The organism is Asanoa siamensis (assembly GCF_016862555.1).
GTDB classification, from domain to species: Bacteria; Actinomycetota; Actinomycetes; order Mycobacteriales; family Micromonosporaceae; genus Asanoa; species Asanoa siamensis.
In genome coordinates this window covers 1-57,671 of the sequence record NZ_BONE01000017.1, presented here as the reverse complement: position 1 = coordinate 57,671, position 57,671 = coordinate 1, and the positions used below count along the sequence as shown (strand labels likewise).

Sequence of the window (57,671 nt, the reverse complement as noted above, 5' to 3'; positions counted from 1 at the left end):
ACGCGCAGCGCCTGGTGGAGGCGCTCGTCGGAGAGCATCCGGCGGACGTTCTCCAGGCCGTTGAACTCGGGCGCCTGGATGAGGTTGTAGTCGGTGAAGCCGAGCACCAAGGAGGCCACGACCGGGCCGGCGGTGACCAGCGTCAGGCCGGCGAACCAGGGCAGCAGGAACAGGAACGCGGCCTTGTTGTCCCGCTTCCGGCGGAGCTGAGCGGGAGCATTCACACGACCTTCCCTTCAGGTGTGGGGTCGAGGGCGTGTCGCACCGTCGCACCGGCGTGTCGCCGCTGACGAAGGTTGAGGTAAGCGCTTTCCTGCAGTCTGCATCGACGGCCGTCGTTGGTCAACCGTTTCGACGGGGTCAACTGGAACGTTTCACGACATCGCTCGGGCCGTGATCATCTTCACGGGGCGCAGGACGGGACGGAACGCGCGTCGGGCATAGCATGAGCTGTGGATCATCATGATCCACCCCCACCGATACCCCTCGGTGCGTCCCTTTCGAACGGAGACGTTCATGCGCAGACCTCACAGTCTGGCACTGCTCGGCGTCGCGATGTCCGGCACGCTGATCGCGGCCGCCGTCGCCACCCCGGCCGCAGCCCATCCGAACGCGACGCCGGTTCCGCACATCGTGGTCGCCGACGGGATGACCCAGCCGGTCTTCTCGCTCGCCGACGCGATCGAGGAGCGGGTCTACGTCCAGACCCCTGTGGACACCGATCACGACGGCCGGCTCGACCGGGTCGCGATCGACATCTCCCGCCCGGCCGAGACCGCCACCCAGGGCTTCAAGGTCCCGGTGATCTTCGAACACAGCCCGTACCGCAAGGGCACCTGGGGCGACGTGCCGTACCCGAGCGTCCTGGTCGACGACCTGCCGCAGAACGGCCTGTCGAGCCGGTCCCGCGCGCTCGCCGGCCCGACCGCCGGCGCCGACGCCAAGGCCAACCTTCCCGGCTCGCTCGACGACTACTACGTGCCCCGCGGCTACGCCGTCGTGCTCGGCCAGAGCGTCGGCACCGGCGACTCGGACGGCTGCCCGACCAGCGGCGACCAGGCCGAGACGCTCGGCACCAAGGCCGTCATCGACTGGCTGAACGGCCGCGCGAAGGCGTTCGACGCCGCGGGCGCGCCCGTCGCGGCCACCTGGACCACCGGCGCGGTCGGCATGACCGGTGTCTCCTACAACGGCACGCTGCCCAACCAGGTCGCCACGACCGGTGTCAAGGGGCTCAAGACGATCGTCCCGGTCTCCGCGATCAGCAGCTGGTACGACTACTACCGGGCCAACGGCCTCGTCGTCGCCCCCGGCACGTTCCAGGGCGAGGACCTCGACATCCTGGCCCAGTACACGGCCGGCCAGGCCCGGGCACAGGGCGACTGCGTCGACGAGCTCGCGCGGATCACCGAGAAGCAGGACCGGGTCACCGGTGACTACTCCACGTTCTGGGAGGACCGCGACTACCGCGACGCGCGCGACGTCACGGCGAGCGTCTTCGTGGTGCACGGCCTGAACGACTGGAACGTGAAGACCGAGAACTTCGCCGGCTGGTGGGACGAGCTCGCCAAGCGCGACGTGCCCCGCAAGATCTGGCTGCACCAGGGCGGCCACGGCGGTCCGGGCAGCAACGCGTCGGTGACCCTGCCGAGCGGCCAGACCTGGACCTACAAGCAGACCGAGAACCGCTGGTTCGACTTCTGGCTGTGGAACGTCCGCAACGGCATCATGGACGAGCCGACGGCCGTCGTGCAGCGGGAGGACCGCAACTACACGACGTACGCGAACTGGCCCGACAAGGCCGCCAAGGAGGTCGCGGTGCGGCTCGCGGCGACCAGCGCGACCGGGACCGGCACGCTGACCACCGGCAAGGCGCCGAAGTCCAAGGTGGAGCAGCGCTTCGTCGACGAGGGCCGCACGATCGCCCCGAGCACGCTCGTGGCGGTTCCCGAGACGGCCAGCCCCAACCGGCTCGCCTACCTCTCCCCGGCGCTCGGCCAGAACGTCCGCATCTCCGGGCGTCCGGAGATGCGGCTGCGGATGGCCATCGACAACAAGCCGGACGCGAACCTCACCACCTACCTGGTGGACTACGGTCCGGCCGGCTCGACCGCCGCCCCGGTCGTGGTGACCCGGGGCTGGATGGACCCGCAGAACCGTAAGAGCGCGTCGCGCACCGAAAAGCTCGAGCAGGGCAAGATGTACGACTTCCGGTGGACCCTGGAGCCGAAGGACTACATCTTCCAGGCGGGGCACCGGATCGGTGTCGTGGTCTTCTCGAGCGACCAGGACTACACGCTCCTGCCGCTCGGTGGCACCGCGCTGCGGGTGGCGCCGAACGACAGCGAGCTGCGCCTGCCGGTCGTCGGCGGACGGGCCGTTCTCGGCTTCTGACCTCTTCCGACATCGGGTGCCCGGGTCCTCACGACCCGGGCACCCGGCGTTTGTACGCCCGTTGCCGGCGGGACCGATGTGACCGCCGATCTCCGGCTATGTCGCCCCGAACCGGCCACCACGCGGGGTAGCTTGATGGTGACGCCCAAGCCGGGTGCCGGCCCATCGTCCAAGGGCCCAGGTCGCCGTCGTCGGCAGGCCGCACGTCTTTCCGCCACCCGGCTTCCCTGCACGCCGGAGGCTCGCGGCATGAAATGGCATGGTCCGCTGGCAGGCCATTATCCCGCAGTGGCGACGATGGTCGTAGCCGCGCTGATCCCGTACCTCGTGTTGTCGGCCGCCTTGCAGCCGCTCCTGGGGATCATCGGCGACCAGCTCCAGATGAGCACGGAAGAGATCAACCTGGCGCAGGGCCTCGCGAACGCGGGGTACGCGCTGGGCACCGTGCTGTCGGTGCAGCTCGCCCAGCACCTACCCCAACGCCGGCTGCTGGTCATCTACGGCGTCCTGCTGGTGGTCGGGTCGGTCCTCGCCGCGTCGGCGACCGGGGCCGTCACGTTCATGGCCGGACACGTGCTGCAGGGCCTGTGCACCAGCCTGCTGCTGATCGCCGCTGTGCCACCGCTGGTCACCGGTTTCCCACCGTCCAAACTGCGCTACACGGCCGTCGTCCTCAACCTGTGCATCTTCGGCGCGGTCGCGCTGGGCCCGCTGATCGGCGGTATCCAGGCCGACGCCAACGGCTGGCGGCCGCTGTTCTGGGTGATCGCCGGCATCTCCGTGCTGGCGCTGGTGCTGATTCTCGCGACCTACCGCGACGTCCCGGCGGCCGACCCGACCTCGACGCGCTCGCCGCTCGCGGTGGCGCTGGCGGCCACGGGCTGCATCGCCGCCTTCTACGGCGCGTCTCAGCTGCTGACGCACCGGGACCTCAACGCCGCCACACTGGCGCCGTTGACCGCGGGCGTACTGGTGATCGTCGTGCTCCTCGTCAACCAGTACGTGTCCCGACGACCATTGCTGATCGTCCGGCCGCTGACGAGCACCCTGCCCGTGTCCGGCATCGTGGCGGCCATGTCGGCCGCGGCGGCGTCGGTCTCCGCGATCACGCTGGCCGGCCTCATCCTGACCGAGCGCTACTCGCCGCTCAAGCTGGGTCTGATCTTCCTGCCCGAGTTCGGCGGAGCGGTGCTCACGACGATCCTGTTCGCCATCCTGTTCACGACGAAGGGCCTGCACTACTTCGCCTTGACAGGACTGATCTGCCTGAGCGCCGGCATCGCGCTGATCGCCGGCGTGCTCCCGCCGAGCACGATCCTCGCGCTCCTCGGCACGGGCCTGATCGGCGTCGGCGTGGGCGCGTCGGTCGCACCGGCGTTGTTCATCGCCGGTTTCTCGTTACGCAACGCCGCACTGCAACGCGTCTTCGCGATCGTCGAGCTCCTGCGTGCCGTGGCCGCGTTCATGATCGCGCCGATCCTCGTCTACATCGCCACGACGGTCATGAGCAATACGGTCGACGGCGTACGCACGGCCTTGTGGATCTGCCTCGGCCTCTCCGCGGCCGGTGCGCTCACCGGCATCGCCCTCTACTGGGCGGCCCGGGTGAAACCGCCGTCGCCGTCGATGGCGGACTGGTTCGGCGGTGGAACCGCCTGGCACAGCCCACCGCTGCTGGCCCGCTTCCGCCACAACGCCCGCACGCCGGACCAGCCGGAAGGCCCCGCGGAGTTCGAGATCTCCCAGCAGTAGGGGGTCAGCGTCCGAGATGGACGAAGCCGGCCCAGTCCGCCAGCGTCGTCCCGTCGCCGACGTCCCGCATGGCGCGCTGTGCCTCGCGCAGCGCCCGGCGGGGTGGCATGCCCCGACCGGCGAGGTTGTCGTGGAACGCGACCATGAGCCGCGCGGTGCCCCGATCGGGCACACTCCACAGTGAACCGATCGTGGTCGCGGCGCCGGCCACCAGGAAGGCCGTCGAGAGCGTCACCGCCTCGTCGTGGGCGCGGGCGGCCCGGTGCGTGGTGCACGCGGCGAGCGTCACGAGGCCTCCGGCGCCGCGGCCCGGCCGGCCGCGCAGGATCTCCTCGGCCGACAGGACGGCGCCGTCGGCGAGCAGCAGCGACGAGGAGGCGGGCCCGTCCGCGCTGACGTCCCCGTGGCAGGCGAGATGCAGCACCGGCCCGGCCGCGTCGTCGGTGAGCCAGCCGAGGACGTCCCGCGGCGTGCCGGTGCCGTCGGCCCGCACGGCGGGATCCGCCGGTCGGCCGCAGTAGCGACCCGCGGCGTAGTGCCGCCGGTAGATCGTGCTGGCTTCCTCGCCCGCGCCGGGCAGGTCGTCCCGGGGGTCGCCGGTGCCGGGGTTGCCGATCACCAGACCCGCGCCGCTCGGCGTCGGGACGTCGCGGCGGGCGACGTCGACCAGGAGCCGCCCGGACGCGATGTAGGAGAACTCGGCCTCGTCGATCGCCCAGCGCGGCGCCGTGCCCCGGCTGTGCGCGGCGTGCCAGGGGACCGTCGCGAGGGAGCCGTCGAGCACCAGCACCAGGTGCGGCTCGCCCGCGTGCCGGCGTCGCCAGTCGTCGAGGAGCGGCCCGATCGCCACGTCCCAGGCCCCGGCGCAGTCGTCCGCGAGCCTCCTGCTCGTCTCGGCCGGCGCTGTCGGGCCGATCTCGCGGGTGGCGGCCCGGACCGCGGCCGGCCCGGACCAGTCGCCGGTCAGGTCCGGCAGGTCAAGGCTGCCGACGTGCCCGTCCGCCTCGACGACGAGCGCCAGGCCCGGGCCTTCGTCGGTGCCGGGGAACAGGTAGACGAGGCCGTCGGCCTCGACAGCCGCCAGCGCGCCGCGCAGCGTGTCGATCGACGGCGGGTCGAACAATGTCGACTCGCGCCGCAGCACGTGCAGCGCCCGGTACCGCAGGTCGGTCGGCACGATCGGGGCCGCGGACCGCCAGTCGCTGCTCGCCCGGGCGCCCGCCGACGCCGCGACCCACTCGTCGGCCAGCAGCGGCTCGTCGGCTCGCCGCAACAGGTCCGGGACGGTGGCCGCGACGGTCGCCGCGTGCAGCACGAGCCCGCGGCCGGTCTCCAGCGCCAGGCAGGCGGCGCGCGGGTCGCCCCGCCGGAGGTGGACACGGGCCACCCGCAGCGCGTCGGTCGCGCTGCGCCGGGCGACGGTCATCGCCTCGTGGGTGCCGGACTGCAGCAGCACCTGCCAGGCGTGCGCCTGCAGGCCCGACCGGCCGGCCTCGGCCGCGAGGTCCAGGTCACCGGCCGCCGCGGCGGTCGTGGCGAGCGCCGCGGCCAGTTCCGCGGCACCGCGGACGCCCGGCTGCGCGGCCGCTGTGCGGTGTGCCTCCACCAGCGCCGGCAGGGCCCGGCGCGGCAGCTCCGGGTCCCGGGTGTGCCGGTGGAGGTCCGTCAACGCCATGCCGTACATGCCGAGATACCGCTCGCGTTGCCCGATCGCCGGGTCGGAGACGACGGTGGCGAGCACGTCGACCCCGCGGCGCACGAGCGCGGCGTCGTCGCGGATCCGGCCCGCCAGCACCAGCACGCCGCCGGCGCCGGCGCGCATCAGCGCGGCGAGCGGGCTGCCCGCGGGCACCTCCGCCAGGACCGCGTCCGCGTACCGCACGGCCGTACGCCAGTCCTCGGGGTCCCGGGTCGACTCGGCCCGCATCGCGAAACCGCCCGCGAGGGTACGCAGGACCTGCACGCGCGTCACGTTGCCCGGCGCGACGGTCGCCAGCGCCGCCGCGAGGGCCCGCAGCACGTCCGCCTCGGGAGGCTCGCCCGTGGCGAAGGAGTGGGCGATCCGCACCTGGGCGAAGCCGAGCTCCAGCTCGTGGCGGTTCGGGTCGTTCGGCGCCTCGTCGCGCACACCCGCCAACAGGTCGCCGCACCAGCGGAGATCGGCCACGTCACCGCGCAGCTCGAACCGCACCATCACGGCGTTCGCCAGACCCACCGCGACGGCGAACCGGTTGACCTCGTCGAGGGCCCCCGTGCGCAGCGCCGTGTCCAGGTGGGCGATCGCGACGTCGAGGTCCGCGATCTCGCCCCGGCCGAGGTAGTACAACCGCCCGATCAGGGCGGCGGCGAGTTGCGCGGCGGCGGCCTGCCGCACGCCCGGGTGGGCGACGTCCGACGCGACCACGCCGCGCAACAGGTCGACGGCCCGGTCCAGCGTCGCCGCGTCGGCCCGGCCCGCCTCCACCCGCCGCATCAGCAGGAAAGCGAGGTGGTAGCAGACCTCGACGCGCATCCCCGTGCCGGCCGGCAGCCGCCGCAACGCCGACTCCGCCGCCCCGAGCGCCCGGTCGACGTCGCGCGCGGCGGAGGTGCGGCGCGCCCGCTCCGAGAGCGCGGGTCAACTGGGTGTCGACGCCGTGCCGCAGCCCCGGGTTGACCCGGTCGCCGGCCGCCTCGAAGTCCTCGATCGCCTGGTCGACGTCGCCGGTCATGTCCCGCGTGATGGAGAGGTGGTCCATCCGCACCGTGCCGCGGATGGCCCGGGCCTGCGCCCGCAGGTCGTCGTCGGCGGCCGGGTGCGCGATGAACCGGGTCGCGGCCTCGCCCGCGGCCAGCAGGTCGGTCACCTCGCCGGGGACGTGGCGCTGGAAGTGCGCCTCCATCGCGTAGTAGTGGTGCATCGGCTGCCAGGCCTCCGGCAGCGCGTCGACGTCGACCTCCGCGAGCGTCGCGAGTGCGGTGCTCAGCGCCCTGCCCTTCGCCAGGCCGTCGGCGCAGCGTCGGCTCCACCCGATGAGCACGTCGACGTAGGCCATGCCGAGCGCGGGCCGGCCGGACCCTTCGCGCCACCCGGCGCCGAGGGCCTCGACGGACCGGTCCTGCTGAGCCGGGTCACCGGTCTGCCGGAACCAGGCGTCGTGGACACCCCCGAGCTCGAGCCAGAGCGACGCCCGCTCGTCCGGATCGTCGGTCGCCGCGAGCGCGGCCCGCAGCGCCCGCTCGGTGGCGGCGAAGTCGGCTGTCACCGCGGCCTGCGATCGCCGGCGCCGCCCGCCGGTGCTGTGTTGCCGTCCACCAGGTACACACCCGTTCCTGACGGACGGGCGCGAGCCGGTCGCGGCGCGCAGCCGCCGCAGGCGGCTCAGCCGCCAGGCCAGGTCGGCGGCGGTCGCGCCGCCGTCGGCCGCGGTGCGGAGCTCCTCGACCAGCAGGGCGCGCAGGGCGTCGTCGGACATGTCGTCGCCTCCCGTCAGCGGCCGCGGTAAGCCAGCGCCGCCCACAGGGTCGGGCTGGTCAGGTCGGTCGTCGCGATCGTGTGCAGGTGCCCGGCGGTGAGGAACGGCGGCAGGTCCCGGGCCGGGTCGAGCATCCACCGCTGCACCGCGTTGACCGCCGCGGCCGGCGGTTCACCTCGGTCGACCAGGTGCAGGTGGAGCATGAACAGGGCGAGCGCCGCGACCTGCGGGGGCACCTGCCACTGCCAGCCCACCACGCCCGCGAAACCGGCGTCGAGCAGCGCCGGCGCCCAGCCCTCCGTGAGGATCGCCAGACCGCCGGCGCCGCGGACGGCCGCCGCGTCCAGTGACCCGTCGCCGGCGAGTTGCAGCGACGTCCCCCGCAGACCGCAGGCCAGGTGTACGACGGACGCGCCGGGCAGGCGGCCGCGCACGTCGTCCGGGGTCCCCGCGCCGTCGACCGGCTCCAGGGCGCGGCCGAGGCACGCCGAGCGCGGGTAGAACAGCCGGCGCACGGCCATGACCTCGGCCATCGCCGGGTCCCGGTCTCCGCGCGGGTTGACCACGAACACCGGCGCGGCCGTCACCGGCGCGAAGGAGCGGCCGGCCAGGTCGATCACCTCGGCGCCGGAGGACACGTGCGCGAGCACGACGTCCTGGACCAGGCGGCGGTCGTCGCGGCCGCGCACCGCGGCGAGCGCCAGCCGGTCGAGGCCGCCCGACGCGGCGACCAGCAGGCTGCCGCTGGTCCACCGGCCGAGCACGGCGGGCAGGGCCGGGTCGTCCGCGCCCAGGGGATCGGTCAGCGGGACGTTGGCAAGTAGGTCGAGCCGGTCGGTCGCCGCGTCGAGGCAGAGCACACCGGCCGTCCGCCGGGCATCGTCGGTGGGATGCAGGTACAGCAGCGCGGTGGCGCCGATCTCCCGGACCGCGGCGGCGACCGCCGCCGGGCTCGGCACGTCCGGGGCCGCGGCGGCGCGCGGCGCGACTCCGACTCCGACGAGGACGGAGAGCAGGTCCCGCGCCAGGGGGTCGGGCGGCTCGTCGGGCGCGGCCGCGGCGTGTTCCAGCGCGGCGAACGCCTCGGAGGCCCGGCCCTCCGCCAGCATCCAGCCCGCGAACCGGGCCGCGCGGCGCCGGTCCGCGCCCGGGCACCGGAGGGCCGTCGACCCCGCCGCGCGGCTGCGGTCGGCATCGCCCGCGGCACCGCGCCGGCGGTACGCCTCGGCGAGCCGCCACCAGCCACGCCCGCGCAGGCCGTCGTCGTCGAGGTCCCGAACGGCGGGGGACAGCGCCGCGATCGCGGCGTCGAGGTCACCCAGCTTCAGCCGGACCGCACCGAGCGTGGCGGCGGTCCGCGGTGGGTACGGGCCGGGGACGGCGTCGAGTGCGGCGCGCAGGGCGGCGTCGTCGTCGCGCAGCACGGCGTCGAGGACGCCGGCGAGCGGGCCGAGGGCCGGGTCGACGTCGATCGGCTCCCCGGCGCGGACCGCCGCGGCGAGCCGCGCGTGCGCGACCGCGGTGGACAGCACGCGGTGCCAGGGATGGTCGCTCGGCACGGCGACCGCGAACGGGGGCGGGGCCGCGTCGTCCCGCAGCGCGGCAACCGTGTGACACAGGTCGGCCAGCGCGGCCACCACCGGCGGGCGGGACGGCATCCGCGCCGCGTACGCGCTGACGGTGTCGGCGATCTCGTCGATCACCCCCGACAGCGGCCGGGCGTCGTCGAGCAGGCCGCCGACCGCCTCGACGACCGCCACGGCCGCCGGATGCTCCGGCGGAACGAGTCCCGCGGCGGCCACGAGGTGCTCCGCCGGGGCGCGGAAGGCTGCGTCGTCCTCGCCGTCGCCCCACCCGCTGCCGTCGCGTCGTTGCCGCAGGCACAGCCCGACCGTCGACAGCAGACGGTCGAGCCCGCGCTCGACCGGCCCGCCGCCCGCGTCGGCGTCGACCGCGTGCACCGCCGCGCCGACGAACCCGTCCAGGTCGGCGGGCGCCACCGCGGTGTGCCCGGCGCGGAGCAGGGCGCGAGCCTGCTCCCAGACGGGCTGATCGGGACCACCGGCAAGCGCCGCGAGCCGGCGGCGCGCGCCCCCGCGCGCCGACACCGGGTCGCCCGGCGGCGCGGGGGCGGGTGTTTGGGTGGGGGCGACTCCACGCGCCGACTCCGCGTCGACCGGCGGCGGCGTGGCGGGTGCTTGGGTGGAGCCGACCCCGGGCGCCGACGCCGCGCGGGCCGGCGACGCCGGGGCTGGGGTCGCCTGTCGTGGCGGGGCCGGTGGCTCGCCGTGCATGACCGTGACCGGGTAGTCGAGCGGGTCGCCGGGCACCCACGGCATCGGCGGCATGCCGTCGTGCCGCATGCGCTGCATCGCCGCCATCGCTTCCATGATCCGGTTCAGGTCGAAGCGGGCCAGGTCGCCGTCGAGCAGCGGCTGGATCGACTCCGCGATCGTGAGCATGGTGCGGGTCATCGCGACCACGTCGGCGCTCAGGGGTGGGCCGTCGAGGACCTCCTGGAACAGGCGCCGCGCCTCCGCGGCGTCCGTGCGCGCGCTCGGCGGCAGCCCGGTGCGGAAGCCGGCGCGGGCACCGGCCGGGCTCAGCGCCTCGGTCGCCCGCCCCAGGAAGAGTTGACCGCGCGACAGCCGGGCCATCGCGGCCAGCGCCGGTGGCAGGTTGGTGAACGTGAGGGCCTCGCCGAGGACGAACAGGCCGGTGTCCCGGTCCTGCTGGTCGCCGCCGTGCGCGCCGTGCCGGGCCGCCAGGAGCCAGCCGAGCTGGGCGGCGACCTGACCACGGGCCGGGTCCCCGGCATCGAGCAGGCGGTAGGCGGCGTCCCACGCCTCGACGGCGGCCGAGAGGTCGGCGAGCGCGGCGGGCTGGCCTGGCCCCGCCCGCCAGTAGCGCCTCGTCAGCTCGTGCCCGAGCCGCACCAGCACCGGCACCCGCGCGGGTCCGTCCAGTCGGGACAGTGCGTCCCGGAGGTCGGCGATGGTCTCGTCCACGCCGCTCACCGTCCCCAGTGGATGAAGCCGGCCCAGGCCGCGACGCGCTCCGGCGCGGCGCCGTCGAGCACACGGCGCAGCGGGCCGGGCATCCGGTCGGGCGGCCGCCGGTCGTCGTCGAGCATCCACAGCTGCGCCCGGCGCAGCGCGTCCCACGGCTCGCGGCGCTCGGTCGCGAGGAAGTGGTGGAACATGTACATGAGCAGCGAGGTGTCCTCGTCCGGGATGCTCCACTGGGTGGACAGCACCGACCGGGCACCCGCGGCCAGGAAGACGGTCCCGAGGCTGTACGCCTCGTCGTATCCGTGGATCGACCTGCCGGTGTGGCAGGCCGCGAGCACCACCAGCGCCGGCGCGCGCCGGCCGTCCTCCGAGAGCAGACCGATCAGCTCGCCCGCGGTGAGGTCGCCGCCCGCCAGCAGGAGGCGCGACGACGCCGTCTCGATCGTCCCGTGCGAGGCGAGATGCAGCAGCGCGCCCCGCGAGTCGTCGGCCCGCAGCCAGGACCGCACGTCGTCGGGCGTGCCCGCGCCGGAGCGGCTGACGCTCCCGTCCGGGCGCCGGCCGACGTAGGTCGCGCCGGGATAGAAGACCTGCTGGATCGCGTACGCCTCGAGGCGCGCCGAACGCAGGGCGGCGGCCCGGCCGGCGGTGTCGGGGTCGGCCAGCACCAGTCCGCCCGAGCCGACCCGGACCGGTTCGGCCGCCGCGGTGGCGCAGAGCATCCGCGCCGAGGCGGCCTGCGAGACGGCGACGTGCTCCACGACGTGCGTCCCGTCCGGGCCGCGCGCCGCCTGCCACGGCACCCGGGCGAGCTCGCCCATCGGGACGAGCACGAGCCGCGGAACGCCTTCCTGGCCGAGGTACGGCCGGACCACCGGCCCCATCGCGGCCTTCCACGCCCATCCGCACAGCGCGTCGACGCTGCCGGCGAATGGGTCGGTCCCGGCCGGCCCGATCTCGCGCGGGAGACCGCGGTCGCCCGAGGTCATCGTGGCGAGATGCCGCTCGACGTCGGTGCCGGGCTCGATCGCGAGGTGGGGCAGCGCCAGGTAGCGCGGCGGGCCGTCGGCCGGCGCGATCACCGCCCAGCCCGGCGCCGGTGACCGGGCGGGCACCAGATAGACGAGCGCGTCCGCCCCGAGCCGGCGCAGCGCGTCCTGGATCGCGCCGAGGTCGGGCGGGTCGAGCACACCGGTGTCCCGGACCAGGACGTCGAGGACCTGCTCGCGCAGGCGGGGCGGGGGATCGTCCGCGTCCCGCCAGGCGTCGGCGAGGTCGGCGCGGCCGGCCTCGACCAGCCGCGTGTACGGGTCGCGCAACTCGGTCGCGGCGAACAGCATCAGCGCCCGCCCCGAGTCGAGGGCCCGCAGCGCGTCCGCGGGCTGATGGTCGACGAGGCACCGGCCGGCGGTCGCCATCGCCTCCTCGGCCGCCTCCCGGGCGTAGGCGCGCGCGGAGGCCGGATCCGGCTCCAGCAAGACCCGCCAGGTGTAGCCCTGGAGCCCGTCGAGGGCGGCGAGCCGGGCCGGCGGTGCCTCACCGCGCCGGCGCCGCAGGCCGGCGAGCATCTCGTTGACGAAGGACCACTGCGGGTGTTCCGGCCCGCGGGCCAGCTCACGGGCCCGCTCCAGCGTCGCGATCGCCTGGTCGACGTCGGCGCCGGCGCCGGTCACCTCGGCGCGGTGCCCCAGCCCGAGCGCGAGCGACGCCAGGTGGAAGACGTGGTCCGGATGGTTGTCGGGCGTCAGGGTCACCGCCTCGCGCAGGTCGTCGATTCCGGCGTCGATGGCGGACAGGTTCGTCTCGGCGCCCTGGCGCATCGCCATCCCACCCCGGGCGACGAGGTGCAGCGCCCGCGTCGCGGGGGACGCACCCGGCGGGGCGGCCGGCACCGGAGCGGGGTCCGTCCCGCGCATCGCATCGAGCATCGGTGCGATCTCCTCCAGCGCGGCGCGCAGCACGTTGCCGGGCGGCAGCGCGCCGGCCCGCGCGCGCACGTCGTCGAAGATGGCGAAGGCGGTCTCCGTGTCGCCGTCCTGGTGCGCGCGCACCGCGTCGAGGTAGTCCGGCATCAGCGCGAGCACCTCGGCGCCCTCGTGGCCCTCCTCGGCCAGCTCCCCGAGGTCCGCCAGTGCCGCCCGCATCGCGTGGGCGTCACCCAGCGGATATCCGCTCGCCAGCTCCAGCGCGGACCGGGCGCCGAGCGCCAGCGCCCGGACCTGCTGGTCGCCGGCGAACGCGGCGGCGAGGCCGGCCATCTCGGCGATCGCCGCGTGCGGATCGACCAGCGTCCGGTCCGCCGCCGCGCCCAGCACGTCCTGGATGCGGGCGATGGCCCGCGCCCGTCCGACGGTCTCCGACCGGTCCTGTCGCGTCATCGGCCCGCACCCCTCTGCTCCACGTCCTACGCTTCTGACGGACGATCCCGGCGGTTCAGCAGCTCCAGCACCGCCTCGACGACGCGGTTCAGCCGATCCGGGTCGCTGATCAGGGCGACCACCTGGTCCGGCCCGGCCGGGTCGGCACCCGGCGCCCGGTCCAGGTCGTGCCCGGCGGGCAGACCACCGAACACCGCGCGCACCACCTCGGTGACCACGATGTGCGGCTCCTCGCCGGCGTCGATCCGCGCTTCGATCAGGTCGACGGCGGCGGCGGCCAGCGCCAGCATCAGCGCGTCGTTCTGCTCGTGCGGGTCGACGAGGGTGAGCGGCTCCGGCTCGGCGTACCCGCCGGACTCGTCGCGGGCCGCGAAGTGGACCGGTGCCCGCTTGTGGCCCAACGGCCCGTCGACGTGCTTCGCGTACCAGGCGGGGCGTTGCCGCATCACGTCCAGCACGATCTCGATCTCGGCGCGGACCACCGGCTCCCCGGCGACGTGGTCGCCGGTGAACGCGGCCCGGCGTTGCGCCAGGGCCGTCACCGGCCACAGCGAGGTGCCGGCCGTCGCGTCGGTGCCGACCCACTCCAGGACCGACCTGGCCAGCTCGACCAGCCACGCCTCGCGACCCAGCGCGTCGGCCAGCCAGCCCGGCACCCGCGGCCGCTGCAGGGCGCCACGGGCGCCGCGGCGCCGCCGGTAACCATCCACAGTGGCCCGCCGCAGCGTCGCCGTGATCCAGCCCTCGAGGTTGTCGATCGGCTGGTTCGCGTGGGCGAGCAGGTGGTCGACGACGGCTTCGACGTCGTCGTGGAAGCGGTCGAGGCAGTCGGGTGCGAGCCGGTGCACGCCCAGGGTGCACCGGTGGTGGCCGCGGGTGCGCTCGACCCCCCGCGTCACCCGCAGGAAGACCAGCGGCCAGACGATCTCGGTGGCCCCGGCGCGCAGCCGCCGCCGCTCGTCGGCGGGCGCGTCCCGCAGGGCCTTGGCGAGCAGCCCTCGGCGGACCAGCTCGCGGAACACCTCCGCCGCGGTGGGCGGTCTTCTCTGCTGAGCCACGGCACGCTCCTCCTCGATCGACCGGTTGCGTCGATCGTCGTGTGGAGGCAACGGCCCGGACGAGGCCCGGCCGCGGAAATACCGGGAACTACGTACGTGGCCCGTCGCATACGTACGGGCCACGCACCGACCGTTCGATCAGGACATCTCGCTTGGGCGGGGGTCGCGGCCGAGGTCGACCACCACGGAGGCGGCCGTCGTGCCGTTGAGGAACACGGTGACCGCGCGCCCGGAGGCGTCGTCGAGCTCCAGCTCGACGGTCCTGCCCTCGGTCATCGCCTCGCGGACGAGGCGGGTCACCTCTTCGGCGTTGGCGTTGGGGATGTACCACTCGGCACCGTCGATGAACAGCCTCTTGCGCATGCGCGTACTCCTTCGCACTGATGGGGTTGGGGGTCAGGTCACTCCACCTCGTCCACGGTGAACGTGAACGAGAAGTCCTGCGGGTGCCGCACGTGGCGGCCGATTCCGAACTGTTCCTGCGCCAGCAGCGAGGTCCGGTACAGCCCGATGCTGGCACCCACCACACCGGTCAACAGCTCGTAGGCCGTGTTGACCAGCACCGCGCCGGCTCCGACGACGGCGACCGCGGCGGCGGCGTGCGGCGCGGCCAGCGCCAACTGCGCCACCTGGGCGCCCGCCGCCTGCACGGTGGAACTGCTGAGTTTCTCCTCGAGCAGCGCGCTGAGCGCGAGGCTGCCGGCGGTGTCCCGGGAGACCCAGACCGCGATGTCGAGGAAGTCGACCGCCGGCCCGTGGTAGATCAGCACGTTCTCGAGCGGCAGCCGTTCGCCGTCGCGGATGTTGGCGAACCGCATCGTCTGCGCGCGGTAGACCGGTTGATCGCCGGAACCGCCGGTCAGCACGACCGCGTCGACCCGGATGTCGGCGCTGGCCAGCGCCCGGTTGCGGTGCACCATCAGGTCCGCGATGCGGACCGCCACCTCGGTGGGCGCGGCGCTGCGCGGCGACAGCAGCCGCACCGACTGCTCCGGCCGGTCGTCGATCCGGAAGACGGCCCGCTCGGCGGTCGGCGCCGCCGTCGGGCTCACCATGAAGTCGATCGGCTGGACGGCGTACCTCACCTGCGCCGCTGGCGGATCACCGAACTCGCGGGTGGCGCCCGTCGCGACCTGGGCCAGCAGGGCCTCCAGAGTGGACCCGACGAGCGGGCCCTTTCCGCGTACGCCCCGCTGCGCCAGTGCCGAGACGTCGACCGCACCGTCGCTGATCAGCGCCAGCACCGTCTCCGGCCGGGCGACCGTGCTGTCCACGGTGTCCGGCCAGGTGACCCGCACGCCGTCCAGCCGCTGTTTGTCCTCGTTCCAGCCGAACGTGTACGAGGCGCCGGGCGCGAGCCGGATGCCGCTCAGGTCGGACCGGGTGAGGATCTCGATGCGCGACGAGACGCCGATGTCGAGCAGCGAGACGAACACCGGGCGGTCTCCCGCGTTCATCGCCCGGACGTACACGTGCTCGCCGGCGTCGGCGAACAGCAGCGCGCCGGAGAGCGGGAGCGGTTCCGGCACGCCGTCGTGCACCCGGCCCCACTCGACCCGCACGGCGTGCCGCAGGGGCCGGTCCGGGTCGCCGTCGAGCCGGCGCAGCGCCGCGGCCTGGGCGAGCCTCTGCAGGTTGCCGACGATCGAGCCGATGCCCGCGGTGGTCGGGGGATAGGGCGCGTGCAGCGGGCCGAGCGCGTCGCGCACCACCAGCCACCCGTTGCCGTCCACCGCGACCTCGACGGTCGCCTGGTCGTCGGGTGTCGCCGGGCGCAGCATCGACCGCGCGGCCAGGGTCGGCAGGATATCCGCGGCGACCGGATGGTCCGTCGGCAGGCGCACCGGCAGCGCGGGCGCGCCGGCGCGGGTGCGGTGGGCGCGGGCGTCGGCGGGCAGGGGCGGCCCGGCGGCGGCGAGCCGCAGCCGGGCGACGGCCGTGCTGGCCAGCAGCCGCGTCACGGTCGCGGTGCCGAGCACCGGGCCGTCGTCGGGGCCGGTCGCGTCGCTCGACATGATCGCGAACTCGTCGCCCACCTCGACACCGAGCAGGGGCGCGCCGAGCAGTTCGATCCGATCGGAGCCGTCGCTGTGCACCGGCAGCGAGTCCAGCGGCTCCCACTCGGTGGTCTCGAACGGCTGCCGCGCCGACGGCCCCTCCACCTCGGGCCGCTGGGTGGTGACGAACGTCTGCACCTCCTTGCGGACCGCGTCCAGCAGCGTGGACCAGGTGAGCCGCAGCCCCTGCGTCTCGCGCAGCGCGCGGGTCAGGGCGTCCGTGAAGATGCCCATCTCGACGCCGTCGCGGTTGGTGCCCTCCCAGGCCGACTCGGACGGGGAGCAGGCGACCACCCGCACCGCCCGCGTGTTGCTGACCAACGGGCGCCGGTCGATCGGCAGCCCGCCCGCGACGAGGCTCGACACGTGCCGCTGGACGCTCTCGTACGTCGGCAGCCAGCTTCCCGCGTCCGGCCGCACCGGCGTCCGGACCCGCAGCCCCGCGTACCGCGACATGTGCGCGGCGTGGCAGCAGTCGATCAGCACGGTGACGTTGGTGGCGCGCTCGGTCAGCCGGCTCTGCAGCACGGACAGCTCGACGTCGGTGATGCCGCGGAAGTCGCCGTCGCTGGACTCGACGTAGTCGTCCGGGAGGATGAACTGCAGGTCCCGCCCGTCCGGAGCCACGAGCCGGCCGCCGTGGCCGCTGTAATAGACGACCACCGCGTCGTCCGGCCCGGCGTCGGCGATGAGCTTCTCGTACGCGTCGAGGATCGCCGCGCGGGTGGCGTCGGGCGTCACCAGCGGCTGGACGACGAAACCGCGCGGCTCCAACGCCGCCGCCATCGCCTGGACGTCGTTGGCGACACCGGCCAGGCCGTTGGTCTGCGCACCGATCAGGAGGGCTGTTCGCGTCATGCCCGTCTCTGACGGACAGGACGCGCGCCGAAGTCAGCCGAACAGCTTCTCGTCGCGGGCGCGGGCGATCGCTTCGATGGCCTTGTGCACGTCCAACTTGGCGTACACCTTGCGGAACTGCGTCTCCACCGTGCGCCGGGAGACACCCCGCACGGTCGCGATCTCGGCGGCGTTCTTCCCCTCGTACAGCAGCCTGAGGGTTTCGAACTCCACGGCGGCCAGGCCGTAGGGCCGTAGCGCGGAGACCGGTCGGTCCGCCAGGTCCATCCCGAGCTTGCCGGCCAGCGCGTGCACCCGGTCCCGCAGCGGCCCGGCGTCGAGGGACGTCGCCGCCCGGTACGCGTTACGGGCCGGTTCCCGCGCACCGTCGCGATCGCCGGCCGCGTACGCCGCCCGCGCCTGACGCCACCGGGCGTACGCCGCCGGGTACGGCCGGTCGAGCGCGGCCCAGCCGTCGGCGACCACCTTCCAGCCCGGCGCGGTGTCGGCGCCGCGGATGCGCTGCCGTTCCACCGCGCACAGCTCGACGATCCGCCTGACCTCGTCGGTCGACGGCCGTTGCCCGGGCGCCCACGCCGCGTTGGCGAGGCGGTCGCCGAGGCCGGCCGCGCGCCCGGGCTCCGTGGCGGCCCAGTCGGCGGCGCACCGCATGCCCACCGCGCACAGCCGGAGCAGCTCGAGGGCGTTCTCGCCGCCGCTGACCGCGTCGACGCCCCGGAGCACCTCGTCGGCCGCCCGCGCCAGGTCGCCGGCGGCGAGCGCCAACTCGGCCCGCACGACGTGCAGCGGCCCGACGAACCGCGGGTCCGCGGGCAACGGCACCTCGTCGATCGACGCGAGCAGCTTGCCCGCCTGCGCGTAGTCGCCCCGGCCGACCTTGATCTCGGCGAGCGTCAGTCGCGGATAGAGGCTCTCGGCCACGGGGTGGTCGAGGGTCACCTCGGTGATGATCTTCTCGGCGTCCTCCCAGTCGCCCAGCAGCACCAGGGCCGCGCTCGAGTTGTTGGCCAGGATCGTGCCCTGGCGCGTGTCGGCCAGCCCGAGCCGGCGCGCCTCCGCCAGCCCCTCCGTCGTCACCTCGGCGGACTCGCGCAGGCGGCCGGCCTCTTCCAGGATCAGGCCCAGGTTCCCGTACGCCCGCAGCAGGTCCTCGATGTGGTTGACCGACCGGGCGATGTCGAGGGCCGCGCGCAGCCGTTCCTCGCCTCCGGGCTCGCGCCGCATGCCGAGGCCGAGACCGGAGACGTTCAGTGCCCGGCCCCGCTCGGCCTCCGCCGCGACCTCGGTCGCCATCGCCAGCGCGGCCTCGGCGATCCGGCCCCCCTCGACGTACTGGCCGTTCTGCATCCGCGCGAGCGCCAGGGCGGCCAGGACCCGCGCGTGGACCGCCGACGGTGGGCTGCCCGCGAGCAACGCGTCGGCCTCCTGGAAGGCCGCCACGGACTCCGCCCGCCGGCCGGCCTCCCACAGATAGGTCGCCCGGCGTTCCTGCAGCTCACCCAGGCGCCCGTCGTCCGCGGCCGCGATCGCCTCCTCGACCAGCGTGACCGCCCGCCCGACCTGCCTCGACCAGCGGGCGGCCTCGGCCGCGTCGGCGAGCAGCCGGGACCGGGAGACGCCGGCGCGGCCCTCGGCGTCGTCGACCGTCGGCCACAGCTCCAGCGCCCGGTCGAACTGCGCCTTCGCCGAGCCGAACGCCAGCGTCCGCGCGGCGGCCCGGCCCGCCTGGACCGCGAAGGTGAGCGCCTGCGGCCAACTGCCCGCCTGGTACCAGTGGTTCGCCTGCTCCGCGGCCGCCGAACCCTCGGTCACGCACAGCCGCGGGTCCGCGGCCAGCGCCTCGGCCATCGCGACGTGCAGGCGGACGCGGGTGTCCGGGACCGTGTCCTCGTAGACCGCCTCCCGCAGCAGTACGTGCGCGAACCGGTAGACGTCCTCGCCACGGCGGGCGACGAGCAGTTGCCGGTCGGCGCATTCCTGCAGGGCGTCGCCCAGCGTCTCGGCGGGCAGGCCGCTGACGGCGCCCAGCAGGCGCCGGCTCATCGCCCGACCCGCGACGGCGGCCACCCGGAGCACCTTGCGGGCGTCGGGGCCCAACTCGCGCAGCGGGGCGAGCATCACGGAGCGCAGATCGGGCGGCACCTCGATGTCGTCGTCGCCGCCGGTCAGGGCGCCGTTGGTGATGAGCTGCTCGGCGAAGAGCGGCACGCCGCCGGACCACAGCAGGCAGCGCTCGACCAGCCGCGGATCGACCCGGCCGGCGACCGTCGCGGCGATCAGGCCGCGGATCTCCGCGGACTCGAAGACGGGCAGCTCGAAGCGCTCGGTGCGGCGCAGGAACGTCGTGCCGGCGAAGAGCTGCCACAGTGGATCATCGCGCAGCGGCGGTCGGTAGCTGGCGACGAGCAGCAGCGGGCGGCCGTCCGGGTCGGCCTGGGCGAGGTGGCGTACCAGGTCGAGTGTGGACGGATCGGCCCAGTGCAGGTCCTCGATGATCAGCACGACCGGCGCCCGCGCACCGATGTGCTCCAGCATCCGGCGCACCGCGAGGAACACGTGGTGCGGGGTCCAGGTCGCGTCGCTCTCGAGATCGAAGAAGGCGCTGAGCTTGGTGTAGGCCGGGCCGCCGAGATCCGCGGCCCGGGCGCCGTGCGCCCGGCCGAACGTCTCCAGCACCTCGAGCAGCGGGCCGTAGGGCATCGGGTTGCCGAAGTGCGGCTCGCAGGCGCCCGACAGCACCTGGGCGCCGGACTGCCGCGCCTCGACCGCGAACCTGCTCAGCAACTGGCTCTTGCCGACGCCGAGCCGGCCGCCGACCAGCACCGTCCGGGCTGTGCCGAGGCGGACCTCGGACAGCCGACGCTGCAATGTGGCCAGTTCGTTCGCGCGGCCGACGAAGACGGATTCACCCGCGAGCATGCTCTCGACGTGACCACATGATCGCTCCCTGTGCAAGACCCCAGAACGGCTACAGCGGGACGTCCAGGGAGGATCGGCCGAATCGGCGCACGGCCGTCGTCGGATGACGAGGGATTCTCGCGGTCAGGTTGTGCGTCAGGTGCCCTTTCGCGGTAACACGGTTCCGCTGAAGGGACTGAAACTCGATGGTCCGCCGTTTTCGACGCCATTCCCTATCGCGCATCGGCGCGTCCCAGAGGAGGCTGCGTCAATCGCAAGCAATTCCCTGGCTTGACAGCGGCGTTTCGCCTCGGTCAATTCCGAAAGGGGTGCACGGTGGGTGCTGCTGAGACGAAGTCCCACGAATGGGACTTCATGCACGGTGCCGGCGGCGGATTGCCGCACCCACGCGAACAGGTCGCCCTCGACGCGGAGATCGACGCGGGGCTGACGCGGCTGGTGGCGGGAGCGGTGCGCGCCATCGGCGACCGCGTCGCACGTGGGCAGTCGCCGGCGGCGGTCGTCGCCGACGTCGTCGCCACGATGTTCGGTGGTCTCGCGGACAGGTCCACCGTGGACAGGATCGTCGCGCTCGCCCTGCGGATCGTCGAGGAGACCGCGGCCGGCCGTCAGGGTGCCCAGCCGACGCCGTAGCCCCGGCCCTCGCGGAGTTGCCGGAAGCTCTCGACCACCTCGCCCACGCCGTCGATCTCCAGCCGCGGGTGCCGGCGGGTCGGGTCGTCCAGCAGCCCCGGCGGCACCCCGTTCAGGCGCCACACGGACGCCGGCCGGCGGTTGTCGGCGAACCTGACCTTGACCAGCCCGTACTCGCACGGGTCGAGGGGAATGATCACGTAGCGGTGGCGGATCCGTTGGCCTGGTGGCACCCGGAAGTGCACGCAGAGCCGGTGCTCGCGGTCCCGGGGCAGCACGCCGGGCAGGGCGAGCGTGACCGCGACGTGGCGGTTGCCGTTGCCGCGCGCGACGGCGCTGATGCGGGCCCCGTACAGCACGTCCACGGCGACCTCGCCCGCGTCCGGCTCCCCGTCCGGCGGTCGGGGCAGGTCCAGCCGGACCACGATCTCGGGCAGGTCCCTGGTGGCGACGATGGTCCGCGTCTCGTACAGCTCGGGGGTGGGCGTGTCGAGCCGCAGGAGGGTCTCCAACGTCCGGACGCGCCAGCCCGAGTCGGACCCGGCCGCGTGCCGCGCCGCCCAGCCCGCCTCGGCCGCCGCGACGAGGATCTCGGTGGCCTCGTCGGTGCGCCGGCGGGCGGTCCGCGCGTCGTACTGCTGCTCCGCGCTCAGGGTGGCCTGCCGGTCGGTGAGATCGTCGTGCGCGTGGTCCGGGTCCAGCGCGAACGCGAGTTGGACGACGCGGACGACGTTCGCGGACTGGTCGCTGACGAACGACAGCAGCGTCGCGCTGACCCGCTCCCGGATCACCCTGTCGGAGTCGGCCGGCGTCGTCCCGCACAGCTCGTGCAGCCGCGGCCCGACGCGAGCGCCGAGATCGCGGCTCTGCAGGCCGCGCCGTTGCCGAAGCCGGACGAGCTCCGCACGTAGATCATCCTGAAGGGACACTGCCGACTATAGGCGTGGTCAGCCCATGGCCAGAGACTCGGCCAGAACGAGGCCAGTGCGCGGCGGTGGGGTCATCCAGGATTGATCAGCCACCGCGCGGTGGACCGCCGTCCGGTTCAGGTCGGACGGGAGCCGCGGGATCCGGCCCGATCGCCAATCTTCTGACTCCTTCGAGAGGACCATTGTGGGCTCCATAGAACTCTGTCCGGCGCGGAGCGATCCCGTCGACGTCCGACTACTAGCCGGGCGCGGTGACCTCGCGGCCACGGCCCGCACGGCCGATCCCGCCGAGCGCCGCCGGCTGACCGCGGGTGCCTGGACGCTGGCCTGGCCGGTCGTCTACCAGAAGGTGACACAGCCGATCGAACGCCGGCGCGGGCACTACGTGTGCGCGATCGCCCTGACCCGACTGTCCGACGAGTGCGTCGACGGCTTCCACGACGACGTCGAGGCGGTCGTCGGCGACCTGCTGACGCATGCCACGGAACCGATCCGGGACGTGGAGGCCTGGATGGCGAGCCGGGTCCGCGCGGTGACCGTGGACGCGCACCGCCGGCGGCGGGGGAGCAGGGGAGCGCTGCAGCGCCCCCGGGTGCCGGTCTGGCTCGCGGACGCGTTGGGGCACGACGCGTGGTTGACGGCGCTCGCCAAGGAGATCCTCACCTGGGTCGGCGGCACTGCCAGCGCCGGCACCGACCTGTGGCCGCTGGAGACGTGGGCGGCGCGCCGGGTCGCCGCGACGGGGGACTGGCAGGCGAGCGACAAGGCCACCGTCACGCGCGACGTCGAGCGGGTGCTCGCGGCGATGCGACGACGACCGCTCTGGTACGAGAAGTACGTGCGGCGTCCACTGCTCGCACGGCCCGCGCCGGTCGCGCCGACGCCGGTCGACGACCCGGAGCACCCGGCCGTCGTGGCGGCCGGCGGCGAGGTCGACGAGGCGGTGCTCACCGCGCTCGCCGCGGCCGGCGTCGAGGCGCTCGCCGACGCGTTCCGGCGCGGGGCCGACCCGGCGGAGGCCGTCACGCGCATCGTCACCGCCGTGTTCGGGGAGGGCACGGCGTACGAGGATCTCGCGCGGGTGCCCGGCACAGCGACGGCGTACGACGAGCAGGTCCCGGCGCTACTCGCGGACCCGGCCGTGGTCGGCCGGATCGTCCGGGCCGTCCACCGGATCGTGCGGGACCTCGACGGTCGCCTCTAAGGCGCGTCGGCGGGCGTCGAGGGCCTCGGCGACAGCTTCGGGGCGGGCGCCCGCGGCGACGGCCGCACGCGAAGCGTCGCGCAGCTCCGCTTCGAGCAGTTGGCGGAGCTCCGCGCGCTGCGCCGGCGACAGATTCACCGGCACCGCGGGCTGGTTCGCTGGACGGTCACGGGATCATTCTGCACGATCATGCCGACACCTCCGTCGCACAACGGCCGCACTGGACGTACCGTTGCTTCCTGACGGACAGCACCGGCCACATCGCCAAGGGTCGTCGGCGCGCGGGCGTCCGTCAATGCGACTCCATGGTGCCACCTCCCGCCGTTTCCCCGGTACCGCGACGGCAAAAGACCGGGTTGACGGCATTCGAACCTGATGTCGGCGGGCGGAATCCGGCAAAAGGCGGAATCGCCCTTTCCCAGGGCGAGGCGCGTGCGCTGAAATGTCTTTCGTGGGGCCGCGCGAGTGGCACACCTACGCACCCGGGTCGTTCGTCGGGCGGCTGCGCGCGCCCGAGCGGGAGGCCCTGTTCCGGCTGGGCACCACGAGGGAGCTCACGGCCGGCCGGCATCTGCTCGTCGAGGGCCGCACCGACGGCCACGTCGAGGTGATCCGGCGGGGCTACGTCAAGGTCACCACCCTGGTCGGGGGAGTGTCCCGCCTGCTCGCGATCAGGCTGGCCGGCGACATCGTCGGCGAGTTCGCCGCCATCACGGGGCAGGGCCGCTCGGCGACCGTGACCACCTGTGGTCCGGTGGTGTCGACCGTGGTCGGCCGGGTGGCGTTCCTGCGCTTCATCGACGCGCACCCGCGGGCCGCCTCCCAGGTGACCGCGACGGTGGGCGAGCGGCTGCGCTGGGCGAACGCGCGGCGGTCCGAGTTCTCGGCGTTCCCGGTGCACGTCCGGCTCGCGCGGGTGCTCAGCGACATCGCGACGAGCTGCGGCGAGCGGGCCGACGACGGCGTGCACATCGCCGTCGAGCTGAACCAGGCGGAGCTCGCGGCGCTGGTCGGCGCGGCGGAGGACACGGTCCAGCGGGCCCTGCGGATGTTGCGCGACCTCGGCGTGATCGGGACGGGCTACCGGCACATCACCGTGCGCAACCTGGCCGCGCTGCGCGGCCTGGCCGACCGCTGACCGGCTGTCCGTCAGAACCGGGCATGACCATCGGTCCGATCGACGACCTGGGCGACGCCGACCTGCTGGAGCGCCGGCAGCTCGTGGCGCTGCGGGCGCGGGGTGACGTCGGCACCACCCCGGTCGGCGGCGTGCGCTGCGGGCGGCCGCTCGTCTATCCGATCGCGGCGGACGACCTGCCCCCACCGCTGCGGCTGCGGGCCGAGGTGAGCGGCGAGCAGCACGTCGGCGTCCTCTTCGCGTTCGACCTGGAACGCCTACCCGACGGGGACCGGTACGTCTCGGCGCGGTTCGAGGTCGCGCTCACGGAACCGGAGGCCATGGCCGTACGGGTCGACGCGGACGCCGACACGCTCGGCGTGACCTACGAGGCGACGCCCGCGACCGCGGTGGCGACCCGGACGATCGCCGCGGCGGAGCGACGGCCCGGTTGGCTCCGCCGGCTCGCCGGGCGGGAGCGCGCGCCCCGCGCCTGGGTCGCCGGCGTGCAGACGTCCCGGTTCGCCTGGGTCCACGAGGACCCGCGGGGCGATCTGCTGCTCCCGCGCCACTACGGCATGCACGCGGTGCTGGCCCTGCCGGCCGGCGCGCGGCAGGTCGCCGGGACGATCGGCGTCCAGGTCGAGGTGGCCGCCCGGCGGGGACGGGTGACGAGCGCCCGGGAGCACGTCGCGTTCGCCGAGCCCTGCGGCCTGGGAGCGCCGGCGCCCGCACCGGCCGACGCGGCGGCGGTGCGGCTGTGCATGGCCGCCGACGTCGTGGGCTACAGCCGCCGCCGGAACGCGGCCACCGAACGGATCCAGGCCGACATCGTCGCGCTGCTCGGCCGCGCGCGGCGGGCCGCGGGGATCGCCGACGGTGCCGTGCGACCCCAGCCGCAGGGCGACGGCCAGTTCACCGTGCTGCCGGTCGGCATCGACGAGTCGGCGGTCATCCCGCGGCTGCTGGCCGAGCTGGATCGCGGGCTGCGTGCGCTCAACGCGCACGCCGACGACCGGATGCGCATCCGGGTCGCACTCCATCGTGGACTGGTCAAGGAGGGTGCCAACGGCTGGATCGGCAACGCACCGATCGCCGTGCACCGCATCCTGGACAGCCCGCCGCTGCGCGCCGCCCTCCACGCGCATCCGCGGGCCGACTTCGTGCTCGGCGTGCCGGACGTGCTCTACCGCGACGTCTTCGTCCACGCCGAGGAACGCCCGCGCTGCGACGAGTTCACCGCCATGACCGTCGAGCTGCCGGAGAAGGGCTTCGTGGAGCACGCCTGGCTCTACGTGGGCTAGGCGCTACACCAGCCGCAGCTCCCGACCCGGCCAGCGGGAGCGGAGCCAGCGGTCGTGGCTCGCGACGACGATCGCGCCGGGGCCCGGGCCCAGCGCGTCCTCCAGCTCGTCGCAGAGCCGCGGTGAGAGGTGGTTGGTCGGCTCGTCGAGCAGCAGCAGGTCCGGCGGGTCCGCCACCAGCAACGCCAGGGCGAGGCGGCGGCGCTGGCCGACCGAGAGGTGGCCGACCGGGCGGTCCAGGTCCGCGGCGCCGAGCAGCCCGAGCGCGAGCAGCGGGACGGACTCGGCGCGGTCGGCACCGAGCGCGGCCGCGTAGGTCTCCCGCGCCGTGCGGTCCGGCCGGTCCACGACGGTGTCCTGGGTGAGCAGGCCGACCCGCAGGCCAGGGCGCCGGCGCAGGGCCCCGGTGGCGTCGAGCCGGCCGGCCAGCACCGCGAGCAGCGTCGACTTTCCCGCCCCGTTCGGCCCGGTGACCAGCAGACGGTCGGTGGCCGGGACGTCGAGCCGGTCGAGCACGAGCCGGCCGGGCACGCGGACGTCCCGCAGCGACACGAGCAGCCCGTCCACCGTGTCGCGGGCCTGCGCCGGGATCCGCAGCCGGAGCGGTTCCGGTGGCCGCTCGACCCGGACGCGTTCCAGCTCGTCGAGCCGGCGGGCGGCGTCGCGTACCCGCCGGGCGACCTGGTTCTGCACCCGCCCGGCGGTGTGCCCGTAGCCCATCTTCTCGTTGTCACGCCGGACCCGCCCCGGCGCGACCTCGTGCGCGGTCACCTCGACGGACCGCCGCAGCTCGGCGATCTCGGCCTGCTCCTGCGCGAAGCGGCGCTGCCAGCGTTCCCGCTCGGCCCGCTTCGCGGCCTGGTAGGCGGTGTAGCCGCCCCCGTAGCGGGTCGTGCCCTCCACGGCGGGGTCGAGGTCGACCACGTCCGTGCAGACCGCGTCGAGGAACGCCCGGTCGTGGCTCGCCACCACCACGACACCGGGCAGCCCGCGAAGCTGCTGCTCCAGGAAGGCCGCGGCGTCGTCGTCGAGATGGTTGGTGGGCTCGTCGAGCAGCAGCGCCGTGGGCCGCCGCACCAACAGGGCGGCCAACGCGACCCGGCCACGTTGCCCGCCGGACAGCGATGCGAGCGTCCGGTCGCGGGCGAGCGCGCCGAGGCCGAGACCGGCCAGCGTCAGCTCGGCGCGCCGGTCGGCGTCCCACGCCTCGGTGGCCTGCGCGCGGTCGAGCCGGTCGCCGTAGGCGGCGAGCAGGCCGGCGTGCTCCTCCGCGTCCTGCGGGGTCTGCGCCAGCGCGCCGGCGAGCCGGTCCAGCTCGGCCAGGTCCGCACGCGCCTCGCGCAACGCGTCGGCGAGCACGTCGTCGACTGTGGACGATGGGTCGAACGGCATCTCCTGGTGCAGGAAACCCAGATCCGGCGGGCGTACGACGGTCCCGGAGTCGGGTTCGTCCGCCCCGGCGAGCAGCCGGAGCACAGTGGACTTGCCGGCGCCGTTCTCGCCGATCAGCCCGATCCGCCGGCCGGGCGCGGCGGTGAGCGAGAAGCCGTCCAGCACCCGGCGGGTGCCGAGCGTGCGGACCAGGTCGTGGGCGAGCAGGGCGGAGCCGGCCCCGCGGGACGGGGCGGTCGGTGGCAGCACGGTCAGTCGACGTCCGGTGCGCCGGTCTCCAGCAGGCGCCCGTCGGAGAGCCGGAGCCAGCGGTCGACCTTGATCTCCGTGAGGAACCGTTCGTCGTGGCTGACCACCAGCAGCGCGCCCTCGTACGCGTGCAGTGCGCTCTCCAACTGGCCCACGCTGACCAGGTCGAGGTTGTTGGTCGGCTCGTCGAGCAGCAGCAGGTGCGGCGCCGGCTCGGCACCGAGCACGCAGGCCAGGGTGGCGCGCAGCCGCTCGCCGCCGGAGAGCACGCCGACCGGCAGGTGGGCGCGGGGACCGCGGAACAGGAAGCGGGCGAGCAGGTTCATCCGCTGCGCGTCCGGGGTCCGCGGCGCGAACGCGGCCAGGTTCTCGGCCACGGTGCGGTCGAGATCCAGCAGGTCCAACCGCTGCGACAGGTACGCGACGCGGCCGTCGGCGCGCTTGACCTGGCCGCCCTCGGGCGCCAGATCGCCGCTGACCAGACGGAGCAGGGTGGACTTGCCGGCGCCGTTGGGGCCGAGCAGGGCGATCCGTTCCGGCCCGCGGATCGTCAGGTCGACGCCGTCGCCGGCGAACAGCGACCGCACCCGCAGGCCCGCACCGGTGACCAGCGTGCGGCCGGCCGGCACGTTCGTGTCGGGCAGCTCCAACGACAACTTCTGCTCGTTGCGCAGCGCCCGCCCCGCCTCGTCGAGCCGCGCCCTGGCCTCGTTGACGCGCGCGGAGTGCGTCTCGTTCGCCTTGCCCGCGGACTCCTGCGCGTCCCGCTTCATGGTGCCGGCGAAGATCTTCGGCAGGCCGGCGTTCTTGAGGTTGCGGGAGGCGTTGCTGGCCCGCCGCGCCGCCCGCTCGCGGGCCTCCTGCATCTCCCGCTTCTCGCGCTTGAGCTCCTGCTCGGCGTTGCGGACGTTCTTCTCCGCCACCTCCTGCGCGGCCCGCACCGACGCCTCGTACGCGGTGAAGTTCCCGCCGAAGAGCCGGACCTCGCCGCGGTCGAGCTCGGCGATGCGGTCCATCCGGTCGAGCAGCGCCCGGTCGTGGCTGACCAGCAGCAGGCAGCCGTTCCACTGCTCCAGCACGTCGTAGAGCTGGTGCCGGGCCGCGAGGTCGAGGTTGTTGGTCGGCTCGTCCAGCAGCAGGACGTCGGGCCGCTTCAACAGCTGCGCCGCCAGGCCGAGCGAGACGACCTGGCCGCCGCTGAGCGTGTGCAGCCGCCGGTCGAAGGCGAGGTCGCGCAGGCCCAGCCGGTCGAGCTGGGCGCGGGTCCGCTCCTCGATGTCCCAGTCGTTGCCGATCGTGGTGAAGTGCTCCTCGGCGGCGTCGCCGGACTCGATGGCGTGCAGCGCCCGGATCAGCGGAGCGATCTCGAGGACCTCGGCCACGGTCAGGTCACCGACCAGGGGCAGGCTCTGCGGAAGGTAGCCGAGCACGCCCTGGACCGAGACGGACCCGGCGCTGGGCCGGTACTCGCCGGCGATCAGCTTGAGCAATGTGCTCTTTCCGGCACCGTTCGGCGCGACCAGCCCGGTGCGGCCGCCACCGATGGTGCAGGACAGGTTCTGGAAGACCGGTGTGTCGTCCGGCCAGGAGAAGGTCAGGTTCGAGCAGACGATGAACGCATCGGACATCGGAGAAGCAACCTCGGATGTGAGGGCAGGCGGACGCTGGCCGCCCGACAGGGGGACATGGCCTCGAGAAACGACGAAAGGGCCACGGCGATCGCGCTCACAGGCGCGGCCGGTGGCCGGTCACATGTCCGGTCTCACCCGGAGATGTCGTCGTCACCCACCATGTCTCGTCTCCCTGCTTGTCCGTCAACCGCAACCACCGTAGCACCGGGCCCGGCGCGTCAGCCGTCGGCGTGATCGAGGCTGACTCCCTCAGGACGGATTCGCCGGCGGCAGGGTCGGTTCGTACAGCCACGCGGTGAACAGTGCGTCGAGCGGCACGGCCGTGTGGCGGCGCGCCATCGTCGTGAACGCCTCCGTGGTCACCGTGCCGTGCTGGTGGGTGCGCGACCAGTCCCGTACCAGCGCGAAGAACGTCGCGTCGCCCATCGCCAGGCGCAGGGCGTGCAGGGTCAGGGCGCCGCGCTGGTAGACCCGGTCGTCGAACATGCGCCGTTCCCCCGGGTCGGCCACCCGCAGGTCCTGCGGGAGGCCGACCAGCAGGCGCCGCGACCGGGCCGCGTGCACCCGGGCCGGCTCACCGCCGGACAGCTCCGACCAGAGCCACTCCGCGTACTTCGCGAAGCCCTCGTTCAGCCAGATGTGGCGCCAGTCGGCCACGGTCAGGCTGTTGCCGAACCACTGGTGCGCGAGTTCGTGGGCGACGAGGCGCTCGGACCCGCGGCGCCCGTCGACGTGGTTGGCGCCGAAGATCGACAGTCCGTGCGCCTCGACCGGCACCTCGAGCTCCTCGTCGACCACGACGACGGCGTACTCGCCGAACGGGTACGGCCCGAAGACGCGCGCGAAGGTCGTCATCATCTCCGGCTGTCGGGCGAAGTCGTGCGCCATCGGGCTGACCAGCCGCGGCGGCACGGCCGCGCGCTGCGGCACCGGGCCGGCGGCGAGGTCGACCAGGGCGTACCGTCCGATCTGGACGGTGGCGAGGTAGGTGGGCATCGGCGCCGGCTGCTCGTACACCCAGGTGGTTCTGTTGGCCCGGGTCTCGCGTGACGCGAGGCGCCCGTTGGCGACGACGGTGTGCCGCGCCTGTGCCGTCACCGCGATCCGATAACTGGCTTTGTCGGCCGGGTGGTCGTTGCACGGGAACCAGGACGGCGCGCCCGTCGGCTGGCTCGCGACCAGCGCGCCGTCGTCGAGCCGCTCCCACCCGAGGTCGCCCCAGCGACTGGGGATCGGCTTGGGCGTGCCCGCGTAGCGCACCGTGACCGTGAACGGCGCACCGGCCGGCAGGGGCCGGGCCGGACGGATCCGCAGCTTGCCGGCACGGTGGCTGTGCCGGGCCGCCACGCCGTCGACCAGCACCTGGTCGACGCGGAAGATGCCGAGATCAAGGCTGATCTCCGGGAGCGTACGGTCGGCGACGGCGGAGATCGTCGCGCGGCCGGCGAGCCGGGCGGGACCGACCCGGTAGTCCAGGTCGAGGTCGTAGTGCGTCGTCCGGTAGCCGGTGTTGCCGTGCCTCGCGAGGTACGGCTCCGCCTTGGCGTTCACCCGCGGCGGGTCCGGTCCGCCGGCCACGCCGCGATCGGGTTGCCCAGCCACCGGCCGCCGCCCGGCACGGTCTCGCCGCGCATGACCAGCGACGCCGGTCCGACCGTGGCGTGTGCCCCCACCGCCGCGCCGGGCAGCACGATCCCGTGCGGGCCGAGCGTGGCGCCCTCCTCGAGAGTCACCTGGTCCATGCGCATGATCCGATCATGGAACAGGTGGGTCTGCACGACACACCCGCGGTTGACGGTCGCGCCGTCGCCGATGCGGATCAGGTCGGTCTCCGGCAGCCAGTAGCTCTCGCACCAGACGCCCCGCCCGATCCGCGCGCCGAGGGCCCGCAGCCACAGGCTCATCAGCGGGGTGCCGCCGACCGAGCCGGCGAGCCACGGCACCGCCAGCACCTCGACGAACGTGTCGGCGAGCTCGTTGCGCCAGACGAAGCTGCTCCACAGCGGGCGCTCGCCGGCCCGGAACGCCCCGACCAGCAGCCACTTCGCGCCGGCGGTGACCAGGCAGGCGACGAGGCCGGCGGCGAGCAGCAGCGGACCGCCCGCGACCAGCGCGGCGGCGTACCCGTACCCGTTGGCGAGGGCCTCGAACGCCGCGAGGGTGAGGACGGCCAGCGCCACCGCGCACATGACCGGGACGACCCGGCACAGCTCGACGGCGGCGCGCGCGAGCATCAGGCGGTTCGGCGGGTCGAACGTCCGGCTCTGGTCGCCCTCGTCCACGGCGCGCGGCACCCGCATCGGCGGCATGCCGAGGTAGGAGCTGCCCGCCTTGGCCTTCTTCGGGGTCGCCGACAGCACGCCGACGAGTCCGCGGTTCGGCACGGCCCGGCCAGGTGCGGTCATGCCCGAGTTGCCGAGGAACGCCCGCTTGCCGACGCGGGCGGCGCCGAGCCGCAGCCAGCCACCGCCCAGCTCGTAGGAGGCGACCATGGTGTCGTCGGCGAGGAACGCGCCGTCGCCGACGGTGGTCATCGCCGGCACCGCGAGGACCGTCGACGCCTCGACCCGGCGGCCGACCCGCATGCCGAGCGCGCGCAGCCAGACGGGCGTGAACAGGCTCGCGTAGAGCGGGAACAGGCCCACCCGGGCCAGGCTCATGAGCCGCTCGGTCGCCCACGCCTGCCACGCGACCCGCCCGTGCACGGGGTGGTGACCGGCCCGCAGGCCGACGCTGAGCGCCCGCACGAACACCAGGATCAGCAGCGCGTACGCGGTCATCGCCGCGACGGTCGCGAGCGGCACACCGAGCAGCGCCTGGCCGAGGGCGGCCGGCAGCGTGGCGGCGTCGCGCACGAACCAGCCGAGCACCAGCAGCGCCGGAACGGCCGCGATCGCGGGGAGGAAGCCGAGCACGAGCGAGGTCAGCCCGTACGCGAGGGTCCACCGCGCCGCCCGCCCGGGGCGCTCCTGCGGCCAGCGGCGGGCCGCCCGGCCGGAGCGGCTCGCGGGGACACCGGCCCACCGTTCCGCCGCGGGCACCGAGCCGACCACGCCCGACCCGGGTGCGATCTCGGCCCGCTTGCCGATCCGCGCGCCGGGCAGCAGCGTGCTGCGCGCACCGACCGTCGCGCCGGCCCCGATCCGGATCCGCCCGACGTGCACCACGTCACCGTCGACCCAGTGCCCGGAGAGGTCCACCTCGGGCTCGACCGCCGCGCCCTGACCGATGCGGAGCATGCCGGTCACGGGTGGCAGGGAGTGCAGGTCGACGCCCGCCGCGATCTTCGCGCCGAGGGCGCGGGCGTACCAGGTGATCCAGACGCCGGCGAGGTTGGTCGCGCCGCTCGACGCCGCCAGCCGTTCGGCGGCCCACAGTCGCATGTGGACAGCGCCGCCGCGCGGGTAGCTGCCGGGCCGCAGGCCGCGCAGCAGCAGGCGGGCGCCGCCGGCCGCGAGCGCGATCCGGCCCGGGGGACTGATCAGCAGCAGCCAGCCGGCCAGCACCCACCACCAGGACACGGTGGGCGCCCAGGGGAAGGCGCCGACGTTGTTGACGGCGGCCAGCACCACGACCCAGCGCAGCCCGACGACGCCGAGCAGCGGGAGCATCAGGACGGTCTGGGCGATGCCCGTGCGCCGCGGCGTCGGGAGCACGACGCGCGTGGCGGCCTCGGCGGCCTCGAACTCGTCGAGCCGGCGCGCCAGCGCCCGCAGCGTCGGGTGCTGGTACACGTCGTTGACCGACGCGCTCGGGTAACGGCCGCGCAGCAGCGTGACGAGCTGCGCGGCGCTCAGGCTCGAGCCGCCCGAGGCGAAGAAGTCGTCGTCGGGGCCGGTGGGCGGGACGCCGAGGATGTCGCCCCAGCACTCGGCCAGCCAGCCCTGCGTGCCCTCCAGCTCCTCGCCGGCCTGCGGGGCATCCAGCTCCGGCAGCGGCCACGGCAGCGCGGCGCGGTCCACCTTGCCCGAGGTGCGGGTGGGCAGGCCGTCGACCACGGCGATCAGCGGCACCAGCGCGGCGGGCAGTGCGGCGCGCAGCCGGTCGACCGCCGCCGTCCGGTCGAACCCGGCGTCCGGCGCCGGCACGACGTACCCGACCAGGAGCTGGTTGCCGTGCCCGGTCGTGCGGACCGCGGCCGCCGCGGCGGCGACCCCCGGCAGCGCCTGCAGCGCGGCGTCGACCTCGCCGAGCTCGATCCGGCGCCCGCCCAGCTTGACCTGCTCGTCGCCGCGGCCGAGGAAGACGAGCCCTTCGGGCTCGGCCCGGACGAGGTCACCGCTGCGGTACGCGCGCGACCAGCCCAGCGACGGCAGCGGGGCGAACTTCTCCGCGTCCTTCTCGGCGTCCAGGTAGCGGGCCAGGCCCACGCCGCCGATGACGAGCTCGCCGACCTCGCCCATCGCGGCCGGGTGCCCCCACGGGCCCATGACCGCCAGCTCCCAGCCGTCGAGCGGGAGGCCGATGCGGACCGGACCCGTGCCGGTCAGCTGCGCGGCGCAGGCGACGACCGTGGCCTCGGTCGGCCCGTACGTGTTCCACACCTCGCGCCCCTCGACGGCCAGCCGCTCGGCGAGCTCGGGCGGGCAGGCCTCGCCGCCGAAGATGAGCAGCCGCACGTCGTCGAGGGCCTCGGCCGGCCACAGGGAGGCGAGGGTGGGCACAGTGGACACCACGGTGATCCGCTGCTCGACGAGCCACGAGCCGAGATCCATCCCGGCGCGCACGAGCGAGCGCGGCGCGGCGACGAGGCAGGCGCCGTGCCGCCAGGCGAGCCACATCTCCTCGCAGGAGGCGTCGAACGCGACCGACAGGCCGGCGAGCACCCGGTCGCCCGGGCCCATCGGCTCGTCGGTCAGGAAGAGCCGCGCCTCGGCGTCGACGAACGCGGCCGCGGAGCGGTGGGTCACCGCGACGCCCTTCGGCCGGCCGGTCGAGCCGGAGGTGAAGATGATCCAGGCGTCGTCGTCGGGCCCGGGCCGACGCGCCTCGCCGCGCGGATCGCGGCGCGGTGTCAGCGTGCGGTCGGGTCCGAGGACGGCGGACACGTCGGCTTCGGCGAACACGAGTTCGGCGCGCTCGTCCGGGTCGTCGGCGTCGACCGGCACGTACGCGGCGCCCGCGGCCAGCACCGCGAGGATAGAGACGTAGAGATCGACGGTGCCGGACGGCACGCGGACCCCGACGCGGTCGCCGACACCGATCCCGGCCGCGGCGAGCCGCTCGCACAACTCGCCGATCTCGGCTTCGAGGGCGCGGTAGGTGAGCAGCGTGACACCGTCGTCGAGGGCCGGAGCGGACGGATGCCGCTGGGCGGTTTCGGCGAGGATGTCCAGGAGGGTACGTGCGGGCGGGGTGCCTGCGCCGGCGTACAGCGCCGCCGGCGGCCCGGTGCGCGCGATCGGCGGCTCGACGGGTGGGGCTAGTGGTGCGCCGGGCGCCTCGACCAGATCGACGACAGCCAGGTTCCCGCGCATACTCCACCCTTCGACGGCCCGACCGAGGAGCTTAACGCAGCGTTAACGCTTGTCGTCCGGTTTGAGCCGACCCGGTGGCTGGCATCACAGGGGGTCGAACGGTCCGGGTGAAGGCGATCTCCGGGGGTGGCGGGCGGCCCGTGGGCGTGCCTGCACGACGTGGCGCCGGCTCTCGACCGGTTGCTGGACGCCGACGATCTCGCACGCCGGGCGCCGCTGCGTCGCCCGCGTACGACCAGGACCCGCTCGCCGCTGCGTGGGTCCACGCTGCTCGCCCTGGCCGGCTGCACCAGGGCGTGCTCGACAACGGCTTGCCCTACTACCGCCCGGTCGTGCTCGCCGAGCACCTGGGCCTGGCCGCCGGTGACCTCCGGTCCGCGGACCTGCCGGCTGTGCGGCGGGCCTTAGGGGAAGCCGCGCCTGCGTCCGGCCGAAGAGGACCGCCTGCGGCTCTCGCTCTCGGGCGTAGCTCAGCTCTTGACCGGGGCCACCTCCTCCACCTCGGCCGCGACGTCGGGGCGGGCGCGGCCGTCCTGCTCCGCCGTGATCACCCTGCGCAGCGATGCCGCCAGCAGTGCGGCCGTGAGGCAGCCGGCCACCGTGAGGGCGAGCCAGACCGAGCTGTGCCCGCCGCCGATCAGTGGGGCCGCGGTGACCGGGCCGACGATGCCGCTGATGCCCCAGACCATCGAACCCAGTGCGTTGAAGCGGCCGCGTAGCTCGTCGGTGGCCAGTGCGTTGAGCAGCGTCGGGTTGATCGGTGACAGCAGGGTCTCGCCGACCGCGAACACCGCGGCGCAGGCGATCACCCCCACCGCCGCCAGGGCGGCGTTGGTGCCGTCGACCGCGCCGGCCACGCCGAGGATCAGCCACGAGCCGGCCATGATCACGCCGACCACGGCCAGCAGGACGCTGCGGCTGCGGCCCTGGATGACCCGGACGACGAACAGTTGCGCCAGCACGATGACGAGGGTGTTCGCGGTGAACGCGTAGGCCACGACCTGCGGCCCGACCTGCGCCACGTCGATCGCGAAGGCGGTGAAGCCGACCTCGATCTGCGCGTAGCCACTGATCGTGAGCACCACGCTGAACGCCAGCAGTCGCCGGAAGCCGCGGTGCGCGAAGACCTCCCGGTAGCCCGGCTCGCGCCGCCGCGCCGTGGCCTCCCGGTCGCCGGTCACGACCGGGGACAGCCGTCGCCCGACGGCGGGCATCGTCAGCAGGTTGACGAACGGCACGAGGTAGAGCGCGGCGTCGATCAGGTAGATGACCTGGAAGGTGCCGGGGCGGTCCAGGTCGACGATCGCGCCGGCGATCACCGTGCCGGTGCCGATGCCGAGGTTGAGCAGCGCGAAGTTGAGGCCGAACGTCTTCTCCCGTTCGGCGCCGTCGGTCACCGACGCCAGGATCGTGGTCTGCCCCGCCCAGATCACGCCGCCGCCGACGCCGATCAGCGTGACGGAGAGGAACGCGTGCCAGTGGGTCTGTGCGAAGCCGACGCTGCCCACCCCGACCGCCTCGACGAGCAGCAACGGCAGCACGATCCGGCGGGCACCGAACCGGTCGACCGCCCAGCCACCCAGCGGCCCGATCGCCAGCGCGCAGACCGCCATCCACGCGATGATCAGGCCTGCCGTGCTCGCGGACACGTCCCTGACCTTGGTCAGGTAGATGAACATGAACGGCAGCGTCAGGCCCCGCCCGGTCGCCGAGAACAACGTCGCGGCCAGGAGTCGCCGCGCTTCGTATCGACGGGGGAGGACGTCAGCGAGCATGGCTCATCTTCACGCCCGGGTACGACAACTTTCCTCTCATTTACCGCGGGCGAGCCGACGCCCGGGTGCGACCGTGCGCCGCGCCCGGGCGTACGCGCGATGGTTCTAGCAGTAGAGGTTGTTCCCGGCGGGGACGCCGAGGATGCCGACGAACTGCTGGTAGCGGGTGACCCGGCTCTGGACCTGGCCGGGGTTGCCGCCGTTGCACTCGATCGAGCCGTTGATGCTGCGGATGGTCTGGCCGAAGCCGGCGCCGTTGACCATGGCGTTGTGTGCCGTCATCGTGCCGGGGCCGTTCTGGGTCATCCAGTACCAGATGCCGGTCTTCCAGGCGACCGCCGCGTCGTTCTGCACCAGCCACGGGTTCGTCAGCAGGGGCAGGCCGAGCGCGTTGCCGGCCGCGTTGTAGTTGAAGTTCCAGCTCAGCTGGATCGGCCCGCGACCGTAGTAGGCGGCCTGGCCGGCCGGGCACCCGTACGGCTGGTTCGGGTCGCAGTAGTGCGGGTAGTTCGCGGTGTTCTGCTCGACGATGTGGACGAGCCCGCCGGTCTCGTGGTGCACGTTGGCGAGGAAGGCCGCGGCTTCCTGGCGCTGGACGGTCGTGCTGCCGGTCTTCGCGAACGCCGGGTACGCGCTGAGCGCGGCGACCAGCCCCGAGTACGTGTAGAAGGAGTTCCGGCCCGGGAACATCTGGTTGAACTGTGCCTCGCTGACGACGAAGCCGCCCGTCGGCGGCGGGTGGGTGGGGCCGCCACCGCCGCAGGTGTAGGGCTCCCAGTACCAGGTGCTGATGATCGGGTCGTAGCCCGGGTTGTCGTGCTCGGCGATGTAGTACTGGCCGTTGGTGTAACGCACGACCGTGCCGGCCGCGTAGAAGGTGCCGGCGGCCCAGTTCGGGGCGTTGCAGCCGCCGCCGGGGTTGCCCGGGTTGCCGCCACCGCCGTCGCACGGGCCGAGGTCCTGCCACACGCCGGTGGTGCCGGGCGGGGCCTCGCCCTGCGTCCACCACTTGGCCTGGTAGTTGCGACCGTTGCGGGACGCCTGGTTGCCGCCCCAGTAGACGGTCGACGCCTGCCAGGCTGCCGTACACGCGGCGGCCGACGCCGCCGTCGCGGGGATGATCGCGACCAGTCCACCGGCGACGACCATGGCCAGGGCCACGAGAACGGCACGCAGTCTCGACATGCGATCACTCCTTTCTGGAGGGTGCTCCGGACCGGAAAAGTGCCGGAAGCCTTCGATCGATGGTCGTGACTGTAACACCTTCTGTTCGTAAACTTTACTAATAGTTCAGCATAGATAGAGGGTTGAACGGAACGATCTGTTCCGCTAGAGTGGGACCAGATGCGGAACGGGCCCCTCCGTTCCGATTCGAGACGGGAGTTGGTCATGGGCGGGAACGGTCAGCAGGTCAGCGGCTGGGAGCTGATGGACGAGGCGCACCGCGTGCTCCGCGCGACGGTGGCGGGCGTCGCTCCGGGCGACTGGGGGCGGCCGACCCCGTGCGCCCAGTGGAACGCGACCCAGGTGCTGCAGCACGCCGCCGGCGACCAGCTCGGCTACGCCGCGGCGATCACGGGGGAGGGCGGCCCCACCGAGAACCCGTTCGCGCCGTCCGGTCAGCTTGCCCAGGACCCGATGGACTTCCTGGACCCACACCTCGACGCGGCGGCCCGCGCCTGGGCGACCGTGGGCAAGGAGGTCGAGACCGCGATGACCCCGCTTCCGCTGGGCCCGCTGCCGACCTGGGTCGGATCCGGCGCCGCCGCCCTCGACGCCGCCGTGCACGCCTGGGACATCGCCGTGGCGACCGGACAGCCGTCCCCGCTGACCGACGAGCTCGCCCGTTCCCTGATGAAGGTCGCCACCCAGATCGTGGAACCGTTGCGGGCCTTCGCCTTCGCGCCGGCGATCGAGCCGACCCCGGCCGACGACGACGTCGCCGTCCTGCTGAAGTACCTCGGCCGCCGCCCCGACTGGGCCGCCTGACAAGAACCCATCAAAAGTCTTACATTCCTCGATTTACTGGCCGTACGGACCATGGTCATGCCATCGACGGACTCCTTAGGTTGGGCGGTGCGTCTGCCCGTCGAAGGAGATGAGCTGAGATGGCCGTGACCCGGTTTGTCCACAGTCCACCTGGCGGTCACGGAGGGCGGCGCGGACGGCTCGCCGCCCTCGTGGTCGCCGCGCTCGTGGCGGCGCTGCTGCCGATGCTGGCGCCCACCCCCGCGTCCGCCGCCCCGGTCGAGCCGAGCGGCCCCTGGACCCGGGTCACCGGCAAGCCCGCGGCGACCAAGGGCGGGCAGCGGCCCGACGTCCGGGCCGACCGCGTCGCCACCCACACCCTCGACCGGGCCGCCCTGGGCGCGGCGTTGGCCAAGGCGCCCGACGAGCGGGCCGGGCGGCAGCGCGCCGCGGCGCCTCAGGTGGTGTCGCTGCCCACGCCCGCCGGTGGCTTCCAGCGCTTCGCACTGGCCGACTCGCCGGTGATGGAGGCCGGCCTCGCGGCGAGACACCCGGAGATCAAGACGTACGCCGGAAAGGGGATCGACGACCCGGCCGCGACGATCCGGGCCGACCTGACGCCGCTCGGGTTCCACGCGTCGGTCCGCTCGCCGCACGGCGCGTGGTACGTCGACCCCTACTACCACCGCGACCAGAGCCTCTACGCGAGCTACTACGGCCGGGATCTGACCGACAGCCACGGCGAGTTCGTCGAGCGGGACGACGTCGCGTCGGCGGTGGAGGGCCTGGCGGACGAGGTCGCCGCGGTGGCCGGCGCGCCCGTGTCGCTGCGCACCTACCGCGTCGCGCTGGTCACCGACCCGTCGTACGCGACCTTCTTCGGCGCGGAGAACGTGACCGCCGCGAAGGTCACGCTGATGAACCGCGTGACGCAGGTGTACGAGGACGAGACCGCGATCCGGCTGGTCCTGATCAACGACACCGAGAAGACCAACCTGAACACGCCGGCCCTGGCGACCGAGCCCAACGGTCCCTGCGGTGCCGCGGCCTGCTTCACGCCGTCGCAACTCAGCGCGTGCACCAGCGGCGCGCTCAACCGCAACCGGATCGTGCTCGGCCAACTCGTCGGCGCCGGCAACTACGACGTCGGCCACCTCGGTCTCGGCGTCGCGGGCGGCGGTGTGGCGGGGCTCGGCGTCATCGGCGGCGACGGCAAGGCACGTGGCTGCACCGGCCTGCCCACACCGGTCGGTGACTTCTACGCGGTCGACTACGTCGCGCACGAGATGGGGCACCAGTTCGGCGGCAACCACACGTTCAACGGCACCCAGGTCAACTGCTCGGGCGGCAACCGCAGCGCCGCCAACTCGGTGGAGCCGGGCAGTGGATCGTCCATCATGGCGTACGCGGGCATCTGCCGTCAGGACGACCTCCAACCGCACAGCGACCCGTACTGGTCGCAGCGCAGCTACACCGAGATCACGACGTACGTCACGTCGAGCCGGCCGGCCATCAACGAGGTGCAGACGGTCTCGTTGCGGGAGTTCGACACCGCCGGCGACGCGTTCACCATCGCGCTCGCGGGCGTCGAGTCGGCGCCCATCGTACGGGGCACCACCTACACGACGGCCGACATCAAGGCCGCGATCGAGGCGATCGCCCCGGCCGGCACGACCGTCACCGTGGCGGCGTTCGGCGGCACGGGCGTGCTGACCGACGACGGGTTCCAGGTCACGTTCAACGGCGGGCCGCTGGCGGCCACCAACGTCGGCGCCCTGTCTCTGTCCAACCTGGTCGGCGCGTCGGGCTTCGTCGGAGAGACGGCCAAGGGCGGCCCGATCGACAACGGCGGCAACGTGGTCGAGGAGACCGGCAACCACGCGCCGGTGGTCTCGGTCCCGGCCGCCGTCACGATCCCCGTCCGCACGCCGTTCGCGCTCACCGGCAGCGCCACCGACGCCGAGGGCGACACGGTGACCTACCTGTGGGAGCAGAACGACCGTGGCGGGCTCGCCGGTGGCAGCACGGCCGGCACCGCGCTCGTCAGCAACGTGAAGACCAACGGCCCGCTGTTCCGCCAGTTCGGCACCGCGGCGATCGTCAGCCCGACCGACACGCTCGAATACTATTCGCCGGGCGAGAACGCGGTCTCGACCGATCCGACCCGGGTCTTCCCGGACCTGGCGCAGATCGCGGCGGGCCACACGAACGCGGCGACCGGCACCTGCCCGCCGGCCCCGCCGCCCCCGACCAGCGGCGGCTCCAACCTCTCGCCCGAGGTCCGCGACTGCTACTCCGAGTTCCTGCCCACGGCGGACTGGGTCGGCTTCGACAACAACCGGACGATGCACTTCCGGCTCACCGCCCGCGACGGGCACCCGGGCGGCGGCGGTGTCGCCAACGCGGAGACCGCGATCACCCTCGCGCCCGGTGCGGGGCCCTTCCTGGTCACCTCCCAGCCGACCGCGACCACAGTGGAGGGTGGCAGCGCGCAGGCGATCAGCTGGGACGTCGCCGGCACCGACGTGGCTCCCGTCGGGGTCACCGACGTCCGCATCACGCTCTCCGTCGACGGCGGCGCCACCTTCCCGCACGTGCTGGCCGAGAGCACCGCGAACGACGGCAGCGAGTCCGTCACGCTGCCGAACGTCGGCACCACGCGGGGCCGGATCAGGATCGAGGCGGTCGGCAACGTCTTCTTCGACCTCAACGACGCCGACATCGCGATACAGGCGGCTCCGGTGGTGTCGAACGACGCGCCGGCGGGCGGTGCGACCGTTCAGCACAGTGACGCCCTGTCGCCGACCATGACGGTCAGCGCGAGCGACCCGGACACCGCGGGCACGGGCCTGACGGCGACCGCCGCCGGCCTGCCGGCCGGCCTGTCACTCGTGGTCGCCGCGACGTCCGCCGGCAGCCGGACCTGGCGGGTCGCCGGGACCACGACGGCCGCACCCGGCGCCTATCCCGTCACGGTCACGGTCACCGACGACGCCGGCGTCGCCCGGACGACCTCCTTCACCGTCACGGTGACCGCGGAGGACGCCGAGGCGACCTACACCGGCGACGTGCTCGGCTCCGGCACCACCGTGCGGTTGCGGGCGACCGTCCGGGACAGCTCCGTGCTCGGTTCGACCGACCGGACGGCGGGCGACGTCCGCAACGCCACGGTGACGTTCAAGGAGGGTGACACGACGCTGTGCAGCGCGCCGGTCGGCCTGACGGGCGGCGCGCCGACAACGGGTTCCGCGTGGTGCGACGCGCCGCTGCCGCGCGGCGCCCACACCGTCACGGCCGTGGTCGGCGGCTACTACACGGGCGCCGGCACCGCCCGGGTCGACGTCGCCCGGCCGGACGGCAGCGCCGTCACCGGCAGCGGGTACGTCCGCGGGCTCCGGTCCGCCGGCAGCTATCCCGCGACCGGCGGTGCGCGGACCGACGTCACGCTCGACGTCCGGTACGCCAGGAACGGGACCGACCTGACGGGTTCGGCGACCGTGCGGTTCCAGAGTGGAGCACGCGCGTACGAGATCCGCGGCACGGCCTTCGACTCGTTCGGGTCCGACGGGGGGAGCCAGGTCGAACGGGCCGACATCCGCGCGACGGCCACGCTGACGGACGTCACCGACGCGCGTAACCCGACGCTCGTGGCCGGCGGCCTGACGCTGGGGTTGGCGGTGACCGACCGGGGCAGCCCCGGCACGGCCGACTCGGTCGCGATCACCCTCTGGAACGGCAGCACGCTGCTCCACTCGTCCGAGTGGAACGGAGCCAGGAGCCAGGAGATCAGGCTCGCGGGCGGCAACCTCGTCGTCCACTGAGTCACGCAGCCGGTAGCGGTCGGGCCGCGCGGCCCGACCGCACCTCGTCACCGGCAGAAGACCCGGTCCAGGAAGGCGTCGACGGCGGGGTCGAGATCGCTGTCGAAGGTCGGCGTCAGCGCCAGCGTGACCTGTCGCCGACCGTCCATGGTGGAGAAGGACCAGGACTGGTACGCCAGCGCGTCGCCGTCGTTGCCGTACACGCGCGTGCCGCACGAGGTGTCCCGCCAGGCCAGCCCGAGACCGTACCGGCCGGCGTCGGTGCCCGGTGTCCGCATCTCGTCGAGCAGACGCCGTGGCACCAGCCGGCCGTCGAGCAGGGCGGCGAAGAACCGGTTGAGGTCGCGCGTCGTGGAGATCAGTTCCCCGCTCGCGCCCATCACCGACGGGTTCATCTCGGTGTAGTCCACGAGGTCCCGACCGATCGGCACGTAGCCGTGGGGGTGCGGCCCGCGGATCCGCGTCGCCGTCCCCGGCATCGAGGTGCCGGTCAACCGCAGCGGGCGGATGATCCGCCGCCGGACCTCGTCGCCGTACGTGCCGCCGGTCACCGCCTCGACGATCTCGCCGAGCAGGAGGTAGTTGGTGTTCGAGTAGGAGAACCCCGCGGCGGGCGGCTCCTGAGTGACGGCCCGAGCGATCAACTCGGCCGCCGTCCAGGTGCGCCACCGGTGGTCGAGGAACTCCGGAGCCGGCGGCAGCACGAGGGTGGGCCGGTAGTCGGGCACTCCGCTGGTGTGGTCGAGCAGGTCGCGCACCGTGACGCCATGGCCGCCGGGCAGCCACCGCTCGACCGTGTCGTCCAGCCGCAGCGACCCGTCGTCGACGAGTTGCAGCACGACGGTCGCGACGAACGTCTTCGTGATGCTGCCGGCCCGGAACCGGCCGTCGAGCGGCACCGGTCGCGTGGTCTCCCGCTCGGCGACACCACTGGCGGCCCGCCGCACCGCGTGGCCGTCGCGGACCTCGGCCAGCGCACCCACCGCACCGGCGGCCACCAGGTCGTCCAGTTCCCGCCGCAGGTCGTTCCCGCCCGCGGCGGCGGCGGTCGCCGGTGCGACGACGAGCGCCGCCGCGGTGATCGCCGCCACCAGCAGCCGATGTGTGCGCCGCACCCTGGTCCCCCTTCTCGTCGGCTGTACCAGGGTGACCAGGTCGCGGGCCGCGGGCATATCCGGGAGAGCCCCGGTCTTCCCCGGAAAGCCCGCTCGGGGTCAGGCCTTCTGGTGGTGCGGCGTGAACTCAGGCTCCGGTGGCACGTCGGTGACGCCCAGGGCGACGGCCTGCTCGTGACGCTTGCGGGCCGACGGCAGCGCCAGCACCGCGACGACGGCGACCACGGCCACGCCGGCGCAGGCCCAGAAGCCGGTGGTGAAGGCGGCATCGGTGGGGAGGCCCTGCGGGGTGGAGTTCGACGTGATGATCATCGAGACGACGGCCGTGCCGATGCTGCTGCCGATCGTACGGGCGATGGTGTTGACGCTCGTGGCCTCGCCGGTCTGCGTGGGCGGGACGGCCTCGATCAGCGCGTTGGACATGGCCGCGAAGGACAAGCCGATGCCGGCGCCCGTGAGGATGCCCGAGGCCAGGATCTGCCAGGTCGCGCCGTGGCTCAGGGCCGGCAGGAGGAACGCGGCGACGACGGCGACGGAGCCGAGGAACATGGGCAGCTTCGGGCCGTACCGCCGATTGAGCATGCCGGCCAGCGGGCCGAAGACCACCATCGTGACGACGGTCGGCAGCAGGAACAGACCCGACTGCGAGACGGACTTGCCGAAGCCGTAACCGGTGGCCGCGGGCAGTTGCAGCAGCGTCGGCACGAGCACGAACGTGCCGAACATCGCGAAGCCGAGGATCAGGGCGACGAGGTCGGTGGGCCAGACCCCGCGCAGGCGCATCAGGCGCATGTCGATGAGCGGCGCCTTGACCCGGGTCTCGACGACGACGAACGCGACCAGCGTGACGACGCCCAGCGCGAGCAGCGTGACGGTCTTCGCGTCGCCCCAGCCCCAGCCCTGGCCCTTGCTGATGGCCAGCAGGAGGGAGACGAGCGAGACCGAGAGGATGCCGGCGCCGAGCACGTCGAGCCGGCCGGGTGTGCGTACCGGTGATTCCTTCATGCCGAAGACGGCGCCGAGCAGGGCGACGACGACCAGGACGAGCGGCAGCCAGAACAGCCAGTGCCAGGAGAGGTGCTCCACGATCGGCCCGGCGGCGACGATGCCGACGCCGGCGCCGATGCCGAAGATCGCGGACAGCAGGCCGACCGTGACGCTGACCTTCTCGCGGGGCAACTCGTCGCGGACCATGCCGATCGACAGGGGCAGGATCGCGCCGGCCGCGCCCTGCAGCGCCCGGCCGACGATCAGCACGGACAGGTTCGGCGCCAGCGCCGAGATCAGGGTGCCCGCGCCGAGGGCGACCAGGACGCCGATCAGGACCTTGCGCTTGCCGACCATGTCGCCGAGGCGGCCGAGGATGGGCGTCAGGACCGAGGCCGAGAGCAGGTACGCCGTGATCACCCAACTGGCGTCGGCGGTGGAGACGCCGAGGTCCCGGCCGATCGTCGACAGCGCGGGCGCGACGAGCGACTGCAGCACGGCGAAGGCCAGGCCACCCAGGGACAGGTAGAGCACCAGCAGGCCGCCGTGGCGGGCCGCGCCGTCGGCGGTGGTGGAAGCGGTCGCGCGCGGCTCCGCGATGGTCTGGGTCATGACGTCCCCCGGCTAGATGTAAACGTGCGCTTACTTATTATGGATCTTCGCCGGACTAAGTCAACAGTTGTTTACTTCACATTCCGAAGGCGTTACGCTCTGTACCGGACGCGAGGAGGTCACGGTGCGCGCGACGAGCCAGGACACCGCCGGCGGTGTGCGCCGCACGCGCAACGCGGCGCAGACCCGCGAGGCGCTGCTGCAGGTGGCGAGCCGGCGGTTCGCCCGCGACGGCTACGCGTCGACGACGGTGCGGGAGATCGCGGACGAGGCGGGTGTGAACGTCGCGCTGATCAGCCGGTACTTCGCGTCGAAGGAGGGCCTGTTCGAGGCGTGCCTGGCGGCCGCGGTGACCGACCTGCGCCGCGACGCGGGCGACACAAGCCTCGAGGCGATCGCGCCGAGCATCGCCCGCCGGATGGTCGGCGCCACCAGCGACGGCGGCCGCCTGCCCGACACGCTCCTGCTGCTCCTGCGCTCCTCCGGCGACGAGCACGTCGACAACGTGCGCCGCGAGTTCCTGCAGTCGCTCAGCGAACGGATGGCCGCGGCGTCGCCGGCGGGGCCCGAGACCCTGCTGCGCGCGCAGATCCTGCTGGCCACCACGCTGGGCATGGCCCTGTTGCGCACCTCGATGAGCATCCAACCGCTCGCCGCCGCGACCGAACAGGACCTCCTCGGCCCCGTCTCGGACCTCGTCGACGCCCTGCTCGCCGAAAAGCGATGAGGGGGCCGGCGGATGCCGGCCCCCTCGTCACAGGTGGTTTGTCAGCGGAGCTTCCGGGCGATCCCGGTGGTGGCGTCGCCGGCCTGGTACGACACCAGCAGGTCTGTGCCGGCCGGTAGCGCCCCGGTCAGCGGCAGCGACGCCGACTTCTCGCCGCCGCGGCCGAACTCGACGGTCGCGCTCGACAGGATCCGGGTGCCGTCCCAGACGAACAGCCGGGCGACGCCCTTCTCCCGCGCCTTGAGCTCGACCTGCACCGCGTTGTGCCGCGTACGCACGTCCCTGATCCGGATCGTGTCGTCCCGCAGCGCCGTCCAGCCGCCCGGGGCCACCTTGTCCCGGCTCGACTGCAGGATCGTCTGCGGCGAGTTGACGCTCATCGCCGCGGTGTCCGGGATGATCGGCTCCTTCGGCGCCGACGGCTGGGTGGTGAACCCGGCCAGGCGCGCCACGCCCCAGCGCCACGGGTCGGCCCGCACGCCGCTCCACGTCGACCAGCCCACCCGGGTCTGGCCGGCCAGGTCCTGCGTGTCCGAGTCGTTCACGAGGATGTTGAGGCCCATCCGGGCCGCGTCGATGCCGTCCGGCAGCACGCTGAACGGGACCTTCACCTCGATCCGGTAACCCGTGTACGGGCTGGTGGACACGACCGAGGCGACCTGCATCCCCGGCGCCGTCTCCGGACCGGCACCCTGGTGGTTGTCCCGCTCACGGGCGTAGCACGGCGGGTTGCCGTTGGCCGGGTCCTTGGTCGTCGGGAACAGCGCCACGTTGAACACCGTGGAGGTGTTCGGCGAGCCGCCGCGCGGGTCGATGCCGAACTCGATGTTGTCGTTGCGCCGCGGCCGCTTGCAGTCCTCCGGCGGCAGCACCGAGCCGAGCACGTCGTCGGTGACGTCGAACAGCGCGTAGATCGCGTCGTCGGTGTAGGTCAGCCGGGCGGTGCCGGAGATGTCGGCGGCCGGCGCGGCCGTGCCCTCCCAGCGGGTCGAGATGTCGATGACCTCGCCGGTGTACTCACCCGCGTCGGCCGTGCCGTCGACGACCGGCGCCGCGGCCGCCTTGGGGACGGTCGTGACGGGCACCAGGTTGAGGATGCCGGGCTCGACGGCGCTGCCGCCGTTGTAGCTGGTGGTGATCCGCACCGGGTAGGCGCCGTCGTTGGGTGCCCGGTTGGCCGTCGGCAGCGAGGCGTCGGTGTTGGTCACGGTGAAGGTGACCGATCCGCGCGTCCCCGGCCGCAGGCCGCTGTAGGACTGCTCCGCCTCGGCCACGGCGAAGCCGGCGGGGACGCTGAGCGCGACCGTGCCGGACTGCACCTGGTCGCTGTGGTTGTCGAGGTCGACCCGGACCGGCCGGGTGCCGCCGCTGGGGATGCTGAGCATCGCGTTGATGAGCGCGTCGAGCGACTGCACCTTGTTGCGCTCGGTCCACTCGCGGAAGTCGCCCACCTCGGGCAGCGGCTCGAGCGTGCCGCGGACGGGAGCGGTGGCCTGCACCAGCGCGGAGTTGCTGCCGGCACCGTCCTTCTTGGTCGTCATGGTCGCGTCGAGCCGGAACCGCTCGCCGGCCACCAGCGTCGCCGGCGGGGTGACGGTGAAGGTGGCGACCTTCTCGCGGTTCGGCGTGACCGTGCCGATGTCGCCGCGACCCTGGACGGTCCAGCCGGCCGGCGCCCGCAGCGTCACCTTCGCACCGGGGAGTGCGTTGTCGGCGCGGACGTTGGTCTTCACCTCGAACGGCTGACCGGCCAGCACCTCCCAGTTCTGCGGGCGGACGTGCAACTCGGTGCCGAGCGGCAGGCCGCCCTGGGCCCGGATGCTGGTGCCCTGCAGGGCCGCGGTGCCGCCGACGGTCGGGTTCGGGTACGGCGTCCGGCTGTCGATCATCGTGATCCGGTTGCAGCCGATGCTCGCCGGGTTGGTCGTGGCGTCACCCGTGTTGCCCCAGCCCTGCGACGCGTACTCGCGGCGGGCGAAGACGTTGATCTGGTTCCATCGCGTGCCGTCGTAGCGCGCGGACTCGTAGCCCTGCCACGTGCCGAAGACGACGTCGGTCGGCGTGTTCGGGGTGAACGACGTCTCGCAGGCCTGCCCGCTCGCGCCGCTCGCGCTGCCGCCGGCCTGGAACAGGCGCGCGACGCGGAACGGCTTCAGCCCCTCGTCGCGGATCTGCTCGGGGAAGGCGTTGGGGTCCGCCGCGGCGTAGAAGGCCTCGACGGCGAGCATCGCGGCTTCCTGGTGGTTGCCGTGGTTGCCCTGCGTCGCCGACGGGTTCATCGTGACGATGACCTCGGGCCGGGTGGTCCGGATGGTCCGCACGATGCGCGACAGCGAGTTCTGGTAGCCCCAGATCTGCTCCGACAGCGGCGCGCTCGCCGTGTAGTAGAAGTCCAGCGCGTCGAGGTTGTAGACGTTCTCGACCCCGGCCCACCCGACGGCGCGACGCTCCTCGGCCTCCCGCAGGATGCCCAGCGCAGGTCCCTCCTCGAGGCCGACCGCGTTGCCGCCGCCCTCGCCGCGCGTCATCGTGATGACGCCCGCCTTCATGTCGTGGGTCTCGTTCCAGTACCCGAACATGCCGAGCTGGCCGGCCTCGTCGTCCGGGTGTGCGCCGATGAACATGATGTCCAGGTCGATCGGCCCGCTCGGCTTGGCCTGCACCGGGCTTGCCAGGCCCAGCAGCAACAGGCCGCACGCGGCGATCACGGTTTTGGCGCGCCATTTCATAGGCATCCCTCTTCGTGTCGTGGATACGGGGGTACGCCGCGGCGCGGCGCAACGTCTGTCGCGTTGCGACCCGCCGGTTCAGGGGGAGTGACAAGTGGCGTGGGCACGCGGTTTCAGACCGCGTACAATCCGCGTCCGCAGTGGACGGTCACGGGGTGCGGTGCAGCGCCGCCCGGGCCGTCAGCGCTGGAAGGACCTTCGGTGCGCAACGCTAAGGATCTATCGGGAGACCCGTCAATACTTGCGCGGCGATTTTTTTCGTTCTCCAAAGAATCCAGCCGACGCCGGCCATCGGCCGGCCGCCGATCTGAAGCAACCTGTCCAGATTTGGTTCGCCAGTCCGTCCACATTAGGTCGTTTTCGCAGGCCAGCGCGGGTCGGTTCGGGCCACGCGGGGGACGTTGAGCGAGATCTTTTCGTTACTTGACCCGCTACTTTTTTCACACTAGTAAGAAAGGGTGATCGACGTGGGGAAGACACCGACCAGCCCGGTCAGCCGGGAGCGGTCGCGTGAGATCAAGCGCCAGTCGGTGATCTCGGCTGCGCGGGAAGCGCAGCTCCTGTCCCGCGCCGACCTGGCCGAGCTCACCGGGCTGCCCCCGGCGACGCTCACCAACCTGGTGCGCGACCTGATCGCCGAGGGCTACCTGATCGAACGCGGCCCCGGTGCCACCACGACGGGGCGGCCGCGGGCGATGCTCGAGTTCAACCCGCGCGCCGAGCTGGTGGCCGCCGTTTCCCTGGAGCCACCGCGGATCACGTGCGAGATCGCCGACAGCAACGGTTCGGTGATCGCGCACCGCACGGCCCGGCTGGGCGGCGACGTGGTGGAGACCGTCTGCCAGTTCGTCGCGGAGCTCGTCGGCGACGACCGGCCGGCCCTCTACGGGGTGGCGATCGCGGTGCCCGGCGTCTCGTCGGACGGCGCGGTCCGGCTCGCCCCCTCGGTCGGCCTCGTCGAGGCGCGGCCGATCGGGCAGTCGGTGCAGCAGCAGCTCGGTGTTCCGGTCGTCGTCGACAACGACGTCAACCTGATGGCCGCCGGCGAGCGCGTGGCCGGTGCCGGCAAGGACGTCGACGACCTGCTGCTCCTGCACGTCGCCGACGGCATCGGCGCCGGCCTCATCCTCGACGGCAAGGTCCGCCGCGGTGCCAGCGGCGCCGCCGGGGAGGTCGGCTTCCTGCCGCTCGACCCGGAACCGGACCGTGCCTACGGCGGGGTCGGGCCGTTCGAGGCGCGATGGTCGGCCAACGCCATCGCCGAGCGGGTCGTGGCACTGCATCCGGGCCGGCGCCCCGAGGCGCCGGTCGGCGAGCTGATCGCGCTCGCCGGCACCAACGCCGCCGCGCGGGCGTACCTCGACGAGGTGCTCGACGCCTGGGCGCGGCTCGTCATCTCCTGCGCCTGCGTCGTCGACCCGGGCCGGGTACTGCTCAGCGGCGCGGCGGCACAGCTCGACGACGCGTCGCTGGACCACATCCAGAACCTCGTCTCCGCCAAGGCACCGGCCGCGACCGACGTGCGCCGGGCCGTCCTCGGAGACCAGGCGGTGCTGCACGGCGCGATCAGCTACGCGCTGTCGGCAGCGGTCCGCCTTCCCACCCTTTCCTGACCTGTCATTCCCCCGATAACCCCCTCGTTCCGCAAGCGGAGGACTCATGAGACGTCGCCTGGCACTTGCCGTCGCGTTCGCCACCCTGGTCGGCGGCCTTACGGCGTGTGGAAGTGGAGATGAGGGCGCCGAGACGCCCGGCGGCACCACCGCCGAGAGTTTCGTCGTCTACAGCGCGCGCGACAAGAAGGTCACCGACTTCGTCGTCGAGCAGTTCGTCGCGAAGAACCCTGAGTACAAGGGCAAGGTCGAGGTGCTCAACATGGGCGCCCAGGAGGTCCTGGAGCGCACCCGCGCCGAGAAGGCCAACCCGCAGGGCTCCGTCTGGTGGGGCGGCACCCAGCAGGGCCTGTCGACCGGCGCCAACGAGGACCTCCTGGAGGCCTGGCAGCCCTCGTTCGCCGGCACGATGGACGCCCGCTACAAGGACGCCCAGGGCCGCTGGTTCGGCGAGATCCTGCTGCCCGAGGTCATCATGTACAACAACAAGGCGATCCCGGCCGACCAGGCGCCGAAGGACTGGGACGACCTGATCGCACCACAGTGGAAGGACAAGGTGATCATCCGTGACGTGCCGGCCTCCGGCACGATGCGGTCGATCTACTCGGCGATGATCCAGCGGCTCTCGCCCGACGGCAGCAACCCGCAGCCCGGCTACGACTGGCTGAAGAAGCTCGACGCCAACACCGTCGAGTACGCCGCCAACCCGACCGACCTCTACGTCAAGATGTCCCGCGAGCAGGGGGTGCTGAGCGCCTGGAACCTGCAGGACATCCTGCTGCAGTCCGAGCGGTCCAAGATGCCGTTCGGTTACGTCATGCCGGCCTCCGGCGCGCCGGTCCTGGTCGACGGCGTCGCCATCATCAAGGGCGGCAACTCCGAGGGCGCCAAGAAGTTCCTGGAGTTCCTCTTCGACGGCACGCTGCGGGCCAACCTGGCCAAGGACTTCTTCCAGATCCCGGCGGTGCCGATCGCCGAGCAGCCCGAGTGGCTGGCCAACCTCGGGCTCAAGCCGATGGACGTCGACTGGGACGTCATCGCCAAGAACGAGACCGACTGGATCAACCACTGGAACGCCGAGATCAAGAACAAGGGCTGACAGCCCTCGACGGGCCGGGCCGCCGCGGCGGTCCGGCCCACCCTGGGGAGGGAAACCATGATTGACGTCAAGCTGGAATCGGTGAGCAAACGCTTCACCCGCTCAGGTGAGGCGGCTGCCGTCGACGACGTCACCCTCACCATCGCCGCGGGCGAGTTCTTCACCCTGCTGGGGCCCAGCGGGTGCGGCAAGACCACGACGTTGCGGATGGTCGCGGGGTTCTACTTCCCCACGGCGGGCCACATCCACTTCGGCGAGCAGGACGTCACCCGGCTCGCGCCCAACAAGCGCGACACCGGCATGGTGTTCCAGAACTACGCCCTGTTCCCGCATATGTCCGTGGCGCAGAACGTGGCCTACGGCCTCAAGGTGCGCAAGGTGTCGCGCGCCGACACGGCCCGGCGGGTCGCGCAGGCCCTGACCGAGGTGCACCTCGACGGGTACGGGACACGGCGCATCGACGAGCTCTCCGGCGGGCAGCAGCAGCGGGTCGCGCTGGCCCGGGCGCTGGTGATCCGGCCGCGCACCCTGCTGCTCGACGAGCCGCTGTCCAACCTGGACGCCAAGCTGCGCGAGGAGACCCGCACCGAGATCCGCCGCATCCAGCGCGAGTCCGGCACCACGTCCCTCTACGTCACCCACGACCAGGCCGAGGCGATGGCCATGTCCGACCGCATCGCGGTGATGCGGTCGGGCCAGGTGCAGCAGATCGGCACGCCGCGCGAGGTCTACCACGAGCCGGCGAACGCGTTCGTCGCCCGGTTCATCGGGCGCAGCAACGTGTTGTCCCTGCCGGTCACCAGCGCGGAGGCGACCCGCGTCGGCGTCGCCCTGCCAGGCGGTGGCCGCGTGACGGCGACGGCACCGGACGGGCACGGCCTGGGGGAGGGCGACACGGCGCTGGTCGCGGCGCGGCCCGAGCACGTGGTCCTCGTGAGCCCCGAGGAGCCCGACGCCATCCGCGGCACGGTGACCGGCGTCGAGTTCACCGGCATGGCCACGCACGTGACCGTCGACATCGGAGCCGGCGCCGACGGCGACGTGACCGTGGCGGCCGTCGACGTCCCCGACCGCGTCGACGTGGGCGACCGGGTCGGCCTGCGGCTCCCGGCCGAACGTCTCTGGGTGGTCCGTCCGTGACCGCGGTGTCCTCGACCGTCCCGTCCCGCCGCGGCGAGTGGGCGCGGCGCCTGCGCGGTGGCGCGAGCGCGGCCTGGTTCCCGTATCTGCTCGTCGCGCCGCTGGTGCTGATCCTCTGGGGCTACGTCGTGCAGCCGATGCTCGCGACGTTCGCGGAGAGCGTCAGCGACGACGGCACCGCCAACTACACGCAGTTCCTCACCTCGTCGGGTGTCGCCCGCACCTCGCTGATCACCTCGCTCGTCATCTCGGCGGCCAGCGTGCTGCTCTGCGGCGTCGTCGGCGTGGCGATGGCGTTCCTGCTCAAGCGGTTCTCGTTCGCCGGCCGCCGGCTCATCGAGGCGTTCATCCTGGTGCCGGCGGCCCTGCCGCCGCTGATCGGGGCGATCTCCTTCCAGCTCCTCTACAGCGAGATCGGCATCCTCCCGCGCGGCCTGCAGCAGTTGCTCGGCACCGCCCAACCGGTGCTGGCCTTCGACGGCATCGCCGGCGTGCTGGTCGTGCACACGTTCACCATGTACCCGTTCTTCTACCTGGCCGCCTCCGCGGCGCTGGCGGGCTTCGACCCGTCCATCGAGGAGGCCGCCTACAACCTGGGCGCGGGCCGGATCCGGGTCTGGCGCACGGTGCTGCTGCCGATGCTGACCCCCGCGCTCGTCTCGGCGTCGCTGCTCGTGTTCATGACCTCGCTGGCCTCGTACACCGCGCCGTTGCTGTTCGGTGTCGACCAGACCATGACCATGCAGATCTACATCAACCGCACCAACGGCGACCTGCCGATGGCGTCGACCTACGCGGCCGTGCTCGGTCTGGTGTCGATCGCGTTCCTGCTGCTGATGCGCTGGTACGAGGGTCGCCGCAGCTACCTGTCGCAGTCCAAGGGTGTCTCCGCGCAGCGGCGTGAGATCGCCAACCCGATCGGCCGCTGGCTCGCGCCGGTCGCCTCGGTGCTGGCGGCGCTCGTGCTGCTGGCCCCGGTAGCGACGATCGCGCTCGTCGCGTTCTCGGCGGACGGTTCCTGGACGACGGAGGTCATCCCGTCCGCGTACACGATGGACAACTTCGTCACCATCTTCTCCGAGCCGCGGGCGTTCGAGCCGATCCTCAACTCCCTGAAGATGAGCGTGCTGGCCACCGCCGGCTGCGTCGTCGTCGGCGTCCTCATCGCGTACGCGGTGCGGCGGTTGAAGTTCGTCGGCCGGAGCCTGCTGGACGTCGGCGTCATGATCGCCTGGGCGCTGCCGGGCACCGTCGTGGCGATCAACCTGATCTCGGCGTTCAGCACCGGCAACGGGTTCAGCTTCGGGCAGGCGCTGATCGGCACGTTCTGGATCCTGCCGCTGGCGTACTTCGTGCGCTTCCTGCCCCTGGTCTTCCGGGCGAGCTCGGCGTCGCTGGCGCTGATCGACCCGTCGCTCGAGGAGGCCGCCCGCAACCTCGGCGCGTCCTGGTGGCGGGCGTTCCTGAGCATCACGGTGCGGCTCATGCTCCCCGGCGTCATCGTCGGCGCGCTGCTGGCCTTCGTGCACGGGGTGGGCGAGTTCGTGGCTTCGGTGCTCATCTACACCTCCTCGACGACGCCGATCTCGGTCGCGATCAACAACCGCATGTACTCCTTCGAGATCGGTACGGCGGCCGCGTACGGCATGCTCCAGGTGGTCCTCATCTTCGTGGTGATGTGGTTCTCGGGACGGCTCGAAGGCGGCGGACGGGCCGCGTCACGAGGGGCGGAGCAATGGACGAACTGATCGACGCCTGGGTCGACGGCGGGGGACTGCTGCCGGCCGGGCGGATCCCCGGGCACCTGCTCGACCGGGTGGCGGCCGCCGCCGACCTGGCGGTGCTGCCGGTCGGCGCCGTCGAGTGGCACGGGCCGCACCTGCCGCTGGGCACGGACCTCATCCTCGCCGAGGGTTTCGCGGCGGAGGTCGCGGGGGCCGGCGTGCGTGCGGTGGCGTTCCCGGCCGTGGCGTACGCCGCCTGCCCGGGACAGACGCGGCCATGGCCCGGCACCGTGGCGGTGCGGCCCGAGGTCGCCGTCGGTTACCTCTGCGACGTGCTCGAGGGCATCGTGGCGGCCGGGTTCTCGCGGGTCCTCGTCGTCAACGGGCACGACGCCAACATGTCGACCGCGCGGGCGGCCATGGAGTGGGTGTCCGGCCGCCGGCAGGCGAGCCTGATGCTGGTCAACTGGTTCCAGCTCGTCGACGCCGGCGAGACCGGTGAGCTGTTCGGCCCGCTGCCGGCCCGGGGCCACGGTGGCGCCTACGAGACCTCGGCCGTGCTCGGCTTCGACCCGGCCGCCGTGCACCTGGCCGCCGCGACCGACCTTCCGCCCCGACCCAAGCTGCCGACCCCGTACCCGTACGTCCTGGTGGAGTCGCGACCGTCACCGTGGAACGGTTGGTCCGGGCACGTGTCACTGGCCACCGAGCCGGCCGGGCGACGCGTACGCGAGCTGGCCGCCGCCCGACTGGGCGAGATCCTGCGGGCGTGGGTCGCGGCACCGCCGCCCGGGCCGCCCGGCGCCGATCTCGCACCACAACCGCATCACGAGGGAGCGTCATGACCTTGACCACCTACCAGCAGCACCACCTGCGGGTCGTGTTCGACCACCACGTCACCCGCCTCTACCCGGCCATGGTCAAGGCCAGCGAGGCACACGTGGTGATGCTGGCCGAGCAGGGTCTGGTCCCGGCCGAGGCGGCGGCCCGGATGCTGCGCGGGCTGGTCGTGCTGCGGGACGACGAGCCGGGTTCGCTGACGTACGACGGTTCCGTCGAGGACGTCTACTTCACCCTGGAGAAGCGGCTGGCCGAGGCGAGCGGGATGGCGACCGGCGAGCTCAGCGTCCAGCTCGCCCGCAGCCGCAACGACCTCGACGCCGGCGTCTTCCGGATGGTGCTGCGCGACCAGTTGCTCGAGGTGGTCGCGGCGCTCGGGACGGCCGGCGCCACCCTGCTCGAACGGGCAGACCGGTACGCCGACGTGGTGGTCATCGGATACACCCACCGCCGCCCCGCCCAGCCGACCACCATCGGCCACGTGCTGGCCGGCTACGCCGAGGCGCTGGCGGGCGAGGCGGCGGCCTACGCGGCCCTGCTCGCCGAGATGAACCGGTCGCCGCTGGGCTCCTGCGCCTTCGCCGGCACCGACCTCGACATCAGCTCGGGCCGGGTCGCCGAGCTGCTGGGCTTCGACGAGATCGTCGTCAACTCCTACGAGGCCGTCGCCGGCGCCGACCACCTGATGCGGACCTCCGCCCTCAACGCGCAGGCGTTGGCCACCGGCGCGCGGCTCGCCCGTACGCTGATGGACTGGCTGAGCTGGGAATGGGTGCGCACGCCCGAGGAGTTCACCCAGGGCAGCAGCATCATGCCGCAGAAGCGCAACCCGGTCGTGCTCGAGCACCTCGTCTCGATGGCCGGCGCCGCGGCCGCCGACGCCGCCTCGGTGTTCAACAACGTCGGCGCGGCGTGGTGGGAGGACTCCAACAACGCGACCACCGACGTGCAGGCGCGGCTGTGGGACAGCAACGACCGCGCGCACCGGTTCTTCTCGCTCCTCGGTGGACTGTTCCAGCTCCTGGAGCCGTTGCGGCCACCCACGAGCGAAGCCGTCGTCGCGACGGGTGCGACCACGACCGCCGCGGCCGACGCGCTGACCCGCCACGGGCTGCCGTTCCGCGCCGCCCACTCGGTGGTCGGCCGGCTCATCCGCGCCGGGGAGCCCGCGACCTGGACTCCCGAGGCGGTCCGCGCGGAGGCCCGGGCCGCCGCCGGTGCCGAGTCGCTGAGCGACGCGGCCGTGGCCGACCTCGTCGCCGCCGCGCTGCGCCCGGAGCTGGTGCTCCAGCGGGCCCAGGCGGACGGTCCGGGGGAGGCCGCCGTGCGGAACCAGGTGAAACAGATAGGATCCACATTGGACGAGGTGCTGTCCCGCGTCGCCGCCCTCCGCCAACGCCTCCAGGACGCCGACGCCACGCTCGCCGGCGCGGTGGCGCAGAGGGTCGCTCGGTGAACCCTTCGACCGACCGGCGGTTGTTGGGCATCGACTTCGGTGGCACGAAGATGGCGATCGGCATCGGCGACGCCGCCGGCACGCCGCTGGTCTCGGAGCGGCTGCCCACCCTCGCGGCCCGCGGCGCGCGGCAGGCGCTCGACCGCGCCCTCGACCTGGCCCAGAAGCTGATCACCGACACCGGCGGCACCCTGCACGCGGCCGGGATCGCCTCACCGGGCCTGGTCCGCGAGGACGGCATCGACCTCGCGCCGAACGTGCCGGGCTGGGAGGAGCTGCGGCTCGCCGAGGCGGTCTGCGACCACCTGGGCATCGCCCGGGTGTCGGTGGCCAACGACCTCAACGCCGCCGCGCTGGCCGAGCTGCGCCACGGCGCGCTGCGCGACGCCGACCCCGGCCTCGTGATCGGGTTGGGCACGGGCGTCGCGGCCGCCATCACCGTGGGCGGCGCGGTCGTGTCCGGTCACCACGGCGCGGCGGGGGAGATCGCCTACGCGGTCGCGGGGCCGGACTGGCCGGCGTCGCCCGAGCCGTTGCTGGAGCAGGCGTTCTCGGGGCGGGCCCTCGACGAGTTGGCCGACGAGCTGCCCGTGGCCGGCGGCGCGGCCGGTCTCTGCGCGGCCGCGGCGTCGCCGGGCGCGGCCCGCGATGCCCTGGTCGCGGGCGTCGACGAACTGGCCCGACACGTCGTCACCTGCTGCCTGCTGCTGGACCCCCAACGCATCGTCCTGGTCGGCGGCGTGGCCGGCAACGACCTGGTCCGCGACCTGCTGATCGAACGCCTCTCGGCGGCGCTGCCCTACGTGCCCGAGGTGGTGTTGTCGAGCTTCGCCCAGGACGCGGCGCTGCTCGGCGCGCTGACCCTCGCGGCACAGGCCGACGGATGACACCCACGCACTGACCAACGGCAAGACGACCTGGCGGCAACGAAGCCGCCGGCGGCGGCCGACCGCGCCCCGCAGCGCCGTCGCCGGTTGCTAGCGGCCCGACCCGACGTCGCGGCGCTGCGCCGGCAACACTGCCGTTCGAACCGCCTCGGCGAATCGGCGGTTGCGCACCATCTCGCCGGGTGGAACTCCTGCGGAAGCCTCCTCTGCCATGATTCGGTTGAAGGTCGGCAGGAGCTTGAGGACTGCGCGCTCGGCCGCGCCGGCATCCCACATGAGCTCGATCATCTGTCGACATTGCTCGGCGGCGCGGCGGGGATTCGCGGCCAGCCGGTCCGGCCCCAGGACCTGATAGCGCAGCGCCGCCATCAGGTGGTAGCGCGTCGGTCGGAACGTCGTCCCGACGCGGCGTGTCCGCAGGAGCCATTCGACGCGGTAGTACGTAGCCGCCGCTACGTAGTACGCATCGGGTAGATGCTCGGGTTGGAACAACTCGTCGCGACGTTGCGTCGTCAGCTCCCGGTAGTGGCCAACCTCCGATGGCGCGCCGAGAAACATCGCAGCGTATGCGCGGGTGAGTTGCGCGCGGTTGATCACCCTGGTCTTTTCGACGTCCTGCCGGGTGGCGTACTGCTTCGACCGGCGCTCGTACCAGAGCCGTTGGGACGGTTCCTGCGCGGCGAACCAATCCTCCAGCCGCTTGTGGAAGTCCTCCCGGGAGGAGAGGTCGTCCTCGCTCACCGCAGTCTGCCGGTTCGTCGCCGCGATGATGCCGGCAATGACCCTCTCATCTTCACTGTGCACGACCCGTACGCTGAGCTGTATATCGTCCGAGAGGCGGTCACGCTCGTCGAAGAGCACGTGACAGGTCTGGCAGCCGTTGACGACCTGGAAGTCGCGGATGTGCACCTCGTCGCCGACGACCCGGAGGTTGCGGGTGACGATGGTGACGCCGTTGTTCAACACCGCGAACCGACGGTGCCCCTGTTCGTCCCGGACCGTATCGCGGATCTGGGCGTTCACGCCGTTGTAGCCCTGGAAGTCCCGCACGTTCTCGTGGAAAAGTGCCTTCCGGATGTGTCCCGTCGGGTCGGTCAATACCTTGGTGACCAGCTCTCGCGCGGAGAGCAAGCCGAGCAGGGACTCCTCGACTCCTGGCATCCGGGGCAGCGAAAGCTTCTTGGCCATCTCGAACGTCGCCGGCACGGCCTGGGTCGCCCGCTTGTACAGCTCGCAGAGTTCGTCTCGTGTCACGCAGCGAATGTCGACGGCGTCGAACCGTCCTGGGCGCATCAGGTTGCGTTCGGCCGAAACCGACTTGCGGTTCAACATCTCGGCTACCTGGTTGCCGGTGGTTACG

Annotated in this window: 36 protein-coding genes (1 of these 36 running past the window's edge); 17 read left to right on the top strand and 19 right to left on the bottom strand. The window is 73.3% G+C overall.

The genetic code is table 11. The annotated features are described in order from the left end of the window. Positions 1–224: the start of a carbohydrate ABC transporter permease gene (locus Asi02nite_RS12680; protein ID WP_203712748.1), read on the bottom strand. It extends 673 nt beyond the left edge of the window; only the first 224 of its 897 coding nucleotides appear in the window; the start codon lies at positions 222–224; its stop codon lies beyond the left edge, outside the window. A gap of 292 nt (positions 225–516) precedes the next feature. Between Asi02nite_RS12680 and Asi02nite_RS12675 the strand changes: the two genes are divergently transcribed. Beyond that, positions 517–2,394: a Xaa-Pro dipeptidyl-peptidase gene (locus tag Asi02nite_RS12675; RefSeq protein WP_203712747.1), complete on the top strand. Its 1,878-nt coding sequence runs from the start codon at positions 517–519 to the stop codon at positions 2,392–2,394. 297 nt (positions 2,395–2,691) lie between these two features. Next, positions 2,692–4,146 (top strand): MFS transporter, encoded by a 1,455-nt coding sequence (locus tag Asi02nite_RS12670; RefSeq protein ID WP_239126680.1) that lies wholly within the window; start codon positions 2,692–2,694, stop codon positions 4,144–4,146. Between the two features lie 4 nt (positions 4,147–4,150). On the opposite strand, the gene Asi02nite_RS12665 is transcribed toward Asi02nite_RS12670, so the two are convergent. Beyond that, a complete protein-coding gene (locus Asi02nite_RS12665) occupies positions 4,151–6,685 on the bottom strand; it encodes a CHAT domain-containing protein (RefSeq protein ID WP_203712745.1) in 2,535 nt (844 codons plus the stop codon). A gap of 49 nt (positions 6,686–6,734) precedes the next feature. Between Asi02nite_RS12665 and Asi02nite_RS12660 the strand changes: the two genes are divergently transcribed. Continuing rightward, complete coding sequence (locus tag Asi02nite_RS12660) at positions 6,735–7,631, top strand: hypothetical protein (RefSeq protein WP_203712744.1); 897 nt, start codon at positions 6,735–6,737, stop codon at positions 7,629–7,631. Here the strand turns inward: Asi02nite_RS12660 and Asi02nite_RS12655 are convergent. The 6 genes from Asi02nite_RS12655 to Asi02nite_RS12630 all read right to left on the bottom strand — a co-directional run bounded on the left by Asi02nite_RS12655 (position 7,616) and on the right by Asi02nite_RS12630 (position 19,882). After that, positions 7,616–10,609: a CHAT domain-containing protein gene (locus Asi02nite_RS12655; protein WP_203712743.1), complete on the bottom strand. Its 2,994-nt coding sequence runs from the start codon at positions 10,607–10,609 to the stop codon at positions 7,616–7,618. The two genes, Asi02nite_RS12660 and Asi02nite_RS12655, sit on opposite strands and share 16 nt — an antisense overlap. Before the next feature lie 5 nt (positions 10,610–10,614). Further along, on the bottom strand, positions 10,615–12,990 hold the full coding sequence (locus tag Asi02nite_RS12650; RefSeq protein ID WP_203712742.1) for a CHAT domain-containing protein: 2,376 nt from the start codon (positions 12,988–12,990) through the stop codon (positions 10,615–10,617). Positions 12,991–13,016: 26 nt separating this feature from the next. Continuing rightward, entirely contained in the window at positions 13,017–14,048 is a 1,032-nt protein-coding gene (locus Asi02nite_RS12645) for a hypothetical protein (RefSeq protein ID WP_203712741.1), read from the bottom strand. 138 nt (positions 14,049–14,186) lie between these two features. Next, complete coding sequence (locus tag Asi02nite_RS12640) at positions 14,187–14,411, bottom strand: hypothetical protein (protein WP_203712740.1); 225 nt, start codon at positions 14,409–14,411, stop codon at positions 14,187–14,189. 38 nt (positions 14,412–14,449) lie between these two features. Next, positions 14,450–16,963: a caspase family protein gene (locus Asi02nite_RS12635; protein ID WP_203712739.1), complete on the bottom strand. Its 2,514-nt coding sequence runs from the start codon at positions 16,961–16,963 to the stop codon at positions 14,450–14,452. Between the two features lie 33 nt (positions 16,964–16,996). After that, entirely contained in the window at positions 16,997–19,882 is a 2,886-nt protein-coding gene (locus Asi02nite_RS12630; protein ID WP_203712738.1) for an ATP-binding protein, read from the bottom strand. Positions 19,883–20,197: 315 nt separating this feature from the next. Here Asi02nite_RS12630 and Asi02nite_RS12625 point away from each other — a divergent pair, with 315 nt between their 5' ends. Next, a complete protein-coding gene (locus Asi02nite_RS12625; protein ID WP_203712736.1) occupies positions 20,198–20,515 on the top strand; it encodes a hypothetical protein in 318 nt (105 codons plus the stop codon). Here the strand turns inward: Asi02nite_RS12625 and Asi02nite_RS12620 are convergent. Beyond that, a complete protein-coding gene (locus tag Asi02nite_RS12620; RefSeq protein WP_203712734.1) occupies positions 20,491–21,444 on the bottom strand; it encodes a hypothetical protein in 954 nt (317 codons plus the stop codon). The genes Asi02nite_RS12625 and Asi02nite_RS12620 overlap by 25 nt on opposite strands. A gap of 184 nt (positions 21,445–21,628) precedes the next feature. On the opposite strand from Asi02nite_RS12620, the gene Asi02nite_RS12615 reads away from it, so the two are divergent. The 3 genes from Asi02nite_RS12615 (at position 21,629) to Asi02nite_RS12605 (ending at position 25,069) form a co-directional block, all read left to right on the top strand. Then, positions 21,629–22,648 (top strand): hypothetical protein, encoded by a 1,020-nt coding sequence (locus tag Asi02nite_RS12615; protein WP_203712732.1) that lies wholly within the window; start codon positions 21,629–21,631, stop codon positions 22,646–22,648. A 451-nt stretch (positions 22,649–23,099) separates the two neighbouring features. After that, positions 23,100–23,786: a Crp/Fnr family transcriptional regulator gene (locus Asi02nite_RS12610; RefSeq protein ID WP_203712730.1), complete on the top strand. Its 687-nt coding sequence runs from the start codon at positions 23,100–23,102 to the stop codon at positions 23,784–23,786. A 23-nt stretch (positions 23,787–23,809) separates the two neighbouring features. Beyond that, positions 23,810–25,069 (top strand): hypothetical protein, encoded by a 1,260-nt coding sequence (locus Asi02nite_RS12605; RefSeq protein ID WP_203712728.1) that lies wholly within the window; start codon positions 23,810–23,812, stop codon positions 25,067–25,069. 3 nt (positions 25,070–25,072) lie between these two features. On the opposite strand, the gene Asi02nite_RS12600 is transcribed toward Asi02nite_RS12605, so the two are convergent. The 6 genes from Asi02nite_RS12600 to Asi02nite_RS12575 all read right to left on the bottom strand — a co-directional run bounded on the left by Asi02nite_RS12600 (position 25,073) and on the right by Asi02nite_RS12575 (position 36,778). Next, positions 25,073–26,710 carry an ABC-F family ATP-binding cassette domain-containing protein gene (locus tag Asi02nite_RS12600; protein WP_239126671.1) on the bottom strand — a complete coding sequence of 546 codons (1,638 nt, stop codon included), beginning with the start codon at positions 26,708–26,710 and terminating at the stop codon, positions 25,073–25,075. Between the two features lie 2 nt (positions 26,711–26,712). Continuing rightward, positions 26,713–28,338, bottom strand: a complete 1,626-nt coding sequence (locus Asi02nite_RS12595; protein ID WP_203712726.1) for an ABC-F family ATP-binding cassette domain-containing protein — start codon at positions 28,336–28,338, stop codon at positions 26,713–26,715. A gap of 252 nt (positions 28,339–28,590) precedes the next feature. Then, on the bottom strand, positions 28,591–29,919 hold the full coding sequence (locus Asi02nite_RS12590) for a M1 family metallopeptidase (RefSeq protein WP_203712724.1): 1,329 nt from the start codon (positions 29,917–29,919) through the stop codon (positions 28,591–28,593). Beyond that, positions 29,889–33,818: a Pls/PosA family non-ribosomal peptide synthetase gene (locus tag Asi02nite_RS12585; RefSeq protein ID WP_203712722.1), complete on the bottom strand. Its 3,930-nt coding sequence runs from the start codon at positions 33,816–33,818 to the stop codon at positions 29,889–29,891. The genes Asi02nite_RS12590 and Asi02nite_RS12585 overlap by 31 nt, the downstream gene beginning before the upstream one ends. Positions 33,819–34,288: 470 nt before the next feature. After that, the gene (locus tag Asi02nite_RS12580; RefSeq protein WP_203712720.1) at positions 34,289–35,593 is read right to left on the bottom strand and encodes an MFS transporter; all 1,305 of its coding nucleotides are present in this window, start codon (positions 35,591–35,593) and stop codon (positions 34,289–34,291) included. Between the two features lie 105 nt (positions 35,594–35,698). Further along, complete coding sequence (locus tag Asi02nite_RS12575) at positions 35,699–36,778, bottom strand: glycoside hydrolase family 19 protein (protein WP_203712719.1); 1,080 nt, start codon at positions 36,776–36,778, stop codon at positions 35,699–35,701. 204 nt (positions 36,779–36,982) lie between these two features. Here Asi02nite_RS12575 and Asi02nite_RS12570 point away from each other — a divergent pair, with 204 nt between their 5' ends. Both Asi02nite_RS12570 and Asi02nite_RS12565 read left to right on the top strand, forming a co-directional pair. Then, positions 36,983–37,582 (top strand): TIGR03086 family metal-binding protein, encoded by a 600-nt coding sequence (locus Asi02nite_RS12570; RefSeq protein WP_203712718.1) that lies wholly within the window; start codon positions 36,983–36,985, stop codon positions 37,580–37,582. A gap of 119 nt (positions 37,583–37,701) precedes the next feature. Next, the gene (locus Asi02nite_RS12565) at positions 37,702–41,382 is read left to right on the top strand and encodes a M12 family metallo-peptidase (protein ID WP_239126670.1); all 3,681 of its coding nucleotides are present in this window, start codon (positions 37,702–37,704) and stop codon (positions 41,380–41,382) included. Positions 41,383–41,429: 47 nt separating this feature from the next. On the opposite strand, the gene Asi02nite_RS12560 is transcribed toward Asi02nite_RS12565, so the two are convergent. Continuing rightward, complete coding sequence (locus tag Asi02nite_RS12560) at positions 41,430–42,497, bottom strand: serine hydrolase domain-containing protein (protein ID WP_239126669.1); 1,068 nt, start codon at positions 42,495–42,497, stop codon at positions 41,430–41,432. Positions 42,498–42,596: 99 nt separating this feature from the next. Continuing rightward, positions 42,597–44,096, bottom strand: a complete 1,500-nt coding sequence (locus Asi02nite_RS12555) for an MFS transporter (protein ID WP_203712717.1) — start codon at positions 44,094–44,096, stop codon at positions 42,597–42,599. A gap of 124 nt (positions 44,097–44,220) precedes the next feature. Between Asi02nite_RS12555 and Asi02nite_RS42300 the strand changes: the two genes are divergently transcribed. Continuing rightward, positions 44,221–44,823 (top strand): TetR/AcrR family transcriptional regulator, encoded by a 603-nt coding sequence (locus Asi02nite_RS42300; protein WP_275410317.1) that lies wholly within the window; start codon positions 44,221–44,223, stop codon positions 44,821–44,823. A 41-nt stretch (positions 44,824–44,864) separates the two neighbouring features. On the opposite strand, the gene Asi02nite_RS12545 is transcribed toward Asi02nite_RS42300, so the two are convergent. Beyond that, on the bottom strand, positions 44,865–47,552 hold the full coding sequence (locus Asi02nite_RS12545) for a sugar-binding protein (RefSeq protein ID WP_203712716.1): 2,688 nt from the start codon (positions 47,550–47,552) through the stop codon (positions 44,865–44,867). Between the two features lie 467 nt (positions 47,553–48,019). On the opposite strand from Asi02nite_RS12545, the gene Asi02nite_RS12540 reads away from it, so the two are divergent. The 7 genes from Asi02nite_RS12540 to Asi02nite_RS12510 are packed head-to-tail and all read left to right on the top strand — an operon-like array spanning position 48,020 to position 56,311. Beyond that, positions 48,020–49,165, top strand: a complete 1,146-nt coding sequence (locus tag Asi02nite_RS12540; RefSeq protein WP_203712715.1) for an ROK family transcriptional regulator — start codon at positions 48,020–48,022, stop codon at positions 49,163–49,165. 46 nt (positions 49,166–49,211) lie between these two features. Further along, on the top strand, positions 49,212–50,264 hold the full coding sequence (locus Asi02nite_RS12535) for an extracellular solute-binding protein (protein WP_203712714.1): 1,053 nt from the start codon (positions 49,212–49,214) through the stop codon (positions 50,262–50,264). Between the two features lie 57 nt (positions 50,265–50,321). Further along, positions 50,322–51,404, top strand: coding sequence for an ABC transporter ATP-binding protein (locus Asi02nite_RS12530; RefSeq protein ID WP_203712712.1), 1,083 nt, complete (start codon positions 50,322–50,324; stop codon positions 51,402–51,404). Continuing rightward, the gene (locus Asi02nite_RS12525) at positions 51,401–53,152 is read left to right on the top strand and encodes an ABC transporter permease (protein WP_203712710.1); all 1,752 of its coding nucleotides are present in this window, start codon (positions 51,401–51,403) and stop codon (positions 53,150–53,152) included. Before Asi02nite_RS12530 ends, Asi02nite_RS12525 begins: the two co-directional genes overlap by 4 nt. Beyond that, positions 53,140–53,973, top strand: a complete 834-nt coding sequence (locus tag Asi02nite_RS12520) for a creatininase family protein (RefSeq protein WP_203712709.1) — start codon at positions 53,140–53,142, stop codon at positions 53,971–53,973. The genes Asi02nite_RS12525 and Asi02nite_RS12520 overlap by 13 nt, the downstream gene beginning before the upstream one ends. After that, a complete protein-coding gene (locus tag Asi02nite_RS12515; protein WP_203712707.1) occupies positions 53,970–55,424 on the top strand; it encodes a lyase family protein in 1,455 nt (484 codons plus the stop codon). Before Asi02nite_RS12520 ends, Asi02nite_RS12515 begins: the two co-directional genes overlap by 4 nt. Then, positions 55,421–56,311, top strand: a complete 891-nt coding sequence (locus Asi02nite_RS12510) for an ROK family protein (RefSeq protein WP_239126668.1) — start codon at positions 55,421–55,423, stop codon at positions 56,309–56,311. The genes Asi02nite_RS12515 and Asi02nite_RS12510 overlap by 4 nt, the downstream gene beginning before the upstream one ends. A gap of 90 nt (positions 56,312–56,401) precedes the next feature. On the opposite strand, the gene Asi02nite_RS12505 is transcribed toward Asi02nite_RS12510, so the two are convergent. After that, on the bottom strand, positions 56,402–57,671 hold a 1,270-nt coding region (locus Asi02nite_RS12505; RefSeq protein WP_203712705.1), incomplete at its 5' end, for an AIPR family protein.

Excerpts from the sequence above, each read along its gene's own strand:
- Asi02nite_RS12640 (WP_203712740.1), bottom strand. The coding sequence starts at position 14,411 with ATGCGCAAGAGGCTGTTCATCGACGGTGCCGAGTGGTACATCCCCAAC.
- Asi02nite_RS12635 (WP_203712739.1), bottom strand. The coding sequence starts at position 16,963 with ATGACGCGAACAGCCCTCCTGATCGGTGCGCAGACCAACGGCCTGGCC.
- Asi02nite_RS12565 (WP_239126670.1), top strand. The coding sequence starts at position 37,702 with ATGGCCGTGACCCGGTTTGTCCACAGTCCACCTGGCGGTCACGGAGGG.
- Asi02nite_RS12520 (WP_203712709.1), top strand. The coding sequence starts at position 53,140 with ATGGACGAACTGATCGACGCCTGGGTCGACGGCGGGGGACTGCTGCCG.
- Asi02nite_RS12575 (WP_203712719.1), bottom strand. The coding sequence starts at position 36,778 with ATGTCGAGACTGCGTGCCGTTCTCGTGGCCCTGGCCATGGTCGTCGCC.
- Asi02nite_RS12650 (WP_203712742.1), bottom strand. The coding sequence starts at position 12,990 with ATGACGCGACAGGACCGGTCGGAGACCGTCGGACGGGCGCGGGCCATC.
- Asi02nite_RS12555 (WP_203712717.1), bottom strand. The coding sequence starts at position 44,096 with ATGACCCAGACCATCGCGGAGCCGCGCGCGACCGCTTCCACCACCGCC.
- Asi02nite_RS12570 (WP_203712718.1), top strand. The coding sequence starts at position 36,983 with ATGGGCGGGAACGGTCAGCAGGTCAGCGGCTGGGAGCTGATGGACGAG.
- Asi02nite_RS12535 (WP_203712714.1), top strand. The coding sequence starts at position 49,212 with ATGAGACGTCGCCTGGCACTTGCCGTCGCGTTCGCCACCCTGGTCGGC.
- Asi02nite_RS12545 (WP_203712716.1), bottom strand. The coding sequence starts at position 47,552 with ATGAAATGGCGCGCCAAAACCGTGATCGCCGCGTGCGGCCTGTTGCTG.
- Asi02nite_RS12675 (WP_203712747.1), top strand. The coding sequence starts at position 517 with ATGCGCAGACCTCACAGTCTGGCACTGCTCGGCGTCGCGATGTCCGGC.
- Asi02nite_RS12595 (WP_203712726.1), bottom strand. The coding sequence starts at position 28,338 with ATGTCCGATGCGTTCATCGTCTGCTCGAACCTGACCTTCTCCTGGCCG.
- Asi02nite_RS12515 (WP_203712707.1), top strand. The coding sequence starts at position 53,970 with ATGACCTTGACCACCTACCAGCAGCACCACCTGCGGGTCGTGTTCGAC.
- Asi02nite_RS12630 (WP_203712738.1), bottom strand. The coding sequence starts at position 19,882 with ATGCTCGCGGGTGAATCCGTCTTCGTCGGCCGCGCGAACGAACTGGCC.
- Asi02nite_RS12530 (WP_203712712.1), top strand. The coding sequence starts at position 50,322 with ATGATTGACGTCAAGCTGGAATCGGTGAGCAAACGCTTCACCCGCTCA.
- Asi02nite_RS12585 (WP_203712722.1), bottom strand. The coding sequence starts at position 33,818 with ATGCGCGGGAACCTGGCTGTCGTCGATCTGGTCGAGGCGCCCGGCGCA.
- Asi02nite_RS12580 (WP_203712720.1), bottom strand. The coding sequence starts at position 35,593 with ATGCTCGCTGACGTCCTCCCCCGTCGATACGAAGCGCGGCGACTCCTG.
- Asi02nite_RS12605 (WP_203712728.1), top strand. The coding sequence starts at position 23,810 with ATGACCATCGGTCCGATCGACGACCTGGGCGACGCCGACCTGCTGGAG.
- Asi02nite_RS12670 (WP_239126680.1), top strand. The coding sequence starts at position 2,692 with ATGGTCGTAGCCGCGCTGATCCCGTACCTCGTGTTGTCGGCCGCCTTG.